The 57,671-nt window shown below is 59.7% G+C and carries 46 protein-coding genes and 8 pseudogenes (1 of these 54 running past the window's edge); 26 read left to right on the top strand and 28 right to left on the bottom strand.

The features are described from left to right. Together IVA98_RS37520 and IVA98_RS08875 are read right to left on the bottom strand one after the other, a co-directional pair. A protein-coding gene (locus IVA98_RS37520; RefSeq protein ID WP_524536357.1) for an FAD-dependent oxidoreductase crosses the window boundary here: on the bottom strand, positions 1-1,442 show its 5' portion. The gene continues 451 nt to the left of window position 1, outside the view; the window shows 1,442 of its 1,893 coding nt (coding positions 1-1,442); it begins with the start codon at positions 1,440-1,442; its stop codon lies off the left edge, out of view. 196 nt (positions 1,443-1,638) lie between these two features. After that, positions 1,639-1,985, bottom strand: a pseudogene (locus IVA98_RS08875) (IS110 family transposase); the annotation flags it as partial. Positions 1,986-2,338: 353 nt separating this feature from the next. Here IVA98_RS08875 and IVA98_RS08870 point away from each other — a divergent pair. The 7 genes and pseudogenes from IVA98_RS08870 (at position 2,339) to IVA98_RS08840 (ending at position 7,318) form a co-directional block, all read left to right on the top strand. Beyond that, positions 2,339-2,620, top strand: coding sequence for a hypothetical protein (locus tag IVA98_RS08870; RefSeq protein WP_247300620.1), 282 nt, complete (start codon positions 2,339-2,341; stop codon positions 2,618-2,620). 37 nt (positions 2,621-2,657) lie between these two features. Further along, positions 2,658-2,888, top strand: a complete 231-nt coding sequence (locus IVA98_RS08865; protein WP_247300618.1) for a hypothetical protein — start codon at positions 2,658-2,660, stop codon at positions 2,886-2,888. 142 nt (positions 2,889-3,030) lie between these two features. Then, positions 3,031-3,270, top strand: a pseudogene (locus IVA98_RS08860) (hypothetical protein); the annotation flags it as partial. A gap of 278 nt (positions 3,271-3,548) precedes the next feature. Then, positions 3,549-3,719 (top strand): hypothetical protein, encoded by a 171-nt coding sequence (locus IVA98_RS08855; RefSeq protein WP_247300617.1) that lies wholly within the window; start codon positions 3,549-3,551, stop codon positions 3,717-3,719. 729 nt (positions 3,720-4,448) lie between these two features. After that, a complete protein-coding gene (locus IVA98_RS36945) occupies positions 4,449-4,868 on the top strand; it encodes a low affinity iron permease family protein (RefSeq protein ID WP_247300614.1) in 420 nt (139 codons plus the stop codon). Between the two features lie 1,059 nt (positions 4,869-5,927). After that, the gene (locus tag IVA98_RS08845; RefSeq protein ID WP_247300664.1) at positions 5,928-6,362 is read left to right on the top strand and encodes a hypothetical protein; all 435 of its coding nucleotides are present in this window, start codon (positions 5,928-5,930) and stop codon (positions 6,360-6,362) included. A gap of 557 nt (positions 6,363-6,919) precedes the next feature. Further along, entirely contained in the window at positions 6,920-7,318 is a 399-nt protein-coding gene (locus IVA98_RS08840) for a hypothetical protein (protein ID WP_247354666.1), read from the top strand. An 871-nt stretch (positions 7,319-8,189) separates the two neighbouring features. Here the strand turns inward: IVA98_RS08840 and IVA98_RS08835 are convergent. The 8 genes and pseudogenes from IVA98_RS08835 to IVA98_RS08795 form a co-directional block, all read right to left on the bottom strand. Then, on the bottom strand, positions 8,190-8,768 hold the full coding sequence (locus IVA98_RS08835) for an MFS transporter (RefSeq protein ID WP_346657693.1): 579 nt from the start codon (positions 8,766-8,768) through the stop codon (positions 8,190-8,192). 705 nt (positions 8,769-9,473) lie between these two features. Then, positions 9,474-9,893: a ribbon-helix-helix domain-containing protein gene (locus IVA98_RS08825; protein WP_247354664.1), complete on the bottom strand. Its 420-nt coding sequence runs from the start codon at positions 9,891-9,893 to the stop codon at positions 9,474-9,476. Between the two features lie 526 nt (positions 9,894-10,419). Beyond that, the gene (locus tag IVA98_RS08820; RefSeq protein WP_247354663.1) at positions 10,420-10,596 is read right to left on the bottom strand and encodes a GMC oxidoreductase; all 177 of its coding nucleotides are present in this window, start codon (positions 10,594-10,596) and stop codon (positions 10,420-10,422) included. Continuing rightward, positions 10,556-11,041 carry a hypothetical protein gene (locus tag IVA98_RS08815; protein ID WP_247301073.1) on the bottom strand — a complete coding sequence of 162 codons (486 nt, stop codon included), beginning with the start codon at positions 11,039-11,041 and terminating at the stop codon, positions 10,556-10,558. The genes IVA98_RS08820 and IVA98_RS08815 overlap by 41 nt, the downstream gene beginning before the upstream one ends. A 621-nt stretch (positions 11,042-11,662) precedes the next feature. Then, a pseudogene (locus IVA98_RS08810) lies at positions 11,663-12,204 on the bottom strand (efflux RND transporter permease subunit); the annotation flags it as partial. 58 nt (positions 12,205-12,262) lie between these two features. Beyond that, positions 12,263-12,445 (bottom strand): annotated as a pseudogene (locus IVA98_RS08805) (alpha-hydroxy-acid oxidizing protein); the annotation flags it as partial. Positions 12,446-12,458: 13 nt separating this feature from the next. Further along, positions 12,459-12,786: pseudogene (locus tag IVA98_RS08800) on the bottom strand (IclR family transcriptional regulator domain-containing protein). Positions 12,787-12,989: 203 nt separating this feature from the next. After that, on the bottom strand, positions 12,990-13,928 hold the full coding sequence (locus IVA98_RS08795) for a metallophosphoesterase (protein ID WP_247301075.1): 939 nt from the start codon (positions 13,926-13,928) through the stop codon (positions 12,990-12,992). Between the two features lie 101 nt (positions 13,929-14,029). Here IVA98_RS08795 and IVA98_RS08790 point away from each other — a divergent pair, with 101 nt between their 5' ends. Further along, positions 14,030-14,518: a cytidylyltransferase family protein gene (locus IVA98_RS08790; RefSeq protein WP_247301076.1), complete on the top strand. Its 489-nt coding sequence runs from the start codon at positions 14,030-14,032 to the stop codon at positions 14,516-14,518. A gap of 918 nt (positions 14,519-15,436) precedes the next feature. After that, positions 15,437-16,181: pseudogene (locus tag IVA98_RS08785) on the top strand (cysteine synthase family protein); the annotation flags it as partial. Positions 16,182-16,605: 424 nt separating this feature from the next. Here the strand turns inward: IVA98_RS08785 and IVA98_RS08780 are convergent. The 8 genes from IVA98_RS08780 to IVA98_RS08750 form a co-directional block, all read right to left on the bottom strand. Then, the gene (locus IVA98_RS08780; RefSeq protein WP_247354662.1) at positions 16,606-19,431 is read right to left on the bottom strand and encodes an Ig-like domain-containing protein; all 2,826 of its coding nucleotides are present in this window, start codon (positions 19,429-19,431) and stop codon (positions 16,606-16,608) included. Positions 19,432-19,779: 348 nt separating this feature from the next. After that, positions 19,780-19,962, bottom strand: coding sequence for a hypothetical protein (locus IVA98_RS37515; protein ID WP_524536356.1), 183 nt, complete (start codon positions 19,960-19,962; stop codon positions 19,780-19,782). 336 nt (positions 19,963-20,298) lie between these two features. Next, positions 20,299-20,601 (bottom strand): IS3 family transposase, encoded by a 303-nt coding sequence (locus IVA98_RS37510; protein ID WP_524536355.1) that lies wholly within the window; start codon positions 20,599-20,601, stop codon positions 20,299-20,301. Between the two features lie 238 nt (positions 20,602-20,839). Further along, positions 20,840-21,901 (bottom strand): UDP-glucose 4-epimerase GalE, encoded by a 1,062-nt coding sequence (gene galE, locus IVA98_RS08770; RefSeq protein WP_247301078.1) that lies wholly within the window; start codon positions 21,899-21,901, stop codon positions 20,840-20,842. 290 nt (positions 21,902-22,191) lie between these two features. Next, positions 22,192-22,899 (bottom strand): D-sedoheptulose-7-phosphate isomerase, encoded by a 708-nt coding sequence (locus IVA98_RS08765; protein ID WP_247301079.1) that lies wholly within the window; start codon positions 22,897-22,899, stop codon positions 22,192-22,194. Next, a complete protein-coding gene (locus IVA98_RS08760; protein ID WP_247301080.1) occupies positions 22,896-23,897 on the bottom strand; it encodes a GHMP family kinase ATP-binding protein in 1,002 nt (333 codons plus the stop codon). The genes IVA98_RS08765 and IVA98_RS08760 overlap by 4 nt, the downstream gene beginning before the upstream one ends. Continuing rightward, on the bottom strand, positions 23,898-25,817 hold the full coding sequence (locus IVA98_RS08755) for an HAD-IIIA family hydrolase (RefSeq protein ID WP_247354661.1): 1,920 nt from the start codon (positions 25,815-25,817) through the stop codon (positions 23,898-23,900). After that, complete coding sequence (locus IVA98_RS08750) at positions 25,817-26,794, bottom strand: NAD-dependent epimerase/dehydratase family protein (protein ID WP_247301082.1); 978 nt, start codon at positions 26,792-26,794, stop codon at positions 25,817-25,819. Before IVA98_RS08750 ends, IVA98_RS08755 begins: the two co-directional genes overlap by 1 nt. A 320-nt stretch (positions 26,795-27,114) precedes the next feature. Between IVA98_RS08750 and IVA98_RS08745 the strand changes: the two genes are divergently transcribed. Further along, complete coding sequence (locus IVA98_RS08745; RefSeq protein WP_247354660.1) at positions 27,115-27,399, top strand: hypothetical protein; 285 nt, start codon at positions 27,115-27,117, stop codon at positions 27,397-27,399. Between the two features lie 604 nt (positions 27,400-28,003). On the opposite strand, the gene IVA98_RS08740 is transcribed toward IVA98_RS08745, so the two are convergent. From IVA98_RS08740 to IVA98_RS08730, 3 genes are all read right to left on the bottom strand, one after another. Continuing rightward, a complete protein-coding gene (locus IVA98_RS08740; RefSeq protein WP_247354659.1) occupies positions 28,004-28,216 on the bottom strand; it encodes a hypothetical protein in 213 nt (70 codons plus the stop codon). Positions 28,217-28,719: 503 nt separating this feature from the next. After that, complete coding sequence (locus IVA98_RS08735; RefSeq protein WP_247301084.1) at positions 28,720-29,721, bottom strand: glycosyltransferase family 2 protein; 1,002 nt, start codon at positions 29,719-29,721, stop codon at positions 28,720-28,722. Further along, entirely contained in the window at positions 29,708-31,174 is a 1,467-nt protein-coding gene (locus IVA98_RS08730) for a glycoside hydrolase 5 family protein (protein ID WP_247354658.1), read from the bottom strand. The genes IVA98_RS08735 and IVA98_RS08730 overlap by 14 nt, the downstream gene beginning before the upstream one ends. Before the next feature lie 266 nt (positions 31,175-31,440). Here IVA98_RS08730 and IVA98_RS08725 point away from each other — a divergent pair, with 266 nt between their 5' ends. From IVA98_RS08725 to IVA98_RS08660, 14 genes are all read left to right on the top strand, one after another. Continuing rightward, on the top strand, positions 31,441-32,628 hold the full coding sequence (locus IVA98_RS08725; RefSeq protein ID WP_247301086.1) for a GNAT family N-acetyltransferase: 1,188 nt from the start codon (positions 31,441-31,443) through the stop codon (positions 32,626-32,628). A 61-nt stretch (positions 32,629-32,689) separates the two neighbouring features. Then, complete coding sequence (locus IVA98_RS08720; RefSeq protein ID WP_247301087.1) at positions 32,690-34,012, top strand: NAD(P)-binding domain-containing protein; 1,323 nt, start codon at positions 32,690-32,692, stop codon at positions 34,010-34,012. Between the two features lie 13 nt (positions 34,013-34,025). Then, positions 34,026-35,267, top strand: a complete 1,242-nt coding sequence (locus tag IVA98_RS08715) for a carboxylate--amine ligase (RefSeq protein ID WP_247301088.1) — start codon at positions 34,026-34,028, stop codon at positions 35,265-35,267. Between the two features lie 50 nt (positions 35,268-35,317). Continuing rightward, complete coding sequence (locus IVA98_RS08710) at positions 35,318-36,835, top strand: glucosamine inositolphosphorylceramide transferase family protein (RefSeq protein ID WP_247301089.1); 1,518 nt, start codon at positions 35,318-35,320, stop codon at positions 36,833-36,835. A gap of 257 nt (positions 36,836-37,092) precedes the next feature. After that, positions 37,093-38,349 (top strand): SidA/IucD/PvdA family monooxygenase, encoded by a 1,257-nt coding sequence (locus IVA98_RS08705; protein WP_247301090.1) that lies wholly within the window; start codon positions 37,093-37,095, stop codon positions 38,347-38,349. Then, positions 38,346-39,137 carry a glycosyltransferase family 2 protein gene (locus tag IVA98_RS08700; protein WP_247301091.1) on the top strand — a complete coding sequence of 264 codons (792 nt, stop codon included), beginning with the start codon at positions 38,346-38,348 and terminating at the stop codon, positions 39,135-39,137. Before IVA98_RS08705 ends, IVA98_RS08700 begins: the two co-directional genes overlap by 4 nt. A 36-nt stretch (positions 39,138-39,173) precedes the next feature. After that, complete coding sequence (locus IVA98_RS08695) at positions 39,174-40,319, top strand: glycosyltransferase family 4 protein (protein WP_247301092.1); 1,146 nt, start codon at positions 39,174-39,176, stop codon at positions 40,317-40,319. After that, on the top strand, positions 40,316-42,298 hold the full coding sequence (locus IVA98_RS08690) for a hypothetical protein (protein ID WP_247301093.1): 1,983 nt from the start codon (positions 40,316-40,318) through the stop codon (positions 42,296-42,298). Before IVA98_RS08695 ends, IVA98_RS08690 begins: the two co-directional genes overlap by 4 nt. 97 nt (positions 42,299-42,395) lie before the next feature. Then, the gene (locus IVA98_RS08685; protein ID WP_247354657.1) at positions 42,396-43,037 is read left to right on the top strand and encodes a hypothetical protein; all 642 of its coding nucleotides are present in this window, start codon (positions 42,396-42,398) and stop codon (positions 43,035-43,037) included. A gap of 12 nt (positions 43,038-43,049) precedes the next feature. Beyond that, entirely contained in the window at positions 43,050-44,324 is a 1,275-nt protein-coding gene (locus IVA98_RS08680) for a glycosyltransferase family 4 protein (protein ID WP_247354656.1), read from the top strand. A 155-nt stretch (positions 44,325-44,479) separates the two neighbouring features. Then, positions 44,480-45,637: an MATE family efflux transporter gene (locus IVA98_RS08675; protein WP_247354655.1), complete on the top strand. Its 1,158-nt coding sequence runs from the start codon at positions 44,480-44,482 to the stop codon at positions 45,635-45,637. A 253-nt stretch (positions 45,638-45,890) separates the two neighbouring features. Beyond that, positions 45,891-46,046, top strand: a complete 156-nt coding sequence (locus IVA98_RS08670) for a hypothetical protein (RefSeq protein WP_247354654.1) — start codon at positions 45,891-45,893, stop codon at positions 46,044-46,046. A gap of 176 nt (positions 46,047-46,222) precedes the next feature. Continuing rightward, positions 46,223-47,476 carry a DUF4832 domain-containing protein gene (locus IVA98_RS08665; protein ID WP_247354653.1) on the top strand — a complete coding sequence of 418 codons (1,254 nt, stop codon included), beginning with the start codon at positions 46,223-46,225 and terminating at the stop codon, positions 47,474-47,476. A gap of 180 nt (positions 47,477-47,656) precedes the next feature. Next, entirely contained in the window at positions 47,657-48,070 is a 414-nt protein-coding gene (locus IVA98_RS08660; RefSeq protein WP_247354670.1) for a hypothetical protein, read from the top strand. Between the two features lie 61 nt (positions 48,071-48,131). Here IVA98_RS08660 and IVA98_RS08655 read toward each other — a convergent pair whose 3' ends face one another. The 7 genes and pseudogenes from IVA98_RS08655 to IVA98_RS08625 all read right to left on the bottom strand — a co-directional run bounded on the left by IVA98_RS08655 (position 48,132) and on the right by IVA98_RS08625 (position 55,262). After that, positions 48,132-48,821 carry an FkbM family methyltransferase gene (locus IVA98_RS08655; protein WP_247301099.1) on the bottom strand — a complete coding sequence of 230 codons (690 nt, stop codon included), beginning with the start codon at positions 48,819-48,821 and terminating at the stop codon, positions 48,132-48,134. Positions 48,822-48,961: 140 nt separating this feature from the next. Then, positions 48,962-49,351 (bottom strand): hypothetical protein, encoded by a 390-nt coding sequence (locus tag IVA98_RS08650; RefSeq protein WP_247301100.1) that lies wholly within the window; start codon positions 49,349-49,351, stop codon positions 48,962-48,964. A gap of 111 nt (positions 49,352-49,462) precedes the next feature. Then, entirely contained in the window at positions 49,463-51,133 is a 1,671-nt protein-coding gene (locus tag IVA98_RS08645) for a polysaccharide biosynthesis/export family protein (protein WP_247354652.1), read from the bottom strand. A 353-nt stretch (positions 51,134-51,486) separates the two neighbouring features. Further along, positions 51,487-52,104 carry a response regulator transcription factor gene (locus tag IVA98_RS08640; RefSeq protein ID WP_247301102.1) on the bottom strand — a complete coding sequence of 206 codons (618 nt, stop codon included), beginning with the start codon at positions 52,102-52,104 and terminating at the stop codon, positions 51,487-51,489. A gap of 97 nt (positions 52,105-52,201) precedes the next feature. Then, positions 52,202-52,693: pseudogene (locus IVA98_RS08635) on the bottom strand (IS66 family transposase); the annotation flags it as partial. A gap of 274 nt (positions 52,694-52,967) precedes the next feature. Next, positions 52,968-54,938: a coiled-coil domain-containing protein gene (locus tag IVA98_RS08630; protein ID WP_247354651.1), complete on the bottom strand. Its 1,971-nt coding sequence runs from the start codon at positions 54,936-54,938 to the stop codon at positions 52,968-52,970. 81 nt (positions 54,939-55,019) lie between these two features. Then, positions 55,020-55,262, bottom strand: coding sequence for a hypothetical protein (locus tag IVA98_RS08625; RefSeq protein WP_247301111.1), 243 nt, complete (start codon positions 55,260-55,262; stop codon positions 55,020-55,022). On the opposite strand from IVA98_RS08625, the pseudogene tnpC reads away from it, so the two are divergent. After that, positions 55,194-56,080, top strand: a pseudogene (gene tnpC / locus IVA98_RS37505) (IS66 family transposase). The gene IVA98_RS08625 and the pseudogene tnpC overlap by 69 nt on opposite strands. 471 nt (positions 56,081-56,551) lie before the next feature. After that, on the top strand, positions 56,552-57,268 hold the full coding sequence (locus IVA98_RS08610; protein WP_247301104.1) for a LuxR C-terminal-related transcriptional regulator: 717 nt from the start codon (positions 56,552-56,554) through the stop codon (positions 57,266-57,268). The last annotated feature ends 403 nt before the right edge of the window (positions 57,269-57,671 follow it).

Raw genomic sequence — 57,671 nt, 5'->3', positions numbered from 1 at the left:
GACCGGGCGTGGAGCCCTGGCGGGAGCAGCCGGTGTCCAGAGCTCGCGGGTATCGCGGGGTAGTTGGCCTTTGCGGCGCGGCGGAAGTTCCACGGCCCCAATCTCTTGGGAGGCAATTCGGCGCCGATGTTGCGGGCATCGTACGCATAGATCCAGGAGTCATCCTCACCGCCCCGCTTGTCGTGGGCAAACGCCGGGCTCACCCGCTCGTCGATCTTTTCGAGCAGAGCCTTCTGCTCAGCGGTGTCCTTGGCCCGCAAATGATCGAAGGCGAACTTGGAGCCGAGCTGGAATCGGGTCGCGCGATAATGCCGCACGCGTTCGTAGTGCAGCAGTGCTGTGGCCACATCGCGGCCGTGCAGGGTGAACGCGCAAGCGAGCGCGGCGGCGTCCTCGAAGGACTGCGCGGCGCCCTGGCCGAACGTCGGAAGCATCGGATGCGCCGCGTCGCCGAGCAGACAGATACGATCTTGCACCCAGGTTTCGAGGGCGTCACGATCGTAGAGGCCCCATTTCGTAGGTCGAACGATCGCGCCCGCCAAAGCGAGCAGATCGTCTCTGCTGGGGTGCCCAGTAAATGCTTCAGCCACCTCGCGAACGATCTCCTCGTGTCTGACAGGAAACCAGTCGCCCTCCTCCTGCTCGAATGCGGCAGAGTCCGGCTCATAGCGGGCGATCCACACGTTCAACAACTCGCCCCGGCGCACCCAATACGTTGTCGCCCCGCTCCGCTCGCTCCGGTGCCGGTCCATGCTGAAGGAGTGGATGGGGTTGTGGTCCAGCGGGCTACGGTCAGTCTTGCTGAGCGAGGCGACCACCGCCCGCGGAATAAGTCCACGGAAGCAGGTCACCTCCGTCCACCGCTTGGGACGCGGGTTCGGCCACGCCAGCTGCAAGGTGGCGGAGTTGATCCCGTCGGCGCCCACGAGAACCTCTCCCACGGCGCTTCGACCATTCGAAAAACTCGCCGTCACCTCGCCCGCGGTCTGATGCAACTGCGTCAGCCGACAGTCCATGTGCACGGTGATCGGGCACGGCGCCCCGCTTTCGGGACCGAACTCGAACACCCGCTTGTACAGGCACATCAACAGGTCCAGCCTGTGCATGTGATGAAATCCGGCGCTATCACCCGCGGCGGTGACATGATCGAACGGCCTCTGCGTCACGGTCCCGTCGGCGTTGAACTGCCGTGTCGACTCCAGAATTGCGGCCCGGCCACCGTCGATCACCCCGTCGGGGCCCCTGGGATCCCCGCCATCCAGGTCAACGCCCAGCCAACGACATATTCGCGCCCCGTTGGGCGGTACGTTCAACCCGGCGCCTGCAGTGCTCGGCACCTTGGTTTGCTCGTAGACATCGACCGAGGCGAAGACGCCGGACTCGCGCAGCGCCAACGCCGTCATCAACCCGCCCATTCCTGCGCCGATGATCACTGCCCGCATCTGTCGCCCTTCCGAAGTAAGCGAACGCACCGATTACCCAGCTCGTGGCGGAGTACGGTGGGTGCCGCTCGAATTAACTCGAGAGTAGCTTCGGGTTGACCAGCAATAAAGCAGCTTCTGGCGGAACCGGACGTGCTAACTTCACAATCGCCAACGAGCCCGCAGTAGCATGCTCGAGCTGCCTATCGGGATAGGGTTGCTCGACCGTCTTGGTCGGCACGAACCGCATGTTGGGTCTCGTGACCGCCTCGCAAATCGCCTCTGCGTCCTTGGTGTCGTTCTTCTGCCGCTTGACGTAGGGCGTCACGTACGCCGGAGGCATCAACCGCACCGTATGCCCCAACGCCTGCAGTTCGCGGGTCCAATACTGGGATGACGCGCAAGCCTCGATCCCCACCAGGCACGGCGGGAACTTCTCAAAACGACAGCATGAAACGGCCCCTGAGTTGGCGCCGGATCACCACCTGGCCAGCTGCATCGACGCCATGCACTTGAACGACCGACTTTCCAGATATCCAGACCGATCGTCGAAATTGACTGCACAGGCTGCTCCTCCGAATCGTGGGAGCCTCAAACGGCGCCCAATTCTTGGCACTCTCGTGCCCGTGGAGGAGCCGTCCACAGCATCAGAAGCGGAAGTCTCGCACGTAGTGCAGTCTCATTTTTCTGGCGAACACACGAACGATCATTCGAGCAAACCCGCCACTCGAAATGCGTGCGAAGGCCGTTCGGACCCAATCGCATTGACCGAATGCGATATCGACAGTTGCCGACTACACCATCGACGTCGCAACGGTGCAAACACCTTGCAGCGCAGCTACGGAACAATATTACATCTGAGAGATTCCAGGAACGAAACGGGTCGTCAGTCTTTCTCTGGGCTTTGGGAGGTGGCCATGACTTCTCAGACCATAGAAGGCGCGTGTGCGTTCGCTTGGCGGAATTACTTGCTGTTCCACAGCGGCATCAGCGAGAACGATAATAGGCGTTCTGCCCTCTATCGCTACGTCGCCAATGTTCGTGATACGGGTCGAGATGATTTCGATCTCTTGCAAATAGCGGCCGTCGCGTACTTAAAAAAACTGGATGAACTGCACGACGACCGCTGTGCGAGGCTCGCGGCAGATCAAGTCTTGGCTGAATGCTTAGAGTCACGCAGGGCACAACCCGCCACATAGCTTACGGCGAGAACATCAAAACGAGGGAGAGAAACGCATGGCAGACGAGACCGCTAACGAAAACCGTTTCGCGCGCGACCAACAAGGTCCCATCAGCGCAGCGACTGCAATCGGTATGAATGCCTTGAAGCCAATTATGCACTTTCAAGTCTCAATGTTGAGGATGTGGGCCGACAGTCTTGAGAGGTTGGCGGGCAATTACGAAAAGGGGTTCGAAGAAACCGCGACCGCCGTACAGGAACAGTCGAACAAGGAACGCGCCGCGTAAATTAACGCAATGGAGTCCACGAGCGTCGTTCGGCGACTCGGCAGGTTGCTTCCGGTTTGCCCGATGAACCGACAACAGAGACGCCGCCCGGACCTGTTGCTTGTACCGGTCTCATATTCGGGCAAATTCCTATTCAATATATGGCGGACTTGGCTGGCTAGAGGTAGAGTGCGCCCGCTGTAAGACCCGCGCCAGTCTCCCGCTAGAGGCCATCCACCGGCCGAAAGATACGCCGCTCTGGAAGCTGGAAGCTTCCCTCAGATGCCGACCATGTCGCACCGCCCGGTACGCGCCACCTCCCCGCATGGTCAAGCTAACCGAGACAAGGCAGATCACGCCTTGTAAGTGGGTCCATCCCCCAGGAGCGCTAATTTGCCGCTGAACGTCCCCACGCCAAACCGGAAGTCGCCGCCCGAAAGCTCGTCCAGCTCGCCGCCAGTGTCGTGCCCGTCCAGGACGGCCGCATCCATACTGAAAAAATCAACGCACCTTCCTCTACACGCTCAAAGCCAGCGGCGAGGAGGTCGGTGCCGGCCTAAAGCTCGCTATTGAGCGCGGCTGGCTGCAGCTGCACGAGAGCGGGACCTATGTTCGGCTCCGCGGCGGCGACATGATATAATCTTCTGGCGGCCTGATCGGGAACCACAAGGAGACTGATCCATGACGAAGGAAATCAAACAGTTTCGCAAGCAAGCTGAAAAGGCTGCGCGCGCAGCAAAGTCGGCTGCAGATGCCGGGGTGTCCGAGGAACTGCAGGCACTAGCACGCGCGTTCCAAAGCCAGGCCGACGTCCTGAAATCGAAAAAGCGAGCAGGCAAGAAGCAACGATGAGGCGGCCTTACTACGCCTCTTCCCTTTGAAACGGCTGGTAGGCCCGGGGGTCCTTGTTTATGCGGTTTCCGGATTGCATCAGATCAGCGAGTGTGGTTGCGGCTCGATCTATTCTGCGAACGGCTTCTGCCTGTTGGAGGCAGAAGCGAGTCATACTGAGGTCACGCCGCGCGGCCTGGACCTCGTGCAACACATGATCGAGTGCCTCCCCAACATTGTTCTTCTCAGCGGGTTCTGAACCGATACCGGCCGCGGCGCGGCGCACGGGCGTGCGTTGATCAGCCATTGGATCACTCTACCAGATGATGCTCGTCGCCAGGCGTCCCTGTCCACAGTCGGGACGGGTCCTGCTTTGTAGCGAACCCGCCCGCTGTGGCCGATCTACGGCTAATGTATGGAGTGCTGCCGCCATTCAAGGAACACAGGTTCCTTCTGTGCACGGTATCAGGAAGGTCGCGTGTGCCTGCCGCCGCGAAAGAAATGCGGCCTCAGCACTATATGCGCTGAGGGGGCGATGCCGAGGCCGCTGGAGGTGCTTGGCAGTAGGCGGATCGACAAGCGAATCGAGCTCGACGGATTCGTTCTGCTCGCTTCTGAACATTGGAACCACGAACTCGATTCGCAATCGCCTACCTCAACACCTATTTTCCCTGCATGCGCATGGCGTATGAGCTCTGCCTGGCGGCCAGCGGTAAGCAGGTTTCGTCAGGACTGGACTGAATTCGTGAGGTGAAGCACGACGGCTACCGGATGCTGGTCATCCGGGAGAACGAGCGCGCGCGCCTCCTCTCTCGAACCTACAAGAGCAGCGGTACGTTGATCGCCATGGCCCCGAGCGACGTCCGAGCCTGGTTGACCAATATCGGCGTGCTTGCCGCGCCGCCAGGCGCGTTCGCCGTGTTTCTCCTTTATGCCGCACTTTGGATCATCTTCGGCAATGGACGGGACTGGCACTCGCTTGCCACGCTTGCGACCTGGGGAATGACCCTCGTGATCCAGCGCGCCGAGCACCGCGACACACAGGCCATTCATGCGAAGCTCGACGGACTCTTGAAGGTTCATGACGATGCCAAAAACTCACTTATGAATATCGATGACAGGGACGCCGAGGAAGTCGAGCGAGAGCGAGCACAGGTCCGTACGTCGTGAGCTAATGATGCACTCGAATCACGTTGACCGCTCTTCCCTTCAGGTTCCAGAATTAACCCGCCACCGCAGCATCAAGCTTAACTGCAGACTTTGATTGCAGCGAAGCTGCGGAGCGCTAGCTTTTTATCGCCGGACATTGCCCTTGGTCCGGGTCCCCAAGTGTCGAAGCCGTCGCGCCACCATACTCGTCGCGGTGGCTTCCGCTGGGCTGTAGGCCTCTCGCGCGAGTTTCATTTGAAAAGGGCAGTCAGACCGCGAAACCATCGATCTCATTGAGATGCGTCGGCAACTCACGGCCCTGCGCTCGCAACACTCGGACAACCTTGCGATAGCATCGCTACTGAACCGCTTCCTCGTGAAGGTTGCATTCCTCTATGAGCCTAAAGACCCGGAGCATGAACAGTATCTCCGATCTAAGTTTGCACAGACGCTGAAGAAGGTAGAGGCGATCACCTCGCGCAGGCCAGCAGCGAAGCGATCAGCGACCATGAAGCCGCCAAAGTAACTCATTGCGCTTGTCGGCGGCTGCGCCGATGCAAAATGCAGTCGCGAAGTCGTCCTTCGCGCACTGGCGCCTTCGCGGCCAAGCTCAGCTCGAGCCAGCGTTGGGGAAGCCACTAACTTGTAGCAAGTGGCCGTAGTAATTCATGCCGACGCTCAGACACTCAGCTGAAATCTATGCAGCTCTAACTACTTGCACTGGGGAGTGTAGAGGAGCGGATATCCGCAGACATTGCAAGATGAGTCTGCAGATGCTGTTATCGCGCTCACTGTCGTAAGTGCGTCGCGGAGCATACATTGAGAGCGTGACAATTGGAGTCGAATTGGACCACGATTCAATGTTGGCTACTGCCATTGTGGTGTCAGCAGAGGCGCCCTCCCCTGGCTAGCCTGCTCAGCCGGCTTCAACCGCGGCCAGAAGCCGACTAGTTGGTCGGGTTCGCGTTTGAACTCTCCCGCGCCGTCATTATTGTGATTGGATTGCCAATTGCCGTTCGCGCGGCGCGGATGCTGTCGATGAACCAGCTTCGCGGCCGTGTTCAAACCAAGCGGACCACCATGTCCTCTAGCTCCAACACCAATATCGCCAAGAAAGCTCGCACGAAGGCTGAGGCGGATTTCGCCACTTGGCTCATGATGGCCAAGCTCGGTGGTTTCGATGACCTGCCGTCCAACGCCCAAAGCTTTCTGACCAATTATCGAGCCCGGCTCGAGATCATGAGCGAGGTCGAGTCCACGGCCCTGGCCGTTCGCGAAGTATACAGCGCTTATTACAGCGAGATGGGAGGTGTAGGCGCAGCTCCGGAACCAAAGGTTCGGACGCCAACGACACAGAGCAAAATCGTGCGGTCACAGAGACGGCTCAGAGTTCAACCCGGTCAATCGGCTGCACGCCATTCGACGGGGCCAATGACTCGAAAATCGGTGCCGGCATTGCTGATCTTCGCGGGCATGGTAGCACTGATTGCCGCTTTCATATTCCTAGCGCATTAAAATCGCCTGCCGACGTTTGCGATGTCCGATTCTCGCCCGATAGGGAATAATGGCGTAAATCGTGTGCCACGGAGAGCCGACGTGGCAACGGTTTTAGCGTTGTTCACTTCAGGGCCATCTGCATTGGCTTCGTGTCGAGAGACGAGCGGCGCAAGGGCCATATCAAAGCGGGCAGCAAAATCCCCGTAGCGATCCCCACAAAGTCGATTTCACGTTCAGGCTTCGCGGCGTGGAGTCGGGAAGGACGAAGAGGATTGACCCTAAAACGTCGTCGCGTCGGGAGGAGCCGTCCACAGCATCAATAGGCGACGTTCTACTCGGTCTATTACGCGGACAACTGAACCTCTATCCCGGGCCTCGCCCGCAGCCGCAGCCAAATCGGGTGGGACCGTCAGAGACTTAAACAGAGACGAAAGCGGAAAGAACATTGCTATGTCGCTCGGCGTTCCAATCGAACCGTCGAATGATGGCGCCAATTCATTGAATACAGCCGAGGGCAGCGGCTCTTGATCTCCTTCATCTGCAATGTGAGCATACGCGCGCCGAGATGACGCCTCATGGTCAGCGTCGCGAAGTGTGACGAACATTATAGAGTTGCTGAATCGAAAAATGGGATGGTCCCCCGCGCTGCAATCGAGCAGCCGCAAAAACCAGGGATCACGACAATGAAATCTTCTCGCCTCGCTTTAGCTCTAGCCGCCGCGCTCAGCCTAGGCGCCTTTGTTGGCTCTGCACAAATCTCTCCAGCCTCGGCCGGCCAGTGGGACTGGTTAGGAAATAAGCCATATGTCGACTGCGTGAAACGCGCTGACATGGCGCGCGTCGAAGCTCAGCGCGTGAGCTCAACGCCAGGAATCGCTGAAGCCATCCAAAAGAAGGGTGTAAATGATTGCAACCGTCTATACTATCCATCCAACGCCAACTCTTCTCACGCGCTCGGCAAGCGCAAAGGATGATACAGACACTCGCACCAAATCGGCCTTGAGTGCAGATCATGATGCGACAGAGACAATCGCAGAGCTGCAGGCTCAACGTGGAGAACATTGCGATCTTCGCAAATCGCGTGGGCGTTTGGATGAGGCAAGAAGGATCCGACAAGTGCTTTGAAGTCGCACGATGCTTGACACACCTTTCCAAGGCTGTGGACCGACACGTTCACGCCAGCGGCGCTCAAGTGACCGATAGCGGCCGCGCCAAAACAGAAAGATTGGCAACGTGGGGCTTCGCCTACTCGGCTTGAAGGTTGCCGAGGCAGGGATCGCCTTGGTTTCGGTCTCGAATACGCTTGGCGTTTACGGGCAAGAGCGGTGGAAGTGGATGACCAGGTTGGAAGCCGCTTTGCGAATTCGTCGCTCTTCTTGGTGAGCGCCGCGGCCTGCCGCGCGCAGTTCTGCCGACGAGTACGAAGCGGCGTCGATGTCCACAATAAAGCAAGTATCAGAGAGTGTGCGGGAGATGGGACGCAACGTTCGAGAATCTCTGGAGGAAGGCCAACAGTACAGCGCGTCGTCCCAAATTGTTCGTGACGTGGTCAGGGAAGCTCCTCTAGCTTCGCTGGCCGTCGCTTTCCTCATCGGGTATGTCATCGCGCGGCGGTAAAGCCGCCCAGCTAAGAGAGTAACAGGTACGTTCTGGACGCTGTGCAACTCGGAGTGACGCGCCCGCCCGATATAAGTCTCGCGCTTGATCGGCATTGGACTGGTCGCCCCAAGCGCCTCCTGCCAATTGGCGCCTTTTCGTCACTTGGCGATATTCGCAAGCGTAGCGTCGTGCCGCGCGCGCTGCGCCGATAAAGATGCCCGTGCGCCGGCAGTTGGACCTGTTGGATCAAACGGGGCCGCATCGCGCCCTTTGGTCGGCAAAGCCGTACCAAGCCAACGGGAGGGCCAATGCACAGAGAGCTGCCATCGGCAAGAACGCAGCTCCTGCATATCGAGCATAAAGAATGCCGGACAGCGATATCAACGCAGCGGTAACGAGGCCTGAACCAAAGGCATAAAGGGCTTGGGCGGTGGCGGCTACCGTCAGGGAGACAACTGCCCTCATCATGCCCATGCAAGCGAGATGGAGCAGCGCAAAGGTCAACCCGTGTAAGGGCTGAATCATTGAGAGAAGCACAATAGAAGTCGTCGCTCCTTCAATCAGCCAACGTATGATGCCGGCCGCGGCGGCTAAGATAGCCGCACCACGCACGCCAAACCGTTCAATCAACCCAGGACCAACGAAAAAGAAGACCAAAACTTCTGCCGCCACCGCTTCCGACCACAGAACGCTTATGACGGAAGTTCCTATTCCAGCGTCGCTCCACCGAATGACGGCAAATGCGTCGTGCATCGAGTGACTTCCATAGACCAAAGCGGAAACCAAAATCAGGATCCGAAATCGCGGGATCGCCAAAAAGAGCACCTACCTCTCCGAAGGCCAACGATGCCGCCGGCGCAGGTGGAGCGGCTTGAGCGTTAACAGCGGGCATAAACACTGTCGCGCTGGCCGCTGCGATCAGTAGGCTGGCATTCATCCAGATAACCGGCATGAGGTCAGCAGGATCGATCAGTTGTCCAACGACGATCGTGCCCACGACGAAGGCGGCCGAGCCCGAACCCCGTATCCAGCCGTATTCAAATGGCCTTCCGCCAGCCGACTGGGTGCAGCCGTGAAGCATGACGACGAGGGGAAGGGGCTCTCCTCGAGAGCGGCTCGGGATGAACAGCTTGTAGGCTCGAACTCCGGCCGCGCTGCGGAATGTGCCGGCAATGAATTGCGTCCCGTCGGGCGCGACATCCGACATGGACGGAGGAGCGCGCAATATCGGGCCTCGCAGACCGAGGCCAGCGAACTCTTGCATGTTGTCCAAAGGCGCGGGCCGTCCGCGCCGCTGCGCGGAAGCGGCCCGCGTGGCTGGGCGCCTTTCCTTCTCCCCGACCAGGTCGGCCTTCACCTCGATGGTCGGCGGCTCCAGCCGCGCTGGCGCCGGAGGGCCCGCGCGATCAAACGGTTCTGCGGCAGTTTCACCCCGGAGCATGCGCTGCAGAAGCGCAGTGGCCTCGACCAACTTGCCCGCACGCGTGAGACGAGTGGCCTCATGGATCGTATTTCGATTCAGCATCTGCTTTACCTCGTTCTGTCGGCAAGAGCGGCCTTGACCGCGGGAGTGGCATGGAGGGCTCCGAGCACCGAGACCGACGCGATGGTGGCGCGTGCCAGGTCGGGCGTGACGTCCTGGGCGATGGTTGCCAAGCCGAGAACGTTGATGTGCAGCATCTCGCCGGCGCGCTGAGCCGCTTCGAGATCCTGGCGGGTGAAGTTGCGTAGCCCGAGGTCCAAGCTGTGTCTGGCCGTCGACTGCTTGAGAACATCTGCATGCCGCTCGAGCTGATTGCGGATGGCCGTGCGAATGAAATCAGTGCGGTTCGAATAGAACCCTTCCTGCACCATCAGATCGACATGGCCGAGGTCCACGTAGCCAAGGTTGATCGTGATTTTCTCGGTGTCTGGGGCTTTGGGACGCAGGTCGCGAACATTGTCATACATCGAAACTATCCATTGCCCATCCCTGTGGATGGCGCCTAGAAGCTAATTGGATGGCTGGCGAGGTTTTTACAAGAGGAAGTTTTGCCATCCGACGAGACACTGGAGCCGACGATCAGCCACCACCGAGGGGTCGAAGGATCGGAAACTCGGAGCGGTTCAAGCCGATGAGGCTCCGGTATCGAGTAGCTGCGACACCGCGGCAGCCAACTGGGGCGGGGCAAAGGCCCTGCCGTCGACGCCCTGCAATTTCAGTCAGGGCGCGCCGGCGCTCGTCATGTAGACCACGGGAAAGCCAGGCGAGATTTCCCTGATCTGCTGCGCCAGCTCCCACCCAAGCCGGCCCATGCCGCGCTTTCTGGAGCCAACATCAGGTCCGTATCTATTCCCCTTGCGGTGCTGAGTCAGGGCAGCGGCAGACCAGGACGATCTGGCCAGTTAGACGTTCCATTTGTCCCCGGTCTCCCTCCAGCATTGGTCGAGTGGGGTAGCGCTTGCTTCTGGTTCTCCCGCGCTCGTCGCGATTTTCTCAGGTCGACTTTCGCAAGAAATCGCCGATTTTCTCCGCAATCCTGATCGTGGGAATATTAGTATTGGCCGCGGGCAGGCGCGGCATAATGGACGCATCCGCCACGTACAAGTTCGCGCTGCCAATCACTCGCCCGTCAGGATTGACCACCGCCGTGCGGTCGGCGGGATCGTCCATGCGGTCCGACCGGATGCCAAACGCCCAACACGCTCTGCCGCACGAAGGCTTCGAAGGCGCGGTCGTCCGCGAGCGTCGCCTGGAAGGCGGTGCCGTTGAGCAGCACCAGCCGGATCAGGAGCTGCCGGAGGCCGGCGGGCACGTCGAGCATCGGCCCGAGGATCGAGGCGACGATGCGGTTCGCGGTGCCATGCTTGCTTAGGCGCTTGATGAGCGGGGAATAGGAGGCGGGAAAGAAATCGCCGGCCCAGGGATTGAGCTGCGGATGCACCACGAGCCTTGCCAGCAGCCGGACGGCTGCCCCACACGGCCTACCGAGAAGAGACCCGACCGAAAACAGCGCGGGCACGAGAGCTCCGAAGCGGCCGCCAGCCCTGTCGTTGAAACAGCCGTTCGCAAGGTAGACCACGGAGAGCAAAACGGCCGTAGTGCGAAACCTAAACACGCAGCCGTCCAGCCTCTCGCGCGGTCGCGCGAGAGACCCGAGATGAATGTCGAACGCTTACCGAAATCTTGAAGAAGGTCATACGGCGCTGATCAGCCGCGTTCCGAGAAGCATCAGACGTAGCGGAGACAAAGGGCCGGGCGATCGCCGCCGGGCCGAGTAGAGGGAGGAAACGAGCGATAGGAAATCTCTCGCAAACGCCAAATGCGAAATTCGATCGAAGCAACCCAACGAACGACGTCCAGCAGCAGAACTATCGTACACATCAAAAGCATTTTCTGCGAAGTTGATGGCTTTGAGCGCCTTTTCCGGCATTTGCCGCGTCGTTAGATTTCGACAGCACCGCAAGGAATGCGTGCGTGACTTAGCAGGCCGATACCAGGCCCTTACCACACATCCATCTATCACTTGAAACGGTGCGCTGGAGAAATCGCGCCTATTTCCCGAGGGGCCGACCTCGACCGTCTCTACCTAACGCGCAGAGCACCTTTCTTCTGAAACTCGACAGATCGAACAGGAGCCTTGGCACTCTTTTGAGCGCAATCGCCCTGCCCTCGGTTGCGAGATGCAGAACTCGTATCAATCTGGCAAGACCGAGTTCTACGAATGCGTCTCGATGGTGCCGGTGAGGAGAAACTGCAGTTGCCGGCCGACCTCCGCTGGCGAAAGGCCGATGAGGTTCAGTCGATCCTGATCCGGGATGAAGCGGAGCACGGGCTTGCGATCACCCCAGTCGCGGTTCGCCTGGCGCACATCGGGAACGCCACGCATGATACCGAGCGCTTTTTCGGAGATGGCGTACAATTGCGCCGGATCAGGCCCCATGACCCGAAACTCGACCGGGAACGGGGTATAGGGTCCGAACACGAGCTGCGTGACGCGTACATTGGCCTCAGGTGCGAGCCCCTGTGACACCGCCTGTCCAAGCCGGTGCTTCAGATCTTCGCGCGCCTCCGTATGCGGCGTCAGCACGACGACCTTGGCGAAGGCCGGATCAGGCAGTTCCGGCGCCATCGCGAAGGCGAAGCGGGGCGCGCCCTGACCGACATAGCTCGTGACGATCTTGGCCTCGGGCTGATCGTGCAACCAGCGCTCGAGCTTCTCGACTGTGGCGGTCGTCGTCTCGTGCTGGTACCTTCCGGCAGCCGAACCTCCACCAGCACAGGCGAGTGCCGTTGGCGCGACAACGAGGGGCGCGGCGATCCTTCGGCCGAACGACACCGTGTCGAGATCGCGCCTGTCTTGCCCTGTCAGCACCGCGGGCACCAAGGTAATGGCGTCAAGCGAGGCACGCAGGCGGGTCAATGCCGTTTCGTCCTCCGAGCCGCGATCAATATAATCGAACAACCCGCGCGGGAGGAACCGTCGCGCGCGGCGGCGATAGTCGCTGGCATTGAGGAGCATCGGCATCGGCGTTTCAGGCGGCGTAGCGTTTGAACTTGGACTTCGAGATCGACTGTGAACACTGCTGAACGAGCTCGGCCTCGACACGCTCAGTGGTCCACCGCGTCGTGGGCACGGAGATGTTGACCGCGGCGATCGCCCGCCCGTGCTCGTCGATGATCGCCGCCGCGACGGAAATATCGCCCATGACGCTTTGGTTGATCTGGATCGAATAGGCGCGCTTGGCGGCGAGGTGCACCTGCTCCATGAGCTTACCGGGATGTAATCGTGTAAGGCGTGAGTGGCTCGAGCCGCGTACGCTTCAAGAGGTCCTGTTGCTCTGCCTCAGGAAGGGCCGCCAGGATGGCTATGCCGGAAGCCGTGAAGTAGGCCGGCGGATATGAGTTGTTATGGAAGAAGTCGGCCAGTGGCCGATGTGCACTTGCCAGGAAAGAAACTCATGCACTGCACAAATTGCGCAGTTGAATGACAGCGCCCCCCGCTCATGGCACTCAGTTACTGGTAGTGGACGCCGACCTATGACCTGTGGATCGCTTCGTGAGCGTCAGGTGCGACGTAAACGATGCAAGGTTATCTCCGGCGGGCAATTGAGGCGCACGGGAACGACGCTCGAGCCTGCACCAACGGAAGTATAGCCGGTCATATCGCCGTACTGCCAAGGCCCCGCCCCCATCCGTCTTGGCAGCACCGCCTCGAGCTTGATTGGAATGGATCCGGGAAGACAAATCTGACCGCCGTGAGTGTGTCCACTCAGCATGAGATCAAAATTTGCATGGGCAGCCTGGCGATAAACCTCCGGCGTGTGAGACAACAAGATCGAGAATTGACCGCGGGGTATCGAGAGAGCGGCTTTTTCAATGTTATCCACTCTGTAGAAGTGTGCATCGTCGATTCCCGCGAGATAGATCCGTTGGTGCTTCCGGACGATTGTTTCGCATTCGTTGAGCAGCACGCGAATGCCCATGGCTTCGAGCCCAGGAACCATCTGAATCGTATCGTGGTTGCCGAGCACGGCGTAGATTGGCTGTTTCAGATGACTTCCCAATCGCGCGACCCCATCCAGCGCGGGCTGGAAGGGCCCAAAAGTCCGACCCCGATAATCGCCAGTCAGGACACAGACATCGTACTGCATGCTGCCAACCAGCTCGATGACTCTGTTCATGGCAACTTCATTCATATCCACGTGGAGGTCGCTAATGTGGAGAATGGTGAAGCCCTCAAAGAGCGACGGTAATTTCTCGAACCTCAAGTCATTCCGCCTGACAAGAATCCGTTCTGCATTCTGGCATGCACGCCAATAAAGCCCCGTTGCCCGCAGAACATTTCGAATGATCCACTCGGCCCAGGATGAGTTTTCAAGATGGAAGAACGTGAGGCCCTGGCCAAAGACCTGAGCTTCATGATCTCGCTCAATCCCCAATCGCTGCCGCGCGTGGAGCGGCCCGAGACGGATCTCGAGCTTGCGCAGAATGTCTTCGTCCACCAGCTAGCCCCCTTGATCGGCCTTCAGGTAGATATACCGTATTCCCATGAGACCAGAACAGCCCGACCCGGGCGGATGCAACAATAAGCTAAGCTGAAGAAATGCAACTTGTGCCTATTTGTCAATTGCTGGTTTTAGTGACGTTGGCGAACGGCACACCGATCGTTGCGAAGAAGATTTTTGGCTCACATTTTTCCTTTCCGCTGGATGCCGGCACCATATTTTTTGATGGGCGGCCGTTGTTTGGACCATCGAAGACCATCCGCGGTATCTTGATTTCATTCCTCCTCACGACAGCAAGCGCCCCACTTATCGGGCGGGATCTGACGATTGGTGCAATCGTAGCGGTTGCGGCTATGGCGGGCGATTTGTTCTCCAGTTTCGCGAAGCGCCGCCTAAACTCTCCGCCTAGAAGCCAGGCACTCGGGCTCGATCAGATTCCCGAATCCTTATTTCCGATGCTGGCATGCCGCGGCGCACTTTCATTGACGATCGCAGACGTGGCGCTTGGCGTCGGGATTTTTTTTATTGGCGCGGTAATTCTGTCTCGTTTTCTATTTCGGGTCCATCTGCGCGACGAACCATATTAGCCCGCCGTTGCCCGAACGAAGGCAGTGCAGGGTGATTTCTGGTGGACAGTTGAGGCGAACAGGAAAGACGCTCGATCCAGCACCGACTGAGCGGAGAACATCGAGCGACGACGGGACCGGGACACAAAGGCACGAGAGCTCCAGGCCACGCGCTGCTAAGCAAGCATCGGCTCGTGCGTCCCACATAGAGAGCGCGATCAGCCGAGCCTCGCCGCACCTCAGCAGCATCCCGCGACGATCCCTGCATCGCAGTCTTTCGCGCCGTGGCTTCGCCAACCCGAGTCGCTCAGCAGCCTCAGCGCGAGTTTGAACGAGCCTTGCTCATCTTCAGAGTGAGCAAGTCCCGCTGCGATCAGCTGGCCGAGCGGCTCCGGCGCAAGACGTGGCGCGCGGCTCCGGCTCGCCGCGCCGGACGGACCGATGGGCGGCTGATAGCAACGTCAACCCGCGCCACCCAGCCACCGGGAGGGAGCTATGAAGTGCCTCGAGCGTCACGGTCTGTATGCGCCCGGCGATTTGCCGATAGTGGCGGATTTCTCTCTACTTCCGCGCACTGCTGTGCTTGTTCCTGGAAGGTTCACCGGGCTAGAGCGCTTCCATTCTGCGGCCCTGTCGGCAAGTTTGTCATACTCAGCCGCGATGCGGAGCCGAGCGTGCGCGCCAGGTTCCGACCAGTTCATGCAGCAAACTAGGGCGTGTACTCATAAGCCCTTGCCCATATCCCGCGGATAACGAACTCCGCTCGGAGCTGCAGCAAAGTTCTCGTGAGCAAAAGCCCGATAGGTACAGCTGCTTCAGAACCCAATTGCCCATTAGGCAGGTTGGAAGCTCAAAACATAGCACAAAGCGCCTGAAGTAGAGAATCGAATTGTCCGCCGGGCAGCCTAGAGTTGCGCAGTAGTGAAGGTGAGGCAGGCGATGAACGGTATCCGGACAAGTTTCTTGGACGCCATCGGCAGTACGCCGTTGATCCAGACTGCGGTGCCGTCAGAGGCCACAGGTTGCGAGATCTACGGCAAGGCCGAATTTCTTAATCCTGGTGGCTCGATTAAGGATCGCGCGGCCCTAGCCATAATCAATGATGCTGAGCGGTACGGCAAGCTTAGGCCAGGCGGTATCATCGTCGAGGGAACAGCCGGCAAATGTAGGATTGGCATAGCGTTGGTGGCGAATGCCCGCGGTTATCGAAGCGTAATTGTGATGCCTGAAACGCAAAGTCAGGAGAAAAAAGATATGTTGCGGTTATGCGGTGCCAACCTACGCTTGGTGCCCGCCGTACCGTATTCCAATCCTGGTCATTACGCTCGCTATTCTGGTCAGCTCGCCCAGGAGCTCGGCGCTTTCTGGGCTAACCAGTTCGACAACATTGCCAACCGGGATGGCTGCTATCGCACTATTGGTCCGGAGATTTGGGAGCAGACGGCTGGAAGGATCGAAGGCCTTCCTTGCGCCGTTGGGAGCGGCGGCACCTTGGGTGGAATCGCGCGAGCCCTTAAGAGCGAAATCCGAGCATTAAAATTGCACTCAGGGATCCCATGGGGGCCGCTCTCTTTAACTGGTTTACCAAAGGGAGCTGACGACCGAAGGAGACTCAATCACAAGGCATCGGGTAATACGCGTTACCAAAAATCTGGAGGGCATGCCAATTGATACGGCGTATCAGAGACAATGACGAGGCCTTCGCTGTTGCCAGCATCCAGGCGGCGGGATTGAGGCGAACGCACGCTCGAATTCGTCCGCCGAATGGACAAGGAAGACAGTTAGTCCGGATGCTACTCGCTGATCCCTATCGATGCGATCCTGTAGACCGGCTGTGACGTTCTCAACGAGACGTGGGGCTTGATCGTGCGCTGTTCGCCATCGAGCAAGGCAGCTTCGACTGATCAATCGATGCATAAGAGAAATGGTAGCTGTTGCGTGCTCAGCCCCCTGCTGTACGACAACTCCAGCCGGCTGCTAACCAACATGGCTGGACCGATACGGCGGGGGACGCCCCCGCCTTGCAAGCCGGTGATTACTCACGCCTGAATCTTTTGCGGGAAAATTCTCCGAGGCGAACTTGGCTTTACTCCGTGTTGATCTATGCGTTACGCGAAGTGGAAGTCGTGGCTGTTCAACGCATCGAGCTTGGTGTTCTTCAGCGTCAGCGTGTCGCTCCCGGTCGCGATGACGACGTCGTGGCCGGACTGGGCGGCGTGGGAAAGAACGCTCGCAAAAGTATCGAACACGCCTTTGCTGAACTGAACCGCGTCGTGAGCAGGTCCTGCGGCAGCGAAGTCCTTGATGACGTCATGGCCGAAGTTCGACGCAAACTCGAACGTATCCGCTCCCCTCTTGCCGACCAGGATGTCATTGCCTGTGGTGCCGGTCAGCGTGTCGTTGCGGCCCGAGCCGATGATCGCCTCGCCCGAACCGGTTCCGACCACATGGCCGGTGGTGTCGACCTGCTCCGCGGTAAAGGCGTGGGTCTTGTCCGACAGGTCGGAGGTGTGGAAGCTCCACTTGCCGTCTGCATCCGTCGTGGCAGAACCGACCGAGATCGTGCCGTCAAGCAGTTTGATCGGGCTGTTGGGATCGGCAGTGCCCTTGATCGTTGCCGTGTGATCCCAATGCTGACGCACATTGGTGACTTCCACGGTTGAGGTGTCGCTACCGGTGTGCGAGCCAATCGGCGGGTCGATCGGCTGCGACAAGGCGCTGGTGTTACCGGCTGCGTCGGTAGCCGTCGCGGTGAAGGTGTGTGACCCATGCTTGAGATTCGGGGTCGTCACGCTCCAGTCGCCGTCACTTGCGACGGTCGCGGTGCCAAGCAGGGTCGTGCCCTCATAGAGCTTGATCAAGCTCCCCGCTTCCGCCGTACCGGATACGGTTGCGCGGTTATGTGTGGTCGGATCGCTCAACAGAACCGGAGCATCGGGGGCAGCGCTATCTACCGTGACATCCAGCGCAGTCGATGCCTTGCTGGTGACACCAGAGACCGTGTCGCTCGCGGTGAAGCTGTGCTTGCCGTCCGGCAGCGCGGCCGTCGTGTAGTGCCACGCTCCGCTCGCATCCGCCGTGACGCCGCCGAGCTGGGTCGTGCCGTCGAGCACTTTGACTGTGCTGTTGGCAGCTGCAGTCCCCGCCAGGGTCACCGTTTTGTCGCTCGTGATGTGATCACCGGCGGTGCCGGTATCGCTGGAGAACGAGGCGATCTTCGGCGCGGCGGGTGGCGTCGGGGCGGATGAGCCCGTACCCGAGGTCCCTGTACCGGATGTGCCCGTGCCGGACGTACCCGTGCCGGACGAGCCCGAAGATGAGATGACGGAATCGAAAGCCGCTGACGGGGCGCTTACGTTGCCTGCGACGTCAGTCGCGGTCGCCGTGAGAACGTGCGTACCTGCCGCCAGAGCGGCGGTTGTCACCGCCCACGCCCCGCTTGTGTTGGTCGTTGCGGTACCGACCTGCGTCGTGCCGTCATATACCCTTATCGTGCTGTTCGCCTCGGCTTGCCCGGATGCCACCACCTGATTGTTGCTGCCAACAGTATCGCTGGCGATCGTCGGCGTCGCCGGCGCCTTGGTATCGACAGTGACCGCCAGTGCAGCCGACGCCACGCTGGTCTGGCCGGACGAGTTGGTCGCGGTCGCCGTCAGCGTGTGCTTCGCGTCACTCAGGACTTGTGTGATGTAGTCCCAACCGCCTGCAGCATCGGCAGTCGTCGTACCGATCTGGGTCGAGCCGTCGTAGATCTTGATCGTGCTGTTTGCGGCCGCGGTGCCTTTGAGGTCGGGGGTGTTGTCCTTCGTGATGCCATCGCCAACCACGCCGGTGTCGGACGAGAAGGAAGCGATCACGGGAGCGGCAACCGAGCTAGAGCCAGTCGAGGACGTTCCGCTCGACGAGGTGCCGCTCGATGACGTCCCGGAGGACGAGGTCACGTTAGTGCCCAGGACAGTCTCGCCGCTGCCTGCCTTTTGATAGAGCTGGACATCGTCGATCTGCATCGTCATTGAGGAGGGAGTCGAGCTGTCGAGAGTCGTATGCCATCCGGCCGCGTTGGAATTCGCGACCGAATTGCTCAGGAGCAATTCCATCGGCTCGTTCGGGATCGGTGCCTGCGCGCTGGTCACCTGCGCCATCTGCTTGCCGTCCAGGTACCAGGTCATCGACTGGCCTGGCACCCAGTTGATGCCGTAGGTGTGGAATCCGGCTGTCAGGTCGATGCCGGTGTCGATGACCCCGCCGACCGCCCCCGAAGGCGTGTGAAGATGCCAGGAGAACGCCTGGTTAGCCGGCTCCGAACCGGTATATCCACCTTCCTGCATGTCGATTTCGAAGTTGTCGCCGCTGCTCGAGCCTTTGCCGGGCAGCAGCCAGAGCCCCGGCCACGAGCCGTCGCCGCTTGGCGCTTTCATGCTGATCTGAAGATAGCCGCCGTTGAATTCGAAATTGCCATAGCTGCTCACGGCGCCCGACGTAACGGGGAATGTATATGGCGACCCGCCGCTCACGCCGTTGACTGCCTGTTTGTTCGCCGTGAGATCCAATACCCCGTTGCTCACCGACACCTGGCTCGGCATGAAATATTCGGCGTCAAACTGGTTGCCCATTCCACTTCCGCCTGATCCATTGCTGTTCCATGGCCAGCCGTTGGCGGCATTGCTCGTGATGTAGTTGTGCCAGTAGTTGTCGAGCGTCGTCCCGGAGAAGTTTTCCTCGAAGACGAGATCGCTTGAGGTAAAGCCGGTGGGTGCGGAAAGAGTCATTCCGTATTCCTCTTTGACGTTGATAACAGGGAATTCCACCGCGGCGCACGATGGCGCGCGACATACCGCATGCTCGCAGCGCTTGCACCGCGAACAAATTTCCAAGCAGCGGGATTTGATTGCCCCCCAACTGCTAGCCGGCGAGATAATTAGAAAGTGTGGCAAAAAAAATATCAAAGTATGGATTGTACGAATGTATGCCCGGGGGAATATCCCGGACTTTTCGTGCAATCGAGCCGCGTTTTTAACCTGCTGCGGTGGTGATGGCCGGGAAAGGTGCGTCAAAAGTCGAGAATCTTGCCGGCCGCATGATCCTCGCGCTCAAGCCGCCTCTTGAGAGAAAGGCGGATCGCTTCAGGACGTCAGCGCGCCTCGCCGCGGTCCTGAAATGGACCCGGGGAGTGGGACCGCTTGAACCGATTTGTTAGCTGGAAACTGACCGCTCCTGATCCTTTCTATCACGCAGCCAGAGATTCTGTCTGCTGCTGTTGCTGCGGGAATGTGGTCAACGCGTCAGCGTTGTCCACCATGTCCACAGCCTTGTCGGCGTGCATCCGCTCGCGCCAGACTGCCATCGGCGTACGATAGCCGAGGGCCCTGATGAAGGCGACGATCGTTGTAGAAGGCAATCCAGCTCGCGATCCCTGTCTTGGCCTCGCGGCCGTCGGCATAGCCCTTGAGATAGATGTCCATCATGCTTGAGACACCGCCACAGCCGCTCGATGAAGACGTTGTCCATCCAACGACCGCGGCCATCCATGGAGATCTTGATCCCTGCCCCCGCCAACGCGCCGGTGAAGGCCGCACTCGTGAACTGCCGCCCTGGTCGGTTTGAAAATCTCCGGCGCGCCGTACTTCGCCAGCGCCTCTTCCAGAGCCGCCACGCAGAACGAGACGTCCATCGTGTGACAACCGCCACGCCAGAACCGCACGGCTGGCCCCAGTCGATGATCGCGACGAGATAGAGAAAAGCCGCGGCGATGGGCAAATACGTGATGTTGGCCGCCCATACCTGGTTCGGCCGGTTGATCGTCATGTTGCGCAGCAGATGGGATAGATCTTGGGGCCAGGCGCCGGCTTTGCCGGGTTCGGCTTCGGTCCCGGCGCCGCGATGCCCATCTTGCGCATCAATCGCTGCACGCGCTTGCGATTGACCTGAAGCCCCTCAGCCTTCAGCATCGCGGTCATTCGCCGGGGAACGGCTAGGCGTGCATCAAGGCAAGGTCGTTGTCGTTGGCCGGCCATGGCGGCCACTTTCGCCTGCTCCCGCACGGCTTCCAGCGCGATCCTTGCCTTCAACGCCGCGTCGATTTTGCGTCTCATCTTCGTCGTCATCATGCGCTCCGTCTATCAAACGGAGCAGCCCTTTCCAACTAAGCTCATGGTCCCAAAATCGCGGTCCATTTCAGGAGCCGGTGGAGCCAAGGCCGGCGACCAAGGGGAGCGTGGGCCAGCAAAGCACGTACCGGGCGCAGAGCCGGATTCGCGTGACCCAGGCGCTGGACCGCGTACGGCAAGCTGCAAAGCTTGGGAACAAAGAGCGGTCCACTGCGCTTCACCACGGCCACTATGATCAAGCACTGCGAGAATAACCCCGCACCGGACTCTCCTGGCTCACCGGCCCGCCGACACGAGGATAGCCGTCTGGGTTTTTCATTTGCCAACGCCAATGATCCGCACACATCTGCGCCAGTGACCGCGCTGACGTCCAACCGAGCACATCGCGCGCAAGTGTCGGATCAGCGTAGCAGGTGGCGACATCGCCTGCCCGACGCGGACCAATTTCATAACGGACACGCCGGCCGCTGACCGTTTCAAAGGTCCGGATCACATCCAGGACGCTGCTGCCATATCCGGTGCCAAGATTAACCGTGAGCACCCCCGGCTGCGCCAGCTGCCTCAAGACGCTGAGATGACCTGATGCGAGATCGACGACATGAATGAAGTCGCGGACGCCGGTGCCGTCAGGTGTGTCGTAGTCGTCTCCCCAGATCAGCAGCCTCTCCCGCCGTCCAATCGCAACTTGCGCCACAAAGGGCACCAGATTGTCCGGAGTACCCAACGGGTCTTCTCCAATGAGACCACTGTCGTGAGCCCCGACTGGGTTGAAGTAGCGCAGAATTCCAATGCGCCAATCGTCGTCCGCCCGATAGAGGTCCCTAAGCATTTCTTCTATGAAGAATTTCGTTCGACCATACGGATTTGTCGGTCCGAGCGGATGTTTCTCGTCGAGCGGCAGGTACGTCGGCCGTCCGTAAACGGTCGCCGACGAACTGAAGACGAGGGTTTTTACCTTCGCCCTCTTCATGGCCGATACAAGTCGCATCGTTCCCATTACGTTGTTCTCGTAATAGGTCATCGGACGAAGGTTGGACTCGCCTACGGCTTTCAGCCCTGCAAGATGAATGACTGCCGCGACTCCGCAACGACGAAGTATTTCGTAAATGGTTTCCTCGTTGCGCATATCGACGTGTCGAAAGTCGAGCGATCGCCCGCTGATATATTGTGCCCGTTCGAGAGCGGCTCTGTTGCTGTTGGAAAGATTGTCGACTACGACAACTTCGAGCCCGGCGTTCAGCAACGCGACACAGACATGGGATCCGATGTAGCCGGCGCCTCCAGTCAACAAGATCATCTCGGACACCCTCCGTACTGGCCCAACCGGCTTCGCGCGCTGCCGGCATCGGCGTGGCTATGCTCCGCAGACTCCGAGGCGCGGTAACAGCTGATATGGTAAGGCTTCGTCGGCTCCTCCAAGCCGTCATACGTAGGCGAGCGTGGTGAGTTCAACGCCGACCATCAGCAGCCGCAGTCCCGTGTTCCGCAATTCATTTCCAACTTCTTGCCCGTCGATAACCACCCCTCACGTGCCGCAGCGCAACAGTGCGGCAGGACCACCTCCTCCGGCTCCTTGCGCCGATTCACTCATGCTCTGTGGAACCCATTGCCGGAAAGAGCAGGCGCCTTCCCAAGGGAGCCCTCCAGCGGCGCCGCGCCGTTGTCGGCGCCCCAAGCTTCGCCCGCACGTCCAAGACAAAGACACTGCATAACGAGATGCCCGAACATCGCATGTATATCTTCCGAGAGCTGCATGTCATTCACATTAACCAAAACTACGTGCTGGGCGATCTGCCTAAGCACTCCGCCGCTATATCCACAAAGACCTAATGTAACTGCACCACGATCGTTAGCATATCGAACAGCACGCAGAACGTTTTCCGAATTCCCGCTTCCCGAAATCGCAATAACCAAGTCGCCATCATTCAGGATGTTCTTCAGCTGTTCGACGAATACATCCTCGAACGAGATATCGTTCGCGTACGCGAAAGCCAGGCCCACATTGTCGATCAGCGACCGACCACGAAAAGGACGCTTGGTAGAGAGATAGATGCTCTTATTCCAGTCCGTGATGAAATGTAGCGCTGTAAGTGAGCTGCCCCCATTTCCAAGCGTGATTATCTGCTTGCCATCCTCCTGCGCTTGCGCGATCAAGGCTACTGCACTATCGAAACTCTGGTGGTCCAGTGAAGCAAGAACGGCCTCGAGCTTTTTGAAATAGGCTTGAGCGCTACCGCAAAACTGATCGAATAAGTGCGCTTCGGCTGACCGGGCCCTATTGCTAATATGCTTCATTGAGTGAGCTCCAATGTCGGTTGATAATGAACGATGCGGCTCCCGGCGAAGTCGAACTTCACAGGAATGTGCTGCAGCTCCCCCAGGGCTCTCTTGATTGCGTCGTGGCGATCGGGAGGCGCGAAGAACATGAGAAAACCTCCCGCACCTGCTCCGAGCAGCTTGCCGCCCTTGGCGCCTGCTTGTAATGCTCTTCGATACCAACCATCGATCGCGTCGTTCGTGATTTCTTCAGCGAGGCTCTTTTTTAGGAGCCAGTTCTCGTGGAGGACTTCGCCGAATGCATCGAGGTTCCATCGATGCAGTTCGTCGCAAAGGTGATACGTGAGCTCGACCATCCGCCTGAGCGCTCTCCGCTTTTCCGACGCCCTGCCGATGGCCTCTGACTGTCGGACGAGAATGTCTGACGCGCTACGCGTAATGCCGGTGTAAAACATGAGAACCTGCTTCTCGATTGAAGCGATAAAATCACGTGGGCATATGAGCGGCGAGACCGAAACGCTCTCATCGGGGTGAAACTCGATAAGATTCAATCCCCCGAAAGCGGCGGCATACTGATCTTGCTTCCCAATCGGAGCGCCACAAAGTTCTATCTCAACTAGACAGCTATCTGCGCCGAGCTTTGCCTTCGAGACATACTGCCCGCGAAACGCATTTAGCGCGTGCAGAAGGCCAACGGTAAACGTGCTGGAGGATCCAAGTCCCGTTCCCTTCGATGGAATATCCGCAATAGTTGTTATCTCAACGCCTCCACAGATCCCAAGATATCCCATCGTCGCCCTTACTATCGGATGCTGGATCTGCTCAACGCTATCCACCTCTTCCGTTTTGGAATAAGCGACTCGAGTGCCATTATCGAACTTGCGGTTCACATTCACATAGACGTACTTGTCGATAGCGACGCTTAGGACGGCGCCGCCTTCCCGACGATAGAAGGCAGGGAGATCGCTACCACCCCCCACAAAGCTGACTCGAAGCGGCGTCTGACTAATAATCATTCAAACTGCCTCAATCGGCTCAATCTCCTGCAATCGGACGCGATGTTTTGCGCTCGCGCGCGATGCCAACACGATCGGTGTCTCGTCCTCTTGACGCGAACTGTAAATACTCGCAGCAGACTCCCGATCCATACCTCGCCGCAAGTATTCTCGCATTACGCGGGTCCTCCTCAGCTCCTCATCGACATCAACGAAGAATGTGTGCGAACGCCCTCCCAAGACCGCATCGGACAGCGAGAGAGCAATAGTCCCCTCCACGACCAGGACGGTTTCAGGAGAAATGGTTATCTGCTCCGATCTTGGATGCGATATGCGGCTTAGGTTTTCGTAAAAGGGCAGATCGTGCGTTTCGCGAGAACGCACTTCCGCCAGACGGCTTAGAACTCTCCTAATCTGGTCCACGTTGTAGCGCCCCAACACTGTTGGTTCGCGATCTGCGCCAGACCGTATCCAGCGATCAAGCGCAAGGACCTGCGTCTCAAGGCCACGTCCGCGAAGAACCTCCGCGATGGCGCTGGCAAGAAAACTCTTTCCGCTCCGGGAAAGGCCGCCTACGAAACAGACATCACCTGGCTTCACATGCGCGGTCAGATCAGATGCCGAGCGAAGCAAGAGCGGATGAACGGCGAGAATGAACTTAGCAGCTTTAGACAAGTTTGAAACGGTATAGTCAGGCATGACATGATACGTGCCATCCAGCCCGCCCGCGCCCGTCTCGACTAGGATCGATCTGATGCCAGACCGTTTTGCGAGAGCGGCATCTGTTGAGGAATCGCCGATAATCCAGGATTGACTCCGGTCGACATTGAAAGCCTCGATCGCCACATCAACCAGCCCAGTGGAAGGCTTGCGGCATCCGCAGCGGATCTTCAGTTCTTCCACCTCACCGACAAAGCCGCGATCTGGATGATGCGGGCAAAAATAGATCGCATCAACGAAAGCCCCGCATCGGCCAAGCTCGGTCTCCATCTTGTTATGGATTGTCTGCAGGTCTCGCACGGAGCAATTACCTCTCGCCACAACGGGCTGGTTCGTGACGACAATTGTCCGGTATTCGGCTCGGTTGAAACAAGCGATCGCGGCCGCAGCTCCGTCAATCAGTTCGAGGCGTTCGGGACGATCGACGTGTCCATGGTCCACATTGATGCACCCATCCCTGTCCAAAAATACGGCTTTCTGCGGTGTACTGAGTGAAGCTCGAGCTATGCGGCCCGATTCAAAGTCAGCACAAACCTTGTCAAGTCTCTCAGGGGTTCCAGCATCCTTTATATACTCAGGGCTGTTGTAGCTTGTTATCTTCATGCCGAGCCGAAGCATCTCAGGAAAGAGGTCCTTGCCGAAATCGAGCGGAGTTGCTGCGGCGCGCCACGGGGATAGGGCTTGCTTTCGAATGTAATAGAGAGCCGCGTTGACTCTGTTTGGGTAATAGCAACCGGGATCGTGTGGATATGGATGGAACGCGCTAACCATGCCGTCTTCTGAAGTTTCAATCAGATCGGAATCCTGCGGGTGGTCATTCGGATGGGTCAAAACTGTCGCCGCTGCTGCCTTGTGTTCTTCATGGAAGCGCTTGAAGCGGTTGAGATCGATGTCGAGCATCGTGTCGCCATAGATCGTAAGGAAGTCATCGTCGAGCAGATCCAAAACGGAAAGAACTGCTCCAGCTGTCCCGCGAGGCGCACCGTCATTTACGCAACGAACGTCGATCCCCCAGTTATCGCGTTGATTGCAAAACTCGACGATTTGCTCGGCTGCATGGCTCACCAGAATCAAAATTCTCTCGATGCCGTGCCGCTTAACGAGCCCGATCTGGTGCTCAAGGAGCGGCCTGCCACCTACGTCGACCAGTGACTTGGGCAAATCACCTGTCCGGCTCCTGAGCCGTGTCCCTCGACCACCTGCAAGTACAACCGCCTGCATCACAGGTGTCCTTCCTGTCGCACGATTTCCACGATGGCTTTGCGAACGGCATCAGCCGAACCAAGCTGGGGCCGCCAACCAAGCGCACGGATTTTTGCTATATCATAGGAAAATCGGGGAACATCCCCTGTCCAGCCGCGGTCGTCAACTCCGTATTCGATCCCGGCGCCCGGCGCGACGGCCTCGACAGTTGTTTCCGCTATAAAGCTAACGGTTACCCCTTTGTCCTCAGGGCCGATATTGTAGTACCCAAGCCGCTCCGATGCGTTTTCACGCAAGTAGGCAAGCGCATCAATCAGATCATTGACGTGAAGATATGCCTTCCGCTGTCGTCCCGATCCCAAGACATTCAGTTTGTTTGGCGTGCTCCTTAGCTTTCTTACGAAATCCAGAACGACGCCGTGGGTTGCTGGAACCCCGATCACGTTCGGAAAGCGAAAAATCAACGCCCGATGTAGCCAGTTCTCGACGGCAGCGCTTATTAGCGCCTCCGATGCGAGCTTCATGGCACCGTAATTGGAAATGGGTAGCAGCGGCCCGTCATTCTCGCTGATCGGAGCCTCTCCCAAGTCGCCATATACAGCTGAACTCGAAGCGAAAGCCAGAAACGAAATCCTCGCCTCCTTCATTGATTCCAACACGTTGAACGTCGACAGAAAGGTATCGCGCAGATCAACAGAGGCATCGGCGATTCCCGCCGGAATGTCCGAATTGGCAGCCATGTGCCACACTTCGGAAATCGGAATTCGGCTGTGGCATCTCAAAAAGTGGCTTCTCACTGCACCCCCGTTTGAGAGATCTACCTTTTCAAAGATGAACCTCTCATTCGTAAGGAGCCCACTCACGTTATCCCGGCAACCTCGTGACAGGTTATCAAAGCCGACGACCGGATATCCGCGATCAATAAAGAGCCTTGCGAGCTTGCTTCCTACAAAGCCCGCGACCCCTGATATGAATATAGCGTGCGGTTCGCCCAATCGGATTGCCCCTTCCCTGTGTGCGCAAGCTCTCTCAATTCTTCCGGGTCATGCAACCGCAGCGCGCGATGGATCGGCGCAGGGTGACCCGCATTTCATCTTCGGGCTGGATAGAGCCCACCTGCTTCGCGTTGCAGTTCAATGGCCTTGGGGCAAAGGTGACTCTGCAGCAGGGCCATTAAGGTCATGCGCTTTCCTCGAGCGTATTTGAATCATCGCATGGTTTTCTCCAATCAGCGATCCTTCCTCCGGGGTAACCCCATCTTGTTGATCCGGATGTAGCCGCACCGCGCCCGCCTGTACGTCGGCTCCCATCGATAATGAATAATGGCCTCGACCTCGTGTTCCCAGATGATTGTCGCCACCACTCGGGAAAGGTCGAAATCGTCTCGAGCGACGAGGAGGCCGCTTGGCAAGAGTTCGGCATAGCGAGGATCCAGCCGCGGTCGTTTCTGGGCGTCGTCGCAACACGCAAAGAACGCGAGATCCGTGAGCTGATCGGGCGCCACGTCGCCGGCGGAATCGAGGGCAGCTATCGGGTCTTAGCGCTCCGAATTGTCGGTAGCGTCAAGGAGGAAGAGGGAGCCGAGCGATGTATCGATTGACGCTCACAGGGATCCCGAGGTGACCCAGGCCGTGTAGACCGTTCGGTATACGAGGAACGAAGAAGGCCATTACGTCGCAAACGCTCAAAATGTAGCCTCAGATGTATGTGAAATTGATTGACCTGCGGATGCGCCGGGCCGCTCGGTGACCCTTCAACACCATGAGGTCGTCCTTAGTTTGTCCGGTCCCTCTGCGCCCAGGGCATTCCCCGTCCGGCCTCGTCCGGGTGCAAGCGAGTTATGGTGAGGCCTATCTCGATTAGAAGCGCGGTGAGCGTCCTCAGGTCGTAGTTCGGATGCCATTCCATCCTTATCCGCCCGATCGCGGCGAGAACCTCGTGGAAAGCGCTCTCAAGGATCTCAAGTTCGGCGCCCTCGCGTCCATCTTGAGGAGGTCGCAACGGACGATCCGGTTGCTCGTAAGCACGTCAGCGAGCGACACGCAGTCGATCTCGACGCCGCCTGAGGCGTTCGCGTCAATCACCAGAGAATGCCCCCGTGCCCGTCCCCGACACGTGCAGGATGCGCTTTTAACTGCATCCGGCGGCTCCCTGGCGCATGGACTTGATCGGCCCGCCAAGGCCGTTTCGACCTACGTTGTGGGTCAGCCTGCAGTAATTTTCGGGCATAGGGTCGTATGCGATGACCGTGGCGCCTGCCCTCGCGGCGCAGACGAGAAGATGCCGATATTCGCGCCGATGTCGATGACGGTCCAGCCGGTGGACACTTCTCCGTATTCCCGTGCCAGATACACGACCCCGATCGTCGCTAGGTCGATTGCTTCGTCCGTCTCGATCCGCGTGCCGTCGCGCAGCACTTAGGTTCGCGGCCCATCTGCAGACGTAATCGATGAGGAAGCTCGGCCAGTTCGCGATCGTGCGAGCGGCGGCCAGCGTGTAGCCGACGTTCTCCAAAGTCTTGCCTCTGAAAAGGCGATGTCCGACCATGCTTGGCGCCATGTTGGACAATAGCTAGGAGCACCGCCGGCAGGCCATACCCCGAAGTGAGTAGGCCAGTCGCAGGGCCCACAGATGGATGAAGCAATTGCGCCGGCTGGTTAGTCTGGCGTCTCGTCGCTCATCAACAGATGCGAAATATCCGGCAGATCCGGTCGACCAATTCGAACTGAAAGCGGCGCTGGTGCGACAGCCCAAGGACGGATAAAGAGACATGCAGGCCTCACCTGCCTTAAGTGCGCCGCTGACAAGCTGCCAGTGGCGCAGGGACGACGCGCCGCGCTCTGTCTTGTGAGGCGGCGACCTCTCGAGTCGTCGGAACGGCATCGGTTCTGGGTTGGCCAGCCCTACCGGATCCGGCAGTTCAGGTATAGTTGATCTTGCGTTCGCCGGACCGACGCGTTTTGCCAAGTGCTTGCAATAACCGCGTTTGTCCATAGGCGAGGGCAGTGACGGCCAAGCCGACAAAAATCGCAAATGCCCGCCCAAAGTTCCCGGTGATCAGATAGCGGAAGAAAGATTGTGCGATCGTCAGCACATACCGCCGCTCCGAACCAAGCCCATCCCGCGAACCGGTCACCCCGGTCAGCACGGACTTGGCGGTTCCTTCCATGCGACAGCGGCGGACGAAATAGCGCCACGTCGTCCGTTGGGCCGGCACAACATGCTGGATACGCGCTTGGGGGCAATAGAGCCAGATACCGCCCGGAAACAGGCGTGAGGCGCGAATGCAGAATTCGGTTTCGTCGCAGGCCTCGGACACCGCTTTGCCTCCGCGCGGCCCGCCAAGTCTCGTCGAGCCTCCGCCCCACCCGGCGGTAAACCCGCCAGCTCGACGAATCACCTCGGCGCGCACCGCCATATTAGCCCCAAGCAGGTTGCGAACTTGTCCGTTATGGACTGGCATCCCGGTGTAGGTGCAACCGATGATCCAGTTGAATTCAGCGGGGAACCAGCGGGGCGGTGGCCGGAGCCACAGCGGATCGATATGTCCGCCGGCACCGAGAACGCGCGGATCTTGGAACGTGTCGACGAGATACGCGAGCCAATTCCGATCGGCGATTGCATCATCGTCGAGAAAGACAACGATCGGGGCGGTCGCCAATTCGGCACCGGACGTGCGAGCACCTGACAGCCTCGCCGCCTTATTCACGATGACCGAAATCCCCTCCATCTCGCGCGTGGCACGCTCTAGCAGTGCCTCGCTTTCCTGATCGATCACGACGAAAATTTCCCTCGCCGGATAAGTCTGCTCGCGCACTGACGCGACAGCTGCATTCAGTTCGCTCCAACGATCGAGCGTATGCGCGCAGATCACGACGGATACATCGCTGGGCTTTCTGTCATCGATTTCAGAACGTTCCAAAGCGGCCCCCAAACTCCTCAAGCTGCCGACTTAGTATAGGCTCAAGAGCCCGATCGGGGAACGGCATTTCGCGGTCGTCGCCGAAGAGCTGGTACTGCTGACGATCTCGAAGCACCAGGCGTACCGATGCGATAGCCGCGTCTAGATCATCCCAGCGATCAAGCGTGTAGGCGCAGATGACAACTGACGCATCGATCATTTTCGATGATCTCTTTCGTTCGCCTGTTGGGTTGCGGGCATTGGTCGCTTCCGTGCGGCAGGCCGACGGTGCGGTCATCGGAGCTCCCGGACATTTTCTGACGCCCGGCTGTTTTTCGGGGGTCTGTACGGCCCGCTCTGCCCCGGCTTTTGGGATGTTCCAGAGCAGACTTGCGTCATTGCGGATGTCGAAGTGCTCATACTCGTCGACGGGGTACCTTCCGCTGTCCTGCCGCCACACGACCCAGCCCGCGCAGTTGGGATCGCGCGCAAGAGTATCGAGCCACATCCCGTACGCCTCGGCCGAATCACCGTTGGAGCGGGCATAGCCGAATTCCTCCAGAAGGACCGGCTTTCTGGCGCGCAATGCCAGCTGACAGAACTCGGTTATCGTATCGTTGAATTGCGTTATAGTGAGCTTGTAGAAGAGCGGGTAGCCGTGCCATGCCCCGAAATCGAGCGTCAGAATCATCAAATCGGCCATCTTCGCGATCATGTTGGCGTTACCTGAGCTGACGAGATGATTGGGATCGAGCGACTTAAAATGCGCCGACATTTCGGGCGTCCAGGCCAACCGCAACGATTCCGGGCTCGCATTGCCTACGTTCATGAGCTCCCAGGCCATGATAGCCGGATCATCCCGGTAGGCTCGCCCGGTGAGCGGGTTGACCCGCTGCACGACGTAACTGAGCCAGGTCCTGTAGTCCTGCTTCGTAGGCCGGTCTTTGAAGAAAAAACCGGACTCATCCTGGCTGCCATACCAGGGGCGCATTTGCTGGGCGCCGCCCGTGTAGGTATAGAATTCCAGGAAGGCGATGATGAACTTCATACGGCGCTTGCCGGCCTCGGTGACAAGGAAATCAACCTTCCCTATACCGTCGGCGCCATCATTGATGGCCGTCCTGTTTTGGACCGTATCCCAATAGAGCAGGTACGTGCCGTTGACCGCGAGATCGCTGGTCTCGCCCTGAAGCTTCCAATTCCAGATCGTCGCGACGCTGCCGTCGAGCGAAACAACGACCGGTTGCAAAATGATGCGGACCACATTGGCGCCCATCGCCGCCGCATCGTCGAGAACGCGGGCGACCTCCTCATGCGAGCCGTAGGGCAAATAGTGATTGTTCACGCCCGCGACGAAAAACGGCATGCCGTCCAGGGTGAATTCTGTTCCGGAGGTCTTGACGAACGACGTCGCGGACGGGTTGTCCGCCGCGCTTACGGCCGCCGGCGCGCACAGCAACACGAACACCAGCATCCGTACTCCGGCGTTGCTCAGCCCGCTTCTAACCCGTTGCCAGTCGACAATCATTCCTCCACGTGACGCTGTCAGGGACGGCGCGCAAGAGTCCCGAGGGATTACTCCCTCTGGCCTTGCCACAGGCGGTCGCCGATCAGGCATAGTGCTGTCCATTAAAGTAGCCACACAAGGGTCCTTTGTCAGCAGTCGCGCCCGCCGAAGCGTTCGGCTCCGGGAAACGCCAGGCCGCGCTGACCAATCGTGCAGAGCTTCGAGGAGCAACAATGCCTGATGCGGTGATCGAGGTCAGGGTGGAGGCCTTGCAGAACATTGCCCTACTTGAGAGCTCTTGGAAGGAACTCGAAACGCACGCACACCACTCGCTTTTCTTGTCCTGGCTCTGGATTGGAACCTGGCTGCGACATCTTCCAAAGGACGTGCAACCGCACGTCCTGGTCGCCCGGACGGGTGACAGGATCGTCGGCCTGGCCATCGTTTGCCGGCGGCGGGCGTGGAGTTTTGGGCCGCATGTGCGGACGCGTTGGCTGCTGAACGAAACCGGCAATAAGCGCTTCGACCGATTGTTCATCGAATACAACAGTATTCTCGCAGAGCGATCTTCGGCCGAAGCCGTTATCGCAGCATGTCTCGAGGCTCTGACGCAACGCCTACAACGGTCTGATCAGCTTGTGCTCTCGGGCATTGGTACTGAGCTGGAGTTGACCGCTTGTCGCACAGCGAGCCGGGCCGGGCTGGTCGCTGAGGTGAAAGAGGCAGAGACGGCGCGATGGGTTGATTTTGCCAAAGTCCGCCAGAACAGCGGAACTTATCGTGCCGCGTTGGGCCGCAGCACGCGCCAAGCCGTCAGTCGTGCCGTACGGTTATATGCGCAACGCGGCCCGCTTGATCTCCGGACCATGGAAACGGCATCTGAGGCCCTTGCCGCGTTCGATTTGCTGGTCGATTTGCATCAGTCCCGATGGGGACGCAGGGGATGCTTCGCCAACTCGAATTTCCGCTCGTTTCATCAGGAGCTGATTGCGCGCGGAGTGCCCATAGGCGCCGTGCGCATCTCGCGGACCCTGGCCGGTGACCAGACGATTGGGGTCTTGTACAATTTCGTCCATGACGGCACTGTTCTCAATTACCAAAGCGGTTTTCTTTATGAACGCGATGGCCGGCTCAAGCCCGGCCTTGTCAGTTATGTGCTGTCCATTGAGGACAGCATTGCACGCGGGGAGCGTTGCTACGATTTCCTGGCGGGGCCCGCCGGCCATAAGTCCCATCTGGCCAACGCCGAGCATGCAATGAAATGGATCGCGATAAGCAGAGACAGTCCGGAGCGACGCGTGGAAGCGGAGCTCCGGCACACAACTCGGATGCTGGCGAGCCTTACCAGGCATCTGAAGCAGGGCGCTCTGCATCTTGCCACTGAAAGGAAACTGCGTCGCTGCATTCCGTTTGTCGGGTGACGTTCTCAGAGGATCGGCTGAGCACTGGGCCGTTGCCGGGGAAGACCAAGGGAGGTACGCGTTGTCCAATCTATGTGACGTGACGATCGTCGGTGCCGGCCCCTATGGGCTGTCCATTGCAGCACACTTGCGCGAGCTGGGCGTGGATTATCGGATAATCGGCAGCCCCATGGAGAGCTGGAAAAGCAAGATGCCGAAGGGCATGTTGCTCAAATCAGCGGGGTTCGCGTCAAACCTTTCCGATCCCGAGCAGGCCTTTCCACTCAAACGTTTCTGCCACGAACACAGCAGTCCTTATGACAATCTCGATCTGCCAATTCCGCTAGAAACATTCTGCGCTTACGGATTGGAGTTCCAAAAGCGCTGTGTGCCGGATGTACAGCAGCAGGAGCTAGTCTCCGTGAGGGCCGTTTCGGGAGGGTTCGAATTGCGCATGAGGAGTGAAACATCGTTCCGGACGCACAACGTGGTGATCGCAACAGGCCTCAACCATTTCCATCACATGCCCGAACAGCTCTCACACCTGTCGAGCGAGAAGCTATCGCACGCCACCGACGTTCACGACTTTGAAAGATTCAGAGGGCAGCGCGTCGCGGTCGTCGGAGGCGGCGCATCTGCAATAGATATCGCGGTGCTCTTGAACGAGGCAGTAGGAAACGCTCGGCTCATCTCGCGTACGCCAGCTCTCATTTTCACTGGCAGGTGGGGAGGCTCGGGCGCGCACCCGCTTTTAAGACCTCTGGTGCTGCCGGTATCCGGGATTGGCCCGGGTTGGAAACATAGGCTGTTCGCGGATTTGCCTTGGCTGTTTCGCTATTTTCCCGAGTCCTATCGAGTCGGCATAGCAGAACAATTTCCCTCGCCGGCCGCAGGAGAGGCAATGCGAGATCGGCTGGAATCCGTTCCCTTACATCTCGGGCGCTCGCTGCAGGAGGCGAGAGTATCCGGGCAAGCTGTGCAGCTACGATTGGTCGCGATGGACGGCAGCACCGAAGTCGTGGAGGCAGATCACGTGATCGCGGCCACCGGATACAGAGCCGACGTGAATCGGCTGCCATTTCTAAGCCCGGCAATTTTGCAGGAGCTGCATCTTATCGGCAACGCTCCGCGGCTATCAGTGAACTTCGAATCGTCGGTCCAGGGACTCTATTTCGTGGGTCATGCATCAATCAGAACGTTTGGCCCCGTCATGCGCTTCGTGTTTGGCACCGACTTCACCGCTCGCAAAATATCACGGCATCTGGCGAATGCGGTGCTTCGGCAAAGGCGAGAATCGGCTCCCCTGGCGCCCGAGACGCACCGACCACGGCTCGACATTGCCGGCCTTGAAAGATCTGCGGCCATCCACTTCGACCCCATCAAGAAACGGCGGTCCTCTCGTTAGGATTGGAGCCAGCATGCCTGGTCGAACGGTCAATACGCGGCATAATACTCGGGCCTCGGATGGCGCACCGGCCGCCATAGTCCTCGGAGGAGGAATCAACGGCCTGTCTGCCGTGCGCAGCCTGGCTCAGGCCGGACTTCGCCCGGTCGTCGTCAGCAATTCAAAGTACGACATCGCAATGGCATCGCGATATGCGCGACGGTTCGTCGTCCCGACCTTTGATGGCGAAGAATTCGTGGAGGAACTGCGTGGGTTGCGATCAACATTGCCACAGGGCGGTGTCATCATATTTGCCGACGATCGTCCGCTTTTGACAGTGTCACAGTATCGCAACCATGTCGCCCCCCTGTTCGAGTTCCAACTCCCACCCCATGAACTGCTGGTCGATCTCACTCTGAAGGAACGATTTTTTCGGCTGGCCCAGCAGCATGGCTTTCCCGTGCCGAAGACCCTCTTGCTGCGCGACCATCGTGACTTGAACGCTCTGCGTGACCTTCACGCTCCATTCTGCGTGAAGCCAAACTGTCGCTCCCAAGCGTATGACGGCGCTTTCAAGAAGGCGTACCGTGTTGAGACCGAAGCCGACGCCCGGTCGCTCTGCGAGCAAGTGCTGGACAGCGTCGGCGAGGTAATCGTTCAGGAGTGGATCGAGGGGTCGAATGACTCGATCTACTTTTGTCTGTGCTACCTGGCTCCCGGTGGCCCTGTCGCCTTTGCTGGGCGCAAGGGTCGCTCCTGGCCTCCGCAGATCGGCTTGACCGCGAGTTGCTGGGCGGCGCCCGAAGCCGCCGAGCAACTGGAGGACCTGACAATCCGCTTCTTCCAATCGATTGGATTGACGAACGGCTTCGCAAGTATGGAATACAAGCGCGACCAGCGTGACGGCGTGTTGCGGTTTGTCGAGCCAACCGTTGGGCGGATCGATGGTCAGGTGGAGATCTCCGCACTCTGCGGCATCAATCTCTGTCATGTCGGTTATTGTGACGGTGCAGGCCAGCCACGCTCTCCATTGAATTTTGATCCGACGCATGTCTGGCGCGACGAATTCAAGGATATCATCTCAGCTTGGCTCCTCGGCACCAGCTGTTTCTATCCACCTCGTCATCGAATTCACAACGCCTACTGGCGCTGGGACGATCCGGCTCCGGCGCTTTTGGCGGCAGCGATTAGCGTGAAGCAGATAATACGGCGCACGTTGGGACACTTTCCCAACTCCAAAGCGTCAGCGGGGCAGGAAATGCATCGGGCCGGTTGATTGTCTCGGCGTTACCTTGTGTTGGCCCAAACTGGGCGTGAAGAACGACAATGCGCATTTGCCTGAAACTTGATCCTTCGCGGCTTCTGCGCTGGCATCTGTGGCTAGCAGAAGCGCTTGCCGAGACGCCCGGCAACACGGTCTACTGCGCGCTCGCGGCCAGCTGTTACCCGCTCCCGCCGATATCTCGTCTGCTGCTCGAACTCGAACGACTGGTCTATGGCTTTCGCGAGAACAGCGCCACCGACACCGTCGAGGCTCCGCTCCGGTCCCTGCCGCCGCTTCCGGCCGGCGAAGTCGACGTGGTGATCGATTTTAGCGCGGAGGAGCCGCTCCCGGCCGGGCGGCGCGTGCTAACGCCGCTCTTCAACGGGATCGCCGGCGAGATCGGGGTCATGGCGGCCGTGGCGCAGGATCAGGACCTTCTCGTCGACGTGCACGACACCCTCCACCCTTTGCGGCCGTTGACAGCTCGTCCGGCCAGCGCAGACCGTGAAGTGTTCGCAGCAAGCCTGGACAGTGCCCTCTCCTGCGCGGTCACACTGATCCTCAAAGCCTTGCGCGAGGAAACGGGTTCAACCGCGCCAGGTGTCTCGCGTCCACGGACTTTCGCGCCTCGGCTTGGCGCGATTTCCGTTTTGGCGCGGGCGACCAACACGGTGATATCCAAGGCAATCAGGTTCGTCGACATCCTGGCGAGGGGCGGCAAGGCTTGGGCAATCGGCTGGCGCTTCGACGACGCGACGAGCCTGCTCGACAAAGGGAGCGCAGCCTTCCATGTTCTCACCGGCGACGCCGGCAATTTTCTCGCCGACCCGTTCCCGTTTCGACATCAGGGGCGAGACTACATCTTTGTCGAGCAATACCTCAATGCCGAGAGCCGCGGATGCATCGCGGTCGTGACCGCGAACCGAAACGCAGCCACTAACGCACCGCAGATCGTCCTCGATGAGCCATATCACCTATCGTACCCGTTCGTGTTCGAGCAGGACGCACAGATCTGGATGATCCCTGAGTCGGGAGCGGGGAGGAATGTCAGCCTTTACAGGTGCGTGGAATTTCCGCACCGATGGACACGCGAGGCCTGCCTCGTCGAAGGCAGGGAATTTTACGATGCCACGCTGCTGCACCATGAGGGCGCTTTCTGGCTTTTCGTCAGCCCGAGGTCATGGAAGGCCTCGTCCTGGGATACCCTCAGCCTCTACCGTGCCGAAGAGTTGACCGGGCCGTGGACGCCGCACGCGGAAAATCCCCTACTGATCGATGCGACGCTCAGCCGTCCCGCAGGCGCGTTCTTCCGGCACGGTGGGCGCACACTACGTCCGGCCCAAGACTGTTCGCGTCGCTATGGCGGCGCAGTGACGCTTTGCCAGATCGATGCGCTCAACCGGTCGGAGTTTGCGCAGACGCCGGTCGGCCGCATCAGGTGCGGCGCGTTCGGGTGCCATACCTACAACCGCCGATCCGGCATTGAGGTCATCGACCTGTTCGGTCATGTCAGGGGATTGCGAGAGGTCACGGCCTCCTATGGACTGCTTGCATCCCGCCCACCGGCCACGCATGGATAGACTCCCGCCCTCGCCGATACCGATCTGGCAGCCTTGCGAAAGTAGGTGCCCAAGAGCGCCGCAGTCGAGGAGGTAGCTGCTGGTACGGTGAGGACGGGCCTGAAAGCATAACCACAAAGAGCTAACCATCCATCGTGCTTCCATTGCGGTGTCGCATCGGGGAAGGTCGGGTTAGCTGAGGTCAGGAGAGGGCTCAAGACTTTCCTCCCAATCTTCCTTTCATCCGATTTCATTTCATCTTGTGCGGGAGTCTGCATATGGCGAGACCAAGCACGTCCGTAGATGTGGCGGTCATTGGAGCTGGCCCCTATGGATTGTCGCTGGGTGCGCATTTGCGTGCGCGTGGTGTGGAGCACCGGGTTTTTGGAGAGCCCATGGGAGCATGGAAGAACAACATGCCGCCTGGGATGCTGCTGAAATCGTTCCCTTGGGCAAGCTGTCTGTCCGATCCGAACTCCGAATTCGCATTGAAGCGGTTCTGCGCGGATCGTGCCCTGCCCTATCATCACTGCCTAATGCCGCTTCCGCTCAGCCGGTTTATCGAATACGGCGAAGCTTTTCAGGAGCGTTGCGCGCCCGCGGTGGAGCGCAAGATGCTGAAGATGCTGGAACCCAGCGATGGCTGCCTCCGCGCCAGTTTTGACAACGGCGAAGTAGTTCACGCCCGCCGCGTGGTGGTGGCGGTCGGGCTGCATCCCTTCATGCGTCTGCCGCCCGAGGCCGCGCATCTGCCCGCCGAGCTGTGCTCGCATAGCGGCGACTACGGCCCGCTGGAGTCGCTGGACGGCAAGGACGTGATCGTGGTCGGATCCGGATCATCCGCGTTTGATCTCGTAGCGCTGCTCCACGAACGAGGCGTTTCGGTTTCGCTCGTTTCGCGTCAGTCGCATCTGCACTTCGCCGACCGGCCTCGCCCCCGCACCTTCTTTGAGCGCACCACTGCCCCGATGAGCGGACTTGGGCATGGCTGGAGTTTAGCAGTCTGCGCCCACGCTCCGCAGCTGATCCGCCTCCTGCCGGAGCATCTGCGTGTCGGGCTCGCCAACACGCGCGCGCTGGGTCCCCTGGGCGGTGCCTTCATGAAGGATCGTGTCATTGAGCAAGCGCCGCTTTGGCTCGGTCAGACCGTCCACGGCATCGAGACCCGCAATGGGAAAATCACGCTGGACCTGCACGACGCGGATGGCGTGAGGACCCGGAAGCGCGCCGACCACGTGATTTTCGCCACCGGCTACAAGGTTGATATCAGTCGGCTGAATTTCCTCAATCAGGGGCTGCTGCGCCAGATCCGTCTCGTCCAGGGAGCCCCGCAGCTCTCGGGCCACTACGAGACATCCGTACCAGGTTTGCATTTCATCGGTCCCGCCGCCGCAAACAGCTTCGGTCCGGTGTGTCGCTTCGTCTACGGCACGTATCACCCGGCCCGGCATCTCGCCCGACATCTGTCCTCCCCGCTGTCGCGCTCCCAGCCTGCGCCCCGGATCACGGCGCTCGAGCAAACGGTGCTGCCATGAATGCCCCAACCTCCAGCATCCTCGCTCATGTCGGCGCCGTGCCAGTCGCCCAGCCAGGCGCCATGATGCCGGCATTGTCAGTGACGTTACCCCGCGTGAGCTTCATCATTCCGACGCTCAATGAAGCCAAGAACCTCCCTTGGCTTCTGCCGCGCATCCCGACCTGGGCGCACGAGATCATTATCGTGGACGGTCGGTCGACCGACAACACAGTCGCCGTCGCGCGCCACCTGCGGGAAGACGTGAAAGTTGTCATGGAGCCGCGGCGCGGCAAAGGCGCAGCGCTGCAAGCGGGATTCCGGGCCGCCACAGGCGACATCATTGTGATGCTGGATGCCGACGGCTCGATGGTCCCGGAGGAGGCAATCGTCTTTGTCAGTGCGCTAATGGCCGGCGCGGATCTGGCGAAGGGATCGCGCTTCCTCCAGGGCGCCGGCACCGATGATATGTCGTTGTTCCGGATGCTCGGCAATTGGGGTCTTACTCTGATCGTGCGGCTGCTCTATGGCGGTTTGTTCTCCGATCTGTGCTACGGATACATGGCGTTCTGGACCAAGCACGTCGCCACCCTGAACTGCGACTGCGACGGCTTCGAGGTCGAGACCCTCATCAACGTGCGCGCGTTGAAGAACCACCTGAACATCGTCGAGGTGGCAAGTTTCGAAGCTCCGCGCATCAGCGGCGAGAGCAATCTACGCGCTATCCCGGATGGTTGGCGAGTCCTGAAGACTATCCTGCGCGAGAAGGTGCTCTCGCCGGTCTCGCTGGTTGCTTATGGATATCCCTGAGCAGCAACGGAAGCCATAGTGACGATGGACTAGGCGATGCGAATTCTGGTGGTTGCCGCTCGCTGCTACCCCTTCATCGGCGGCATCGAAACCCATATCCAGGAGGTCGGGCCGCGCCTGGTGGCGCGTGGCCATACGGTCGACGTGCTCACCACCGATCCCTCTGGGAAGTTGCCGTTTGAGGAGGAGGTCCGCGGCATGCGTGTGCAGCGCGTGCCGGCTTGGCCGAAGGAGCTGGATCTCTATGTTTCGCCCGGCATTTATTCGGCGATCCGGCGCGGGGCGTGGGATTTGATCCATTTCCAGGGCTACAACACCTTCGTGGTTCCCATCGGACTGCTTGCGGCGATCCGCGGCGACGTTCCGTTCGTCCTGACCTTTCACAGCGGCGGACATTCTTCGTGGCTGCGGAACGCGGTGCGCGGGACCCAGCGCGCGCTGCTGCGGCCGCTGTTGGCGCGCGCCGCACGACTGATCGGCGTCTCCGACTTCGAAGCCGACTTCTTCAGCACCAGGATGGACATCCCCCGAGAAAGATTTGCCGTCATTCCGAACGGCGCCGCCATGGCGGCTCCGAGTCCTGGGATCACAGTCGACCCTTGCTTGGTCGTCTCGGGCGGCAGACTCGAGCGCTACAAAGGTCATCACCGCGCGATTGCGGCCCTGCCGGAGCTGATCCGCCGCGTGCCCGAGGCGCGGCTGCGCATCGTTGGAACGGGTCCGTATGAAGGAGAGCTGCGGACCCTTGTCGCAAAGCTTGGGCTCGAGGCGCGCGTGACCATCGCCGCCATCCCCGCTTCCGAGCGGCAGAGAATGGCAGATCTGCTGGCGAGCGCAGGCCTCTTCGTCCTGTTCAGTGAGTACGAAGCTCATCCGGTCGCCGTCATCGAAGCTCTTTCGCTGCGCCGCCCGGTGCTCGTGACCGACACGTCCGGGCTTGGAGAGCTGGCATCGAAAGGACTCTGCCGGGCGATTTCGCGCGACGCAAACCCGCGTGCGTTGGCCACCGCCATGGCCGAAGAACTGGAGGCCAATCGGGAGGTTCCGGACTTGGCGCTTCCTGACTGGGATGCATGCGCACAAGCGCTGAGCGAGGTGTACCGTGACGTCGTGGGCAGCCGATCCACAGTGCGCCTTCGGCCCGGTGGCGGGCTGCCGTGGTCTGCTGAGACCGGAGCATGACCCCGCTGATGCCGGCTCATCTTACCGGAGCAACCGGGACAAGCCCGCTCCAGACCGGAGTCCAATTCGTCTCGGCAGTCATCGGCCCCGATCTTCACGGCGGCAGCTCCGACGTCCCGACACGACCGGTGAGTTGCGGATGGATCGCGGTCTTGTGCCTGACGACGGCCATGGCGCTGTTGCTGGTCGTGGCGGGACACGCCGCCGGGCGCCGAGCCTACGAGGTGGCGCCACTGCTTTTCTGGTCTGGCGTGGTCCTGCTGGTCGTCCCGATCAGCCTTCGCATGGGCTGGCCCAGGATCGCCCGGGGCGAGCGCCTTTTCCTGCTGTTCCTGCTTACCGAGGCTATGCTCTACTACAAGGTTGTCTATTCCCCCACGAGCTTCATCGCTTACGACGAGTTCTTGCACTGGGTCGTAACAGACGATCTCTTGGCGGCCCGCCGGCTGTTCCTCCCCAACCCGCTTTTCCCGATTGGGCCAACCTACCCGGCACTGGAAATCCTGGCGACGGCCATCATTAATCTCACCGGACTCCCATTATTCGTAGCGGCGACGCTCCTGTTGATCATCCTGAGGGGCACGCTCATCGTCGCCTTGTTTCTGCTCTACGAAAACATCACGGGATCGCCGCGCATCGCGGCCATTGCCTGTCTCGTCAATATGGGCTGCACAACCTTCGTCGTGTTCGAGTCGATGTTCTCCTACGAGAGCCTCGGCATTGTGCTGTGTGTGCTGATCTTCGCGGCCGAAGCCGCGTCCAGGGATTTCGTCGGGCGAGAGAGGCTGAAGGCGCTTGGGCTACTCGCCTTGCTGCTGGCGAGCCTCGCAGTCGCGCATCACCTCTCAGCCATCTACGCCGCCATCTACCTCGGCGCAGTCGCGGTCCTCGAAGCTTTGCGCCGCGACGGCTCGGTGCGACCCGGGACGAGGATCGCCATGGGCATCACGGGGACGCTGGCCATCGCGCTGCCGCTGCTGTGGGTGCAGATCAGTGGCAACCTTCTCACAGCCTATCTCGGCCCCGTTGTTGAGGGCGGCTTCAAGGCATTGCTCGGAAACATTATGGGCGCGTCCACCCCAAGCTCGGAGCACCTCAGCGCGCCAGCGGTGCCCATCGGCCTACGACTGGCCACGTTGCTCGGACTCCTGCTCGTGTCACTCGCGCTGGCGACGGGATTCTTTCGGTCGCTGGCTCTCGCAGCGTCGAGCGGCGCGCGGGCGAGTTGGCGTCTGGTCCAGGACATTCTGGCAGGCCGCTGGAAAAATAGCCGCATAGTGTTCCTGACCGTACTGGCCTTCGGATTCCCGATCTCGGTGGCCTTCCGGCTGACCAACGCCGGATGGGAAATCGGCAACCGCATGGGAACGTTCGTGTTCATCGGCGTCGGGCTGGTCGTTGCGGTGAGCATTGTCCATTTCTGGCAGGGCCGCGCGCCACGCGGATGGCGCCGCATCGCACCTATCGCTGCTCTGGCGCTCATCGTGCTCGGCGGTATCGCGAACTCTACGCTGAATCCGATTCATGGGCGTTACAGGGTGGCCGCCGATGGGGGATCAGTCGAGGCGATGGGGATCGAAACAGCACGCTGGAGCAGGCAATGGCTCGATCCCGGCAACCGCTTCGCGGCCGACCGCATCAACCTGGTTTTGCTTGCGACCTACGGGCGGCAGGACGTCAGGACCAAGGTCGCCCAAGGCGTGTATTCATCGCGCGTGTTCGAGAACGAGACACTGGGACCTAATGAATTTTGGGCCCTCGCGCGAAGCGACCTCGATTTTCTGCTGGTGGACCTGCGTCTGACCACGGCTCCGCCGGTGCTCGGCTTCTACTTCCAGCCGTGGGATGCACGACAGGGAACGCCGCTCTCCGGCACCGAGTTGCTCAAATTCAATGACGTCAAGGGTATCACTCGCATCTACGACAACGGCTGGATCATCATCTACGACGTGAGGGGATTGCATGGGAGCTCCGAGTAATCGGGACCTTCTCGCCGCCTGCTTGTGGGCGGTGACCACGGTGGCAGCCGTTGCGCTAAGCGATAGCGTGCTCCTTCGCACCGTCCTGGGCGCACCCATGGTGTTCCTTGTCCCGGGCCATGTGGTGCTGCGAGCCACCGGCACAAGGACCGTCTCCGTGTCTGAACATCTCGCCTACGCGGTTGGCGCGAGCCTCGCTGTGGGCATCGCCGGGGGCTTTGCCCTGAACGCCGCACGCTTCCTGACGTCGCTCGGCTGGGCGATCTGGTTCTGCGTCGTCACGGCCGGCACGGCGCTGGCGGCCGTCCGCCGCGGCGACGCTCCAGATCTGCCAGCCTGGCCGGGTCCGCTGCGGGTCCGAGCCTGGCAGATAGCCGCGATCGCGTTCGCGATGCTTTTGGCGACCGGAGCTTATGCGCTGGCCGTCCGCGACGAAGCGACTTACCGACAATTCAGCTACACGGAGTTCTGGATGTTGCCACCGACCGGCGGCTCGGGTCGGCTTACCGTCGGGGTCCACAGCGCTGAGACCCAAACTCAGCTTTTCGACGTGGAGATCACCATCGACGGGCAACCGTTCGCCCTTTTCCGCTCGCTGAACATCGCGCCGGGGAAGACTTGGTTGCGACACATCCCGGTACCCGTCTTGGCCACCTCGCAGAAGGCGCAGGCCCGACTCTACAGGCCGGAGGACCATCGACTCTATCGCAGCGTTTCGACGCTGGTGCCACGCATCTGAAAGGAGCCGACAATGCGCATCCTGCTGCTGGCACAATTCTATCCTCCGGTGATCGGGGGCGAGGAGCGGCACGTCCGCAACCTCGGCAGAGCCCTGGCGCAGCGCGGACATAGTGTGAGCGTCGGGACCTTCATGCATTCCGGATCAACAGACACTGAGTTCGACGGCCCAGTCCGCGTACATCGCCTGCGCGGGACGATCCAACGCCTGTCAAATCTGCACGCCGATTCCGAGCGCCGCCACGCCCCACCCTTCCCCGACCCCGAACTGCTGCTGGCGCTGAAGCGACTGGTCGCAGAGGAGAGGCCGGACATCGTCCACGCTCATAACTGGATCTACGCCTCCTTCCTGCCGCTCAAGGTTCTCGATGGCGCGCGCCTCGTGGTGACGCTCCATGATTACGGCCTCGTCTGCGCCAAGAAGAACTTCATGCATCTGGGCACTCATCTGTGCGATGGCCCGCGGCTCGCGAAGTGCCTGCCCTGCGCTACCGCGCACTACGGCGCCGTGAAGGGCACCGCGACCACGTTGGGCAACTGGGCCTCGAGCTTCGCAGCCCGGCGCGTGGTGGACCGCTTCATCGCGGTGAGCCACGCGGTGGCGCGACATACCGGTCTCACGCGAGGTCGCGCTGCCTACGAGGTCATCCCGAATTTTGTGCCCGACGATATCGGAATTCTTGGTCCAGAAGATTCCTGCGTGCGGGAGCTGCCCGAAGATGGATTCATCCTGTTCGTCGGTGACATGATGCGGCTCAAGGGCATTGACGTTCTCCTGCAGGCCTATGCCCGCCTGGAGCAGGCGCCGCCGCTGGTCCTGATCGGACGCCGGGTCGCCGATACGCCAGCCGAGTTTCCGCCGAACGTTCGCGTTTTCAGTAACTGGCCGCATTCCGCCATCATGCATGCATGGCACAGATCGCTGTTCGGCGTGCTGCCATCGGTCGGGCCGGAAGCCTGCGCGACCGTCATTATGGAAGCGATGGCGTCCGGCAAAGCCGTTGTCGCAACCGACGTCGGCGGCATGCCGGATCTGGTCGATGACGGTGAAACGGGGCTTCTCGTGCCGCCAAGCAACACGCAAGCCTTGACTCGCATGATGCAATCACTCCTGGACGACCGCACCTTGCTGTCCCGCCTCGGAACGACAAGTCTCGCCCGCGTGGGGCGCCTCAAGGCCGGTGCGGTCGTGACCCGGATCGAGCAGGTCTACGGCGGTGTGCTGTGCCCCTCCGCCAGCAGCGTCGTGCTGCCGGCGCAGCAGCGTTCGGGAGAGCCGTCATGCTAGCGCTCGCCAGGACGGCCATCATCCGCGCACCGGGGATTTTGCGAAAGTGTGCCATTCTCGTTACGAATTCGGGCGCTCTCGCGATCGGAACGATAGCGATGGCGGGCCTTGGATTCGTCTATTGGTGGCTTGCCGCGCGGACGTTTCCGCCGGAGGTGATCGGCAACGCTTCCGCCCTGCTGTCCATGATCGGCTTGGTCGCTCTCCTTGGAGAAGCCGGACTCGGGACCCTTGTGATCGGCGAAGTGGTCCGGCATCCCGGCAGGGAATCAGGACTCGCGGCTGCGGCGACGTGTGTCGGGGGGGTGATCGCACTCGGCGTGGCGCTGTTGTTTGTATTCGGCGAGGCGCTGTTCGTACCGGCTGGACCAATCGACGATTGGTTGAAGGCCGGCCTGTTTGTCCTCAGCTGCATCCTAACCGTGCTCAGCATAGTGCTCGATCAGGCGCTGGTCGGCAATCTGCGCAGCAGCGGGAGGATGGTCCGGCAGGTGCTGTTCTCCGCGTTCAAGCTGATGCTGGTCGCTGGAGCAGCCTACGTCGGCTTCGCCTCAAGTACCGCGATTGTCCTGACCTGGGTGGCTGGCCTGCTGGCGTCCTGGATCGCCCTCGACCTTTTGACCCGGGGCGGTGCGCGCCGACTCGTTGGCCTCCCCGATTTCCAGCTGCTGCATAAGCTCCGGCGCAAGGTGTTTGATCATTACGCTCTCGATATCGCCTCTCAGGCCTCAGGCCTGCTCATGCCTTACCTTGTGCTAGTTCTCCTGTCGCCGACCATCAACGCCGTCTTCGTGTCGGTCTGGATGCTGGTCTCGGTGGCCGCAATGATTCCGGCAGCCATGGCCACTGTCCTGTTCCCCGTGGTCAGGGCGAATTCGGCACAATCCAAGCACTACATCCTCGTGTCGCTCACGGTGTCATTGCTGTTCGCGCTGATCTGCGCCAACTTTATCTTCCTATATTCGCAGCAGATCCTGGCGCTCTTCAATCCGGCCTATCCGAAGATCGCCGGTTCTAGCCTGTGCCTCCTCGGCTTCAGCTTGGTGGGATCGGCACTTAAGTTCCACGCCTGCGCTCTGGCGCGGCTTGCCGACAGGATGCGCAAGGCATCGTTCTGGTTCGCCTTTGGCGGCGCGCTGGAGCTTTGCCTGGCGGTCGCGGGCGCGAAGCTCGACGGGCTTGAGGGCCTGGTGGTGGGCTGGACGCTCTCGGTCAGCATCGAGGGTGCGTGCGCCGCCTTCGTCATCGTCTTTGCGACTAGGCTGGATTCCGTCTCCGGTCCCCTAAGCGAGGAGCCGGCGCCATCGCTCTAGAGACCCGAGGAGGTGCAGCACATGACGTCGAACACGACCACCGACATGACGACGAGTCAGTCGCGGGCGCGGAGCGCGTCGCGCTATCCGCATCCCGGCGGTTCGACTTCTGCATCGACACATCCTCTCATGAATACCCGTAACCGGCGGCATCAACGAGGCGAAGGCGCGGCTCGATGCGCTAAGCAGATAGCGTCACGGCCCGATCAGCGAAGTGCCGATAGAGCGGGGCCGCAGAAAGGAATTTGGACAATTGCGGGCGATGCTGGCCGCTCTTGCTGCGACATTGGCTCCGCTGCTTTTGCCCGTTCAGCAGTCCTCGCTGGAGGCGCAGGCAAAAGATGCCTGGCGGCAAAGCGTTCATTTGCTCCAAGGTGAATTTGAGGATGAAGCACAGCTCTCGCTGTGATTATATTTGGGGGTGATGGAATGATATCAAGACGGACCGTCTTTCTTGCGATGGCCTTACCCAGAGCGCTTGCCGCTTGCCCAGGCTCTTTCGGCGCCCAATCGCAGGGCTCGTCGCAGTCAGTGTCTTCTACTCCTACTGCAGCACCAACACCGGCATGGACTCCCACACCTCAGTTGCAAACCATCACTCCGGCTCCCATTACCGGAATTATTAAAAACCCTGGCATTGGCTATCAGACGTTTTACAAGTCGGCGGCATCAGACACTCAACTTCCTTCCTCGACGATGTACATCCGGGTGAATTGGAGCGAAGTGGAGTCGGCGCCAGGCGCCTTTAATTTTGCGGTGATTGACCATGCACTGTCCTCCGCGAAGTCCGCCGGACAACGCCTGGCCTTCCGAATCATGGGTTACGAAGAGGGCAATTTCGGACCTGCCGGCCTGAAGAACGGGGGGGTTCCCGGCTTCACTTTCAGCTTTGACCGATTTTCGGGAGTTTGGTTTCCCGACCTCACACAAGACGTCGTCCAGCAAGATCTTGCGGCGCTCGTTTCGGCCCTTGGCCAGAAGTACGGCAACAACCCGGCGATTGATTCGGTGGACATTGGCTTTGTCGGCGATTGGGGAGAGTTTCATTTCTGGCACACATCACCCACGCCGCCATATCCGAGCACGTCGGCCCTCAACGGTTTGACCGATAAGTTCCTCGCGAATTTCAAAGTGCCGGTTGTGATCGGTGGCGATGTACGAGCAGGCGATGACAGCGCATTCAAGTACGCGATTCAAAGCAAGGTTGGATGGCGGGTCGATTGTTGGGGAAACTACGCCTCTGGCTGGAACCACATGCGGAACGCTTACCCTGCGATCCTCGCAGAAGCTCCCAAGGCCTGGCAGAATGCGCCGGTGATCCTTGAACCCTGTGGCGTGATGTCAAACTGGGTTGCATCTAACTATCCGTGGCAGCAGGCCTTGCTGTGGGCGATTGACAATCATGCCTCTCAGTTTAGCAACAAGAGCTCTCCCATCCCTTCAGTGATGCTCCCGTACGTGCAAGACATGCTCACAAAAATTGGCTACCGTTTTGTTTTGACTCAAGCGCAGATGCCGACTTCTGTGGCTCATTCTTCATTTACTCTGCGTCTCAACTGGTCAAACGTAGGAAACGCCCCAATGTATTTTGAGCGCCGCTTGCTTGTAAAAATCGGCTCGCTGGTTACAGATACTGGAATTACAATGAAGGGTTTTCTTCCCGGAAATCGAACAGATACTCCGATTATCAGCGTGGGAGGCTTGGCTTCAGGGACGTACTCGGTCCAAATCGGACTTGCAGCTCCCGGAAATCTTGTTCCAGACATCACGCTCGCGATCGCCGGGGCAGGCCCTTGGTACACGCTGGGCAATCTTGTCGTGGGAAATTTGGTCCCGTGAGCCCGACCGACATACGCAACGCCAAGGTTGTTGGCTGAAGCGCTGATCGCGCGCGGAATGAACTGATTACCAACGGTACCGATCATCACATGATAACCACATCATGGTGATCGATACGGTGGTGGCCCTTTGGTCTGGACGGCGCGGCAGCTCAGCATATTTTCGATTTCAATCGCCAGCATGGGGAACAAGCAGCTGATTCCCGGCGATCCTCTCCCGCCCTTGAGACCGAGCGGCATTCGTCGTGGCACCCCGGCTGTTACCACCCGTGGAATGGATGAGAGATTTGCTCAGTTTATAGCGACCGCATTGTGCGGCGACGGCGAAGCCGCGCTGGTCGCTTCCCCGCGCCCGCGCTCGAGGCCCACACTCTTCGACCCGCAACGATCGCTCCCAAGGGGCCATGCCGCACGGCCCGGCTGGCACGGACAAGGCTGCCGCGGAGCAGAAGCTGCTGGTGCCGCCATCGCGGAATACGCGCGCCTGTTCACCATGGACCGGATCTGGATCTCCGGCAGGAATTTTCCGCGCGCGGCCCGGATCGCCCGGCTGGCCTCCTCGACTGGCGCGACTACCCGGCATGTAGCGATGTAGCGATTGCATCAGGATCCGGGCGCGCCCCGGATCATTGCTACTCATATCTTCATAAAGTCAGTCAGTGTACAGCATGCGGCAGACACTCAATAGGGATGAGAAATTGGTTCAATTGTCGAAGGTCTCCTCGTACTTCTATGAAACTGCGTCCATCAAATTCCATCAGGCAGTAGTCAAATGGTTGTACGATCCTATGAGCGTCACTTCCATACCGGATAGTCTCGGCCATGATAACCGGCCTATATTTTCGAATCGTCTCTAGACCCCCGGCAAGAACCCGGTATTCAAGTCCTTGAACATCGATCTTGATGAAATCCGGCTCCAATTCCAAGTCGTCTAGGCGCGCCAGAGAGACTCGCTTAGACGTCACTGTCAGCTTTTTTGGATCGAACCCTGCTACCCACTTTTTACTAAGCCACCCCTGGGCGCTCTCGTAGTCGAAGGATGCCAGTCCACTTAGCGCGTTCCCATTATACGATGGGATAAACAATTCCGCCTCGCCAGTTTCGTTAGAAAGTCCATTCGGAATAACAGTTAGTTGGGGGAATTTCTTCGTCAATCGTTGAAGCTTGCGGAATACGGTAGGATTAGGCTCGAAGCTTAGGACTTTTGCGTTCGGAAATAGAGTATAAAGGGACAGCACCGATTGTCCTACATTTCCGCCGGCATCGACCAACAATGGCGGATTATTGAAATTCAGCAACGCAAGGGCGCGAAAGTCACGTTCGTGTGGGCGGCGCATCCAGTACATGAAAGTATAACGCCATTGGGAAGTCGCAAGGTTGTAGCCATGCGGAAACCTGAGGACTACCATAGCCGCGAGCCGTCTCGCATGATTTTTAAGCTCATAAGCATTTAGAGCAATTAGCCGAGCTAGGATTGAGGGCGTTCTTACCATTTCCCCAACCTTCCGGTTATAATAAAACGAGTGATCTGATGCTTGAAGGCCAATGGCGTTCGGACAATCCGCTGAGCGTCATCACTTCGGACCCGTCCTCTTGTCCGCGACAGCACGACCACTCGCCTCGGCACGTTCGACGGCACGCCCGACCGGCGGTCTGTCGCCCATCGCGCAGTCGGGACCGACGCGCCGGCCTGCGCCTTCTCGCTTTCGCCCGTGATGATGTTGATGAGGTCGCTAGGCAGCAACACGGTCATCCCGGTGGCCCGATGGCGACCGGTCCGCCCGCAGTCTGCGACCTCGTAAGTCACCCCGTTCATCTCCTTCGCCGCAAACTGGACGCGGATCGCCGGCAACGTGCGCAGGACAGCTTCGCTCATGTTGAACTCACGCTCATTGTCCGCGATCTCTGGATCGCGAGGCAATCGGACTTGAGGAGGCAATCGGACTTGAGCCCGGATGACGACAACGCGCCCTCCATCCTCCCATCCTTAATCCGTGACCGAGCGGCCTGCTTCTTGCTGGTTGGTGGCGGTGCGGCCGCCGGGCAATCTCTGGTCCGGGGGCAAAGCCGGAGTTGACGAGTTGGGCTGCTCTGCCGCATCGCCCTCGCCCACGATGATGTTCACGAGGTCGCCCGGCTGCAAGACCGTCATGCCGGTGGACTCGATGCTGACCGGTCCGGCTGCGGTTTGCCGTACAAGGCGGTAGCTCACCCGATTCGACTCCTTCGCAAACTGGGCACGGGTCGCCGGCAGGGTCGTCAGGACGCCTTCGCTGCTGCTGAACTCGCGCTCATTGGTCGCGATTTCGCGCTCAGTGGCATCGATCTCGACCTCGAGATCGTTGCGGAGGTCTGCCTGGACCCGCAACGATTCCGCCTCCAGCGAGGTCAGGCGCTGCTTGGCATTCGAATACTGGGTGTTCGCCTCTTGCCGACGTTGCTCGGCGTCCGTCAACTCGGTCTGGACCTGATTGAGCACCGTCTTGCTGATGACATTGCGCTCGGCGAGCGCTCGCATGCTGTTGACGCGCTCCTGGCGCAGCTTGATGAGCTCATCGAGCGAGTCCATGCGCCCGTACACCATGAGGTCCTGCTTGGCCGAGTCCAGCGCGTTCAGGACTGCGGTCTCGCGGTTCTTGCGGGCAATGGCGACGGCTTTGCGCTTGTCCCGCTGTTCGTTGAGGAGATGGGTCGCTTCGGCGGAGCCGACCAGCTCCAGCAGCCGCGCCGGAATCCTGGGCTCCGTCTTGTCGCGCTCACCTTTCAAGACAGCCGCGCGCGCCAACAGTTTCAGCATCGTGCCGACCGCGCCGTTCCGCTTCTGAATTTCCCGAACGGCCTCGACCTTCTGCCACGGTTCGTTCGCGGTCCGGTCGAGCCCCCCGGCCATCGCGATCGCGTGCAGAACCGTCATCCCAGGCGCGTATTTGAACGAGCCCGCACTCTTGACAGGCCCCAGAACATAAATCGGCGAGCGCTCGAGCGACAGGATGTTCACCATTCCTTTGCGGCCGAGCAGTTGCTCGAATGATTTCAGCAAGGCGGTCTGCACCTGCTCCGCTGAACAGGCGATGACCGAGATGGAGCCCAGCAGGGGCACGGAAATCGTGCCGTCCTCCTGGACGGTGTACTCCCCGGTCAGTTCCGGACGTTGCTGGATGCTGCGCAGGGCCGAGGAGGTGCGCCCCCACTTGTCCTCCTCAAGGTCCACGCGCTCGTAGAACGCGACCTTGAGACGGTCCCCAACGCTGAACAAGCCCCTGATCACCGTGGTCGGCGTGCCTGGTGCAGCACTAACCGCCGTGGAGCGCCCGGTGGCAGCGGGAGCAGCTGAAGCGGCGGTCCGTTCTACGGGTGTCGCGGCCGGCGCATCCAGTACCGCTACGGCCTCTCCCGAGAATTCTGGCGTGGCTCCAGATTCTGCAGATTCTGGTGTGGCTCCAGTCGGTAAATCGTGCCGGCCTCCGATGGCGGCAAACACCTTCTGCGTCAGCGCTGAGGACACAACGTTGACCGGTTGCCGGTGTCCGAGCGCTTCCGCCCCGAGGATGACAAGCCCGGACACTCCCAGGGCCAACAGGATCGGCTTGATTCCCCTGCGGGAGGAGCCCGAGGCTACCGGGGGGGTCTCAGGTTCGTCATTGTCTAGGGCTTCCATGGCGCGTCCTTTCGATTTCGAGGATCACCATCCGTCCCGGAGTGGTCGTCGGGCAAGCGCGAGTGCCAAGGTCGCACGCCATATCGTGGGCCTTTGGAGCCACCGCCACAATCGTCTCTTTGTGGGCACCTCTTTTGCACCCTCGCGCACTCTCCTGGAGCAAGGCGCTTCCACAAAGCAACTTCAGAGCGGATTGCCCCCCGTGCTGCACGAGCACGCCTCTGTGCCACAGCGGATTGCTCCCCTCCCCGCAAATGTACCGCAACGACTTGCACGAGACCGCATTTGCTATTCGCGTTGAACTCCGCCGGTCGATGGAATTGCCGAGTTTTAGGAAAACGCCGCCAAGTTCGCTATTTTCTTTTGCTTAATAGCGCCAGTGCGGCGAGCGCTGTTCGGTTGTTGATTTCAAGCCTCCCATAGATGCGGTGGAGGTGCACGCTGATTGTGCCGTCGGAAAGTTTGAGCCGGCGGCCAATTTCCTTGTTCGATAACCCTTGGGACACCAGGGACATGATCTGGCGCTGCCGATCCGTGAGTAGGTTCTCGTAGACCATGATAGCCCCGGTTTGATCAGAGGGGAGCGCCGAAGAACCGCTCTGGCGACTCATGAGCTGCCGCAGTGACTGCGCCAGTGTTTCGATTGCCGCATCTTTTGGAAGGACCGGGTACGCACCGGCAGCTGCCGATATGACGGGCTCACCGTTTTCGACGGACGCCGCGAAAAAAACGAACTGCGTAGGGAATCCCTCGGAGTTTGCGATGGCGAGGATTTCCAGCCCGGACACGTCGGGCAGCGAAATGGCGATGAGTGCTATGTCGGGCACTAACCTTCGGATCGCGTCAATGCACTCCTTGCCATCGCGGCAAGTTGCAACAACTTCGAAAGCATATTGCCTCCCAAGCACGTTCGTCAGACTGTGCAGAATCCCTGGACGGGGATGTGCGATTACCACACTTGCGCAGCGCATGGCGTCCTGACGCTCTGCTCCCGACTTCCAATTAACTAATTAAAATTTAAAATATAATGCCATAGCTGGGACTGCGTTCCTGGACGATTATTTCCTTTTAAGTTGCGGGCCGAGGGTAACCGTTCGGTGAGGGCCGCGGGATAAATTGCGTGGCGCGGTGGCCCGATAAGGCCGCAGACTGAACGGGGGTTCTCTTCCATTCCCAAGGCAGCAGCTCATTGAGCCGATCTTGCGGGGTGCTGGCGATGCGGGCCAAGACGTCCGCCAGCCAGGCTTGCGGATCGAGGTCATTGAGCTTTGCCGTCATGATCAGCGTCGCCACGGTGGCGGCGCGGTCGGCACCACGTTCGGAGCCGGCGAAGAGCCAGCACTCGCGGCCGAGGGCAAAGCCGCGCAGCGCGCGCTCCGCCGCATTGTTTGTCAGGCAGATCCGTCCGTCATCGACGAAGCGGGCGAACCAGTCCCAGCGGCGCAGCATATAGCCGATTGGCTTGGCGACCGCGGACGAGTTCGACAGTCGAGCGCGTTGCTCGCGCAGCCATGCTTCCAATGCCGTCACAAGCGGACCGCTTTGTTCCTGGCGCACCGCGCCGGCGACTGACTTCACCGAACTCACCGCCCCACAACACCGAGTTCATTTCGTACGCTCAGTGAATGGGCGCCATAGGCGGCACGCCATACCGCAAGCCGGCTTACTCATTCTTTGTACTTGCAGTCTACGCGGCAGCGGAATGATCATGAGGACCGGCCATGTCGCGGGCAAACCGTCTGGGCTGCACCGGAAACAATCCAGCAACCCTCTTCTGCGCTCTCCTCTCCGCGCTCCCCTCGCCATCACGCAGACGCCGCAACAGTAACAGTACCTACCGAAGCAACGCCTCGATCCGCGCTCTCGCCTCCTTGATTCCTTTAGCGTCAGCCTTCGCATATAGATCTCGCGCCTTAACGGTATCCGCTCGCGTTCCATACGTTCCCCATTTAGAAAGTATCGATGGGTCGTAGGTCTCTGCTAGTGCGAAGGTTGCCTGAGCACTGCCCATTTCGACCGCCCGCTCCAGGACGGTCCGCCCCGCGCCGATGTCACCTTGTCCGAGTAGAACGTTCGCACGCGCAAGTAGCCGTGCTGATTGATTAGCTTCTTCGGAATTGGGCTGAGCATCGCCGCGTGCGCTCGCCGGTGTTGCGCCTTCGGCGATGATTTTCCCGTACGGTTCCACCCGTCTCTGAGGTTCGACTCCACCAACGATCGCGATCTTGGCAGCCGATAGTTCTGTCTTGTCAGGAAGAGAAGTGTTCCGCGTCAACGCGAGATCACTCTCCAGCCGCTCGGCCCTCGTGCGCTCCTTCTGCAGAGAGCTGCCAAGGTCATCTGTGTCGCGCGCCGCTTTCTGTTTCGTTTGGGTGGTGTCTTCCGTCGCTTTGCTTACCAGCTCCGTCTGCGCGTCCACATTCGAGCGCGCCGTAGCCAGATCTTTTTCAAGATGCGCGGCCCGGTCGCGCTCCTGCTGCAGAGATCTTCGCAGCTCTCCCATATCGGCCTCCACCGCCTGGTCTAGCTGTATTGCTGTCTCACTGGCCTTCCTGCTGGCTTGCGCTTCGTAGGCGTAAAGCTTGGTGCGGGCGACGGAGAGCTCCTCCGCCAATGCGTTAGCTCTCTCGTGCTCCTTGTGCAGCTCCTCCTCTAGCTGCTTGGCCCGGTCCGGCTCCTCTTGTATAGGGCTGCGCCGCGCCGGTGCAACTGCTGTGGCCTGGCTGGGCTCTGCCACTCGAGCGCCTGCATTGCATGATTGAGTCTCATAGGCATAGATTTTGCTCCGCGCCTTCGAGAGCTCCTGTTCGAGCGCCTGGGCCCTTTCCTGCTCCATCTGCATTGATTGGCTCAGTTCGGTGAGGCCGCCTGGGGCTTGTTTCAGCGGGAAGGCGTGTTCACTTGCTTTGGCTGTCAGTCCGACTTGGGTCTCGAGATCGCGTCGGGCCACCGCGAGATCCTGCTCCAGCCGCCTCGCCCGCTCGCGCTCTCTCTGCAGGGATTCACGCAGCTCTGCGGCCCCGCTCTCCGACTCCTGTCTGAGCCCGGAAATTTCGTCGCTCCTCTTGGCCACCAGTGCAGTCTGTTCTCCGATCTCACGCCGAGCGATTGCAAGATCCGATTTTAACTCATTCGCAAACTCACGCTCTTGCTGCAGCTGCTGCAGCGTCTTCTGCAACTCCGCTGTGCCGCGCTCCGCCAACTGGCCTGCGCGGTCAGCTTTTTCAGTTGCTTCCCTCGCCAGCGTGGTCTGGCTTTGAACATCGCGCCGAGCGGCTAGGAGATCTTGCTCGAGCTGTTCGGTTCGATTGTGCGCCTGCTCGATATGTTGCAGCAAGTCGATATCGCGCTTTGCAACAGAGAGTTCGCACTCCAGCGCGTCTGCTGGCTGGTGTTGCTGTCCAATAGACGGCTTTAACCGGCCTGTGTCGCTCGTCGTAGCTTGCGCCATCCGCGCGAGTTCATGCCGGCTCTCCGGCTTCGGATGCGGCTTATCTTGGTTCTGATTGACGGCCGACCCGCCACTCTTAGCCGGAACCCGAGTAGCCAGAACCCGAGCATGTTGCCAATCCGGTGGCGCACGTCGCGCCTGATCAAGGAAAGCTTGAGTTCCGGACGTCCACGTCATAGCGAGGAGAGCTGAAGCGATCCACAAGGGCCCAGACAGATTATTCACTGTGTCTTGCTCCAATAGGCATTTTGCCTGAATGAGGTCTTCTCCGAAACCTGTTGCAGTCTCCGCGAGTGCAGGTGATTCCACGTCAGTGTTTGTCAGTTTTTGCATTCGGCGATCGAGATGCAGCAACCGGGCAGGAACCATCCTGCATGCATCATTATGCAGTTCGCTCGGCTATGAGCTACTCCTCCGAATGGTGTACCCTCGTACCTACTTCGGAGTTACACGGCGGCGGGGGTCGACCTGGACCAGATCGGCGAAGACAAGAGCGAGCGGCTGGACATGGTGCCGGCGCAGTTCCGCCTTGTCGTTCCAAGTACGTCTGCCGTGCCTGCGAGATGGCGTCCTGCAGGCCGAGGCTCCGGCGCGGTTGATCGCCAGGGCATCGCTGCGGATCGAGCGACTCTGGCGAACTGGGCTGGGCATGCTGCCTTCCACCTGCGCCCGCTGCATGAGCGCCTCCTCACGGTGCTTCGCGCGAGATCAAAGCTGTTCGCCGACGAGATGACGGTGCCGGTGCTCGATCCCAGTCGAGGGCGTACCAAGACCGGCGAGGTCTGGGCCTATGCCGCCGACGGCACGCCCTGGCGCCTCGATCCGCCAGCATCGCCTATGTCTATGCACCCGACCGCAAAGCCGAGCGGCTGTGCAGCCATCTTGCTGGGCGTCCTGCAGGTCGATGGCTACAACGCCCACCCGAAGCTTGCAAAACGTGGCGAGGCCGAGCTCGCCTTCTGCTGGAAGCACGTCCGGCGCAACTTCTACGAACTCGCGGCAGCCGCCCCGCTCCGATCGCGAGCGAAGCGCTGAAGCACATCGTCGTATTCTATGCGATCGAGATCCGCGGCCGCAGCGCGGAGGAGCGTCGCCTCGTGCGGCAGCAGAAGAGCGGACCACTGGCCGATAGCTTCGAGGGATGGCCGCGCGCCAAGGTGGCTCTCATCAGCCAGAAGATCAAGCTCGCCGAGGCCATCCGCTACGCCCTCTCGCGCCGGCAAGGCTTAACGCGCGTCATCGAACTGGACAACAATACCGTCGAACGATCAATCAGTAGTACCAAGCTCCGTCGCAAGAACGCACTCTTTGCCGATTCCGACGGCGGTGCCGAACACCGGGCTGTTGTCACCTCCCTGGTCAAGACTTGCAAGCTCAACGGAGTCGATCCGCTCGCCCATCTCACCGACGTCCCATCCTCAAAGGGCCTCCAAGCCGCGACATCGACCAGCTACTGCGTTCGGCCTACCGCGCTCAAGCCCTCAAAGCTGGCCTGAGAACGACATACTTCCTTCTCGGCGAAACCGATACCAAGCTGTCAGACTGGATGATGCTGGTCTGAACTTTGACAGAAGGTCAGCTCTGTGATCTCGCGCTTACATGGCGAGGTTCGCGAGCGGAAAGCCACCGTAAACACGCAGATCAGGCCGATAAGCGATCTGGTCCCGCGTTCGCAGTTTATAGCAAATCATATATAGACTTCGATTTAATTATAATGTCCGATAATTAATGAAGCCGCGCGACATTTAATAAATGCTGGTGACTCCTGATCCCAATTTGGATCATTTTGTTTTCAAGAAATGCAAGCGCAACAGCACGACTGCGGTTGCCGTAAGCTAGCAAGCAAATGGGCGTCTCACCGACTTTTGTCCATAGCAAGGTTGGACATTAACGCCGTCCAGAATCAACGTGGAGGGTCGGCTCAACCAAATCCAAGCATCTCTTTGGGTGTAGATCGGAGAGCCAGTATGAGTCGGAGACATTTTTTCGGAACCATACTCCTGGGAAATAGCAGCTTACTTAAAGAAGGCGTTGCCAGAATCCTGCGTTCGGCCAACTTTCGCATCGTGGCTTCAGTGGCATCCGCCGACGATCTTCAAAGCGGCAAAGTCAAATCACGCCAACTGCTATTTATCGCTATCCATACCGGCGACAACTTTGACTTACCAAAGCAAATTGAGCATTTGAGGGCCCGCAACCCGGATGCTCGAATCGCAGTGGTTACCGATCGCTGTCGCCTAGAAGAGCTGGTCTCAGCATTTCGGGCAGGAGCTAGTGGCTATTTCGTTGATATCATGACCTCCGAAGTGTTCACAAAAGCATTAGAACTGGTGATGATGGGTGAAACAGTTCTCCCCTCGGCATCTTTGCCATTCGTGCTCGGGCCTGAAATCGCGCCCGCAGAACACGCCGGCCCAAACAGCGCCGACGACGCGCTCCTCGCTGCCACTGAGGACATTGCGCCCCAGCTTTCGCCACGGGAGAAATCGATCCTGCGCTGTCTGATCGATGGCGATTCTAATAAATGCATCGCACGGAAAATCAACATCGCGGAGGCCACCGTGAAGGTCCATGTCAAGGCGATCCTTCGCAAGATCCGGGTCCACAATCGCACACAGGCGGCGATTTGGGGGATGAATTGCGGATGGCTGCCACGAACGAGTGGCAACGGTCACGGCAAGTGACCGCGTCGTGAGAGCAACAATGAGTCAAAAACGTAGCACCACGCGAGAAGGCGCCGGCAAACCCTGAGCACGACATGCTCAAGTAGGCGTACGAATGCGACTGTTTGGAAGTGTGCTCACGGGAGCCGGAGAGACGGTGGGCACGGCACTAATGCGCCTTTGCCCAGCCCTGCATCAGTCTCAATTAAACAGGCAGCTGCCCTTCACAGTCACTCGCGTGCCGGAGCGCGTATGCGGCCAGTAGTCCCACATCGCGCGGTGCTGGGTGCAGCCGTTGTCCCAAAGGGCGATGGCATTCTTGGTCGTATCCATTCGGCGTAGGCCGCAGGGTTACCGCCTGAGCAGTCCAGGGTTGTCTTTATAGAACCTGATCAGCTCGATGAGGTTTTCGATTCCAAAGTCG

This window comes from Bradyrhizobium sp. 160, from assembly GCF_023073735.1.
Classification (GTDB): Bacteria; Pseudomonadota; Alphaproteobacteria; order Rhizobiales; family Xanthobacteraceae; genus Bradyrhizobium.
Note: the sequence above shows the minus strand (reverse complement) of the source record. Positions and strands in the feature narration are given on the sequence as shown.

Bases quoted from the DNA above. Each gene is read 5' to 3' on its own strand.
- IVA98_RS08625 (WP_247301111.1), bottom strand. From the start codon at position 55,262: ATGCAGCGGGCGCAGGTGGAAGGCAGCATGCCCAGCCCAGTTCGCCAG.
- IVA98_RS08695 (WP_247301092.1), top strand. From the start codon at position 39,174: ATGCGAATTCTGGTGGTTGCCGCTCGCTGCTACCCCTTCATCGGCGGC.
- IVA98_RS08820 (WP_247354663.1), bottom strand. From the start codon at position 10,596: ATGGACGATCCCGCCGACCGCACGGCGGTGGTCAATCCTGACGGGCGA.
- IVA98_RS08755 (WP_247354661.1), bottom strand. From the start codon at position 25,817: ATGCAGGCGGTTGTACTTGCAGGTGGTCGAGGGACACGGCTCAGGAGC.
- IVA98_RS08710 (WP_247301089.1), top strand. From the start codon at position 35,318: ATGCGCATTTGCCTGAAACTTGATCCTTCGCGGCTTCTGCGCTGGCAT.
- IVA98_RS08700 (WP_247301091.1), top strand. From the start codon at position 38,346: ATGAATGCCCCAACCTCCAGCATCCTCGCTCATGTCGGCGCCGTGCCA.
- IVA98_RS08855 (WP_247300617.1), top strand. From the start codon at position 3,549: ATGACGAAGGAAATCAAACAGTTTCGCAAGCAAGCTGAAAAGGCTGCG.
- IVA98_RS08685 (WP_247354657.1), top strand. From the start codon at position 42,396: ATGGTGTTCCTTGTCCCGGGCCATGTGGTGCTGCGAGCCACCGGCACA.
- IVA98_RS08825 (WP_247354664.1), bottom strand. From the start codon at position 9,893: ATGTATGACAATGTTCGCGACCTGCGTCCCAAAGCCCCAGACACCGAG.
- IVA98_RS08870 (WP_247300620.1), top strand. From the start codon at position 2,339: ATGACTTCTCAGACCATAGAAGGCGCGTGTGCGTTCGCTTGGCGGAAT.
- IVA98_RS08610 (WP_247301104.1), top strand. From the start codon at position 56,552: ATGAGTCGGAGACATTTTTTCGGAACCATACTCCTGGGAAATAGCAGC.
- IVA98_RS08680 (WP_247354656.1), top strand. From the start codon at position 43,050: ATGCGCATCCTGCTGCTGGCACAATTCTATCCTCCGGTGATCGGGGGC.
- IVA98_RS08655 (WP_247301099.1), bottom strand. From the start codon at position 48,821: ATGTACTGGATGCGCCGCCCACACGAACGTGACTTTCGCGCCCTTGCG.
- IVA98_RS08765 (WP_247301079.1), bottom strand. From the start codon at position 22,899: ATGAAGCATATTAGCAATAGGGCCCGGTCAGCCGAAGCGCACTTATTC.
- IVA98_RS08645 (WP_247354652.1), bottom strand. From the start codon at position 51,133: ATGGAAGCCCTAGACAATGACGAACCTGAGACCCCCCCGGTAGCCTCG.
- IVA98_RS08840 (WP_247354666.1), top strand. From the start codon at position 6,920: ATGGTCAGCGTCGCGAAGTGTGACGAACATTATAGAGTTGCTGAATCG.
- IVA98_RS08730 (WP_247354658.1), bottom strand. From the start codon at position 31,174: ATGCTGGTGTTCGTGTTGCTGTGCGCGCCGGCGGCCGTAAGCGCGGCG.
- IVA98_RS08705 (WP_247301090.1), top strand. From the start codon at position 37,093: ATGGCGAGACCAAGCACGTCCGTAGATGTGGCGGTCATTGGAGCTGGC.
- IVA98_RS08640 (WP_247301102.1), bottom strand. From the start codon at position 52,104: ATGCGCTGCGCAAGTGTGGTAATCGCACATCCCCGTCCAGGGATTCTG.
- IVA98_RS08660 (WP_247354670.1), top strand. From the start codon at position 47,657: ATGGGGAACAAGCAGCTGATTCCCGGCGATCCTCTCCCGCCCTTGAGA.
- IVA98_RS08650 (WP_247301100.1), bottom strand. From the start codon at position 49,351: ATGAGCGAAGCTGTCCTGCGCACGTTGCCGGCGATCCGCGTCCAGTTT.
- IVA98_RS08745 (WP_247354660.1), top strand. From the start codon at position 27,115: ATGAATAATGGCCTCGACCTCGTGTTCCCAGATGATTGTCGCCACCAC.
- IVA98_RS08790 (WP_247301076.1), top strand. From the start codon at position 14,030: ATGCAACTTGTGCCTATTTGTCAATTGCTGGTTTTAGTGACGTTGGCG.
- IVA98_RS08760 (WP_247301080.1), bottom strand. From the start codon at position 23,897: ATGATTATTAGTCAGACGCCGCTTCGAGTCAGCTTTGTGGGGGGTGGT.
- IVA98_RS37515 (WP_524536356.1), bottom strand. From the start codon at position 19,962: ATGATGGACATCTATCTCAAGGGCTATGCCGACGGCCGCGAGGCCAAG.
- IVA98_RS08725 (WP_247301086.1), top strand. From the start codon at position 31,441: ATGCCTGATGCGGTGATCGAGGTCAGGGTGGAGGCCTTGCAGAACATT.
- IVA98_RS08690 (WP_247301093.1), top strand. From the start codon at position 40,316: ATGACCCCGCTGATGCCGGCTCATCTTACCGGAGCAACCGGGACAAGC.
- IVA98_RS37510 (WP_524536355.1), bottom strand. From the start codon at position 20,601: ATGACGACGAAGATGAGACGCAAAATCGACGCGGCGTTGAAGGCAAGG.
- IVA98_RS08865 (WP_247300618.1), top strand. From the start codon at position 2,658: ATGGCAGACGAGACCGCTAACGAAAACCGTTTCGCGCGCGACCAACAA.
- galE (WP_247301078.1), bottom strand. From the start codon at position 21,901: ATGATCTTGTTGACTGGAGGCGCCGGCTACATCGGATCCCATGTCTGT.
- IVA98_RS08845 (WP_247300664.1), top strand. From the start codon at position 5,928: ATGTCCTCTAGCTCCAACACCAATATCGCCAAGAAAGCTCGCACGAAG.
- IVA98_RS08715 (WP_247301088.1), top strand. From the start codon at position 34,026: ATGCCTGGTCGAACGGTCAATACGCGGCATAATACTCGGGCCTCGGAT.